Here is a 57671-nt window from a genome sequence, read left to right as displayed (position 1 = left end):
CTGTGCAATGGTTGCCCAAACTTTAGTGAACCTTAATGCAGGATCCAGAGCCAGATTATCAGGAATTATAGCTTCCCTTATGATCTTACTGATTATTTTGTTTGGAGCACCCATTATCGAGAAAATCCCGATGGCAGCTTTGGTAGGCGTAATGATGATGGTTGCCATCAGTACTTTCCAGTGGGTTTCTATCCGTATTGTGAACAAAATGCCGAAATCAGACATATTTGTGGGAATTATAGTAGCCTTAATTACCGTTATTCTGCATAACCTTGCTCTTGCCGTTTTGGTAGGAGTGATTATTGCAGCTCTGGTATTTGCCTGGGACAATGCCAAAAGAATACGTGCCAGAAAATATACTGATGAAAATGGTATTAAACATTATGAAATATACGGTCCATTGTTTTTCGGTTCTGCAATAGCTTTTGCAGATAAATTTGATCCGATGAATGATCCCGATGAAGTGGTAGTGGACTTTAAAGAAAGCCGTATTGTAGATATGAGCGCGATTGATGCTGTAGATAAATTATCAAAACGATACAAACAACAAGGGAAAACATTATACTTTCGACACCTTAGTGAAGACTGCCGGAAAATGCTGAAAAATGCCGAGGCTGTAGTAGAAGTCAATATTCAGGAAGATCCAACGTATAAAATTATGCCTGAAAAGTAGAATTAAAAAAAGATACGAAGAGATTTGAGAGAGAAGGCAAAAGTGGAATAATAAGAATTTCAAACTTAAATTAATCATAAGAACAAAAAATAAGGACTGTAGATTTATCTTACAGTCCTTATTTTTTGTTGTTTCTTCTCCCAAATCATAAAATATCTTAAAACATAGGTACAGGGTAATACATTTCTGATAAAAATTTTATCTTTGGGAAGAATAGAAAATTAAACACTTTTTGATGATTAATAAATTTTAAATCTTTTTCAAGAAGCTAAATAAAACTTTTAACTTAAAACATATTGAAAACAGATATCGACATTCAAAACCACTATCATTTTTCTTTTGACCTGTGGCTCACCCTAATCAAATCTCATCCTGAATTTAAAACAAAAAGAGTTGAGCTGTTCTCCTCATTTTTTAATGTGGACGCACCAATAGCTGTGGTTGCAAAAACCGTAAAATATTATGATGATCTTTGCAATACTATTAACGAGGTTACAGGAGGAAATATAGATACTTTTGAGATCTATCTGATGATTCTGGGCGCCTTGAATGTAGATGTAAAGCTTTTAAACAAAGAAAAGCTGAACGAGTTTTATGTGAAAAGTGAAGAATTGTTTTTAGAGTATAAGCCTGTTGTCATTTTTGAAAATATCCATGATTTTTTTGATGATATTAAAAGCCAGGGGAAAACTATCAATATTCTGAGCAATACAGGATTTATCAAAGGAAAGACAATGAGAAAATTCCTGATCCATGAAAACCTGGATCAGTATATAGATTTCCATATTTATTCGGATGAAATCAACTGTTCAAAACCGAACCCGCTCATTTTCCAGGAAGTGAAAAATAATATTGAAGATCAGAATCTTCCGTTAAACCGGATTCTGCACATCGGTGACAATCCTGTTGCCGATTATAAAGGAGCTACTGACTTCGGGTTCAGCGCACATTTACTTAAATACTAACTATAACATGAACAAAAGGTACAGCTTACACCACATTCATTCAGCGGATGAGTTCACTTTCTCACCCGCAGAATACAGCTATTTCAAGTATGGCGATAAGTCGTATGCTGAAAAATTTGCAAGAGAATTATTCGACGGATTTATTTCCGAAAACGAAACGCTTTTAAATACAGATAAAGAGATCGTAGTGCTTCCAAGCCCTTATATGGCGATTCCTACGGCCTCCAACTTTTTATGTTTTTACTTTAAAAAATACCTGGATTTTTATCTGTTTCAGAAAGAAAAGAAATCAAGTATTATATCAAAAATCAATAGAAACCACACCTATATTACAGATTATGGAAATCTAAGTTTTGAAGACCGTAAAAATCTGATTGCCAATGATACTTATTATATCGATAAAGATTTTTTAAGAGGAAAACTTTGTATTTTTATAGACGATATAAAAATTACAGGAAGTCATGAGTATACAGTAAATAAAATCCTGGACGAATATAATGTGGAAGCAGACTTTATGTTTCTGTATTACGCTGAACTGATGAATTTTGATCTCGATCCTAAAATTGAAAACTTTTTCAATTATTACGCAGTGAAAAATGTGAAACATATTGCAGAAGTAATGAATAGGTTCAGTTTTCAGTTCAATACAAGGATTGTAAAATATATTTTAGGGCTGGATTCAAGTAATTTTGACTATCTTACGTCTAAAGTAAAAAAAGAGCAGATGGATCTCCTGTTGGAACTTGCCATCAGCAACAATTATCATTTAATAAAAGAATATAAAAATAACATCAATACTTTAACACAAACGGAATTATATTATGGCTATTAACTTACAAAAAGGACAAAGAGAAAATATCAACGCACCTAAATTCACGGTAGGTTTAGGATGGGATGTTAATAATACTTCTACGGGAACTGGGTTTGACCTGGATGCTTCTTTATTTTTACTAGGAGATGATAAAAAATTAGTTTCAGATAATCACTTTATTTTTTATAACAATACTGAATCTCCGGATAAATCAGTAATCCACACAGGAGATAATCTTACGGGAGAAGGATCAGGTGATGATGAGCAGATCAAGATTGATCTTACAAAAATTGATGATGCAGTAAAGGAAATTACAGTAGTGGTAACCATCCACGATGCAGATGCAAGAAGACAGAACTTTGGACAGGTAAGAAATTCTTTCATCAGAATTTTCAATACAGATACGAATGAAGAGATCTTAAAATACGAATTGGATGAAGATTTCTCAATCGAAACAGCAGTAGAATTCGGAAGAATCTATAACAGAAACGGAGAATGGAAATTTGAGGCAGTAGGAGCAGGACAGAGAGACGGCCTTGAGAAATTTGTATCAATTTATCAGAAATAATTATCATGGATAATCAGGAAAATCAACCCATAGATCCGCTTGGATCAATTGAACCTCTTAGAACATTTGAGCCGACACCAATGGTTCCGCCAACGCCAGCTCAACCTATTCAGAATGCAGCACCAGCAGTGCTTGTAGATAGAGAGGGGAACGTAAATTTAACTCAGTTACAGACAGAAGAACGTCAGAAATATGAAGTTTTGGCAAATTCTATTGATGAAGCTAACCCGGGATCTATTGTAAATTTCGGAGCTGAACTTCAGAAAACGTTAACCAACCAGAGTGACAGTTTCTTAGGAAATGTGAGACGATCAAACTCAGGAGAAGTTGGCGGATTGATCAATGACCTTTTGGTAGAACTGAACTATGTAGATGTAGAAGAGCTTAACGGAAATAAAGTAAAAAGCTTCCTGAGCAAATTGCCATTCATGAAGAAGGTAATCACTCAGGTAGAAAATTTATTTACAAAGTACGACAAGATTATCAACAATATCGAGCAGATCTCTTACAAAGTAAATGCAGGAATTATTACTTCTACAAAGGATAACGCAGTTCTTCAGACAATTTTTGAAAGCAATGTAAACTCTATCAAACAAATTGAAGAACTTGTGATTGCTGGAAATATCAGAATGGAAAGAGCGGCTGTAGAGTTGGCTCAGATGGAGACTGCCCCTCAGAATTTCCAGGATTATCAGATTGCAGATAAGAGGGACTTCATTGCAAGGTTAGACCGAAGAATGGCCGATCTTAAGGTGGTACGTGTCATTATGATGCAGTCTCTTCCACAGATCAGACTGGTTCAGAATAACAACGTTTCTATTGCAGAAAAAGCGCAGACTATTCTTACCACTACGCTTCCGTTATGGAAAAACCAGCTTTCGCTTGCTGTTGCCATGTACAGACAGCAGCAGAGTATTGAGATCCAGCAGAAAGTATCAGCTACTACAGAAGAAATCTTAAGAAAGAATGCAGAACGTCTTGGCCAGAACTCTGTTAACGTAGCGAGAGCCAATGAGCAGACTATTGTATCTGTAGAAACATTGAGAGAAACAACTTCAATGTTGATCAACACATTAAACGAAGTGAAACAGATCCAGAAACAGGGAGCTGACAACAGAAGAAAACTGGATCAGGATCTTCAGACATTGGAGCACGAACTGAAAGCGAATGTCAGAGGTTAATTTATAGGTACTAAGGTGGGGGAAGATGCAGCAACCATATTGTCACAGAGCAAAAGAAGGTTAACAAGACTTAAACTTCTGGCTAATTTTTTTGAACATATTGACATAATATCCATTTACATCAAAACAGATATTATTCACAATCTGTTCCAGGAAAATACGGCCCTGGATTACAATAAGCTGGAGCTTTTTCACCTGCAGTATACCGACAGTCTTATAGAACTTCTGACGAAAATCAAAAGACAGAAGGAAAATGATATGCTGGCGGTCCTTAACGAAATTGACATCAATAAAAAATATATTTCAGGTTTTGAAGAAAGGCAGGCAGACAGTTTTCAGACCGACAGGAAAATGTACAGCGGTATATTTTCACAACATCTGAAAGCCCTGTATAAGGATCTTACAGAAGATATTTTCACTGCCAATTGGGATAATGTACTGTATTTTCATAAAAAGTATGCGAAAGAATTCTACAGATCAGAAGCAGATGAATCTCTGCTGAAAGCCGAATCCTTTCCAGCCTATCAGTATAAAGATTATTCCATTGAAAGAAAACTGTTGGGAAGATTGAACATACAGGGATTTAAAGTCCGTTTTGTATGTGGCTATGTGATCGGAACCCATGAATATGAGCTTTTCAAGATCTTTCAGTCTGATGATTATTTTATTTTCAGTGTAGATGATAAAAAGCTTTATCTTTTCGACAAAGATTTGGATAAGCTTGATATTTCTGAAAACCAATCTAATCAAAGTACTATTATTGACCAGCTTAAAAATAAAAATGAGCAGTTGGAAGATACTATGAATGAAAGAAAACGCAATTTACCTCCAGAGGTAGAAGGTGTTTTGAAAGATTATATCAGAAACCTTGAGAATATAGATATTATGAGCAAGATATTTGCCTTTGATGAAGAAACAAATATTTTGCGGGCAATGCTTAATTTGAACCTGAATAATCAGTAAATCGAAATATGAAGAAGCGAATTATATTTTTCGCAATAAATGTAGATAATAACTAAACATAAAAAGATGGCTATCAACTTACAAAAAGGTCAGAGAATTAACCTTAAAAAAGAAAACGGAGCTGAACTTTCCCAAGCCTGTGTAGGAATCAACTGGGGAGCAATTGAAAAAAAAGGACTTTTCGGAACTAAAAAAGAGGCAGTAGACTTAGACGGAAGCTGTATTTTATACGATTCAAATAAAAATGTAACCGAAGTAATCTATTTCGGAAACCTGAAATCGAAAAATGGTTCCGTAAGACACAGTGGAGATGATCTTACAGGTGACGTAAACGGTGATGACGGATTGGATAACGAAGTAATTACTGTAGATTTCAGTAACCTTGAGCCTAACGTAGATCACGTAGCAATGGTATTGAACAGCTATAAAGGTCAGGATTTCGGAACGATTCCTTTTGCTTCTATCCGTATCTATGAAGGAACCCCTACCAATGTAAAAGAGGTTTTTGCTAAATATGATGTAGCTAACGATGCTTCTTTCAGAGGACATGTTGCTATGGTATTGGGCGTTTTCTACAGAAGAAACGGTGAATGGAAATTCAATGCTATTGGAGACCCTACTGCTGACAGAAAACTGGAGCAGACGATCCAAACTGTTCAGATGAACTATTTATAATCGTTTATACATCAAAATGTAAATAAAATAGCAATATTTGTACTTTGTACATCTATTGCTTTTATCATATAATAACACATTAGTCAAGTGGAAAAACATCAAAGTATTTTAGAACTGCACCCAGGTCTGGTGTGGGGATTTGCGATAACAGTTGTTATCATGCTGCTTCTGGATTTAGGAATCTTCAACAAAAAAAGTCATGAAGTGTCTTCCAAAGAAGCTACGATCTGGACTATCGTGTGGATCTCACTCTCCATGGTATTTTCCGGAGTGGTATATTGGGCTTTCAATACAGACGGAACGCCCGAAAGTCATGCACTGGCAGTAGAGAAGTTTACCCAGTATCAGGCAGCTTATTGGATTGAAAAGGCCCTCTCTGTGGATAACTTATTCGTATTTATCCTTGTTTTCGGATTCTTTAAAGTTCCGAAATTCCTTCATCATAAGGTTCTTTTCTGGGGAATTATCGGAGCACTGATCTTCAGAGCGATATTCATCTTTGCGGGAGTAGGGTTGATTAACCTTACCTATCTTCCTGAAATGGATATTTTCGGAACTCCTGTTAAAATCAATATTGTAATGACCCTATTCGGTTTATTCCTCGTGTATGCCGGGATTAAATCATGGGGAGACGGAGATGACGATGATGACGAAGATTACAGTAATACAGCAGGAGCAAGACTGATCAAGAGCTTCTGGAAAGTTTCTGATAATTATGATGGTGATAAGTTTTTCACTATTCAGAACGGGATCAAAATGGCAACACCGCTATTAGTTGTAGTAGGGGTTATCGAGTTTACGGACGTTCTTTTCGCAGTAGATTCCATTCCGGCGATCTTTGCGATCTCAGATGATCCGTTTATCCTTTATACATCAAATATTTTTGCTATTCTGGGACTTAGATCATTATATTTCCTGTTAGCAAACTTTATCCACATGTTCAGCAAACTTCCGTATGGTTTGGCAATTATTCTGTCCTTTATCGGAGTTAAAATGCTTATTGCACCGTGGTATCATATTTCATCCCCGGTTTCACTAGGAATTGTAGGTGGAGTATTAGTGATTTCTGTTATTTTATCTATCATGTTCCCTGATAAAGAAGATGAGGAAAAAGAGAAGTTAGACTAAGTATATACTGATATATAATTTATTGCCCCCGAGAATTAATCTTGGGGGCTTTTTTGTGGGGAAGAGAGGAAGAAAGGATGGAAGCTGGAAGAGGGAAGAGGGAAGAGGGAAGAGGGAAGTTCTTATAGACGAAAGAATAACTGATCTGCATTTTAACAGGATTAAAGTAATGAGAGTGGAGATAAGGATGGGTGCTGGAGGTTGGAAGAGGGAGGTTCCTATAGGAGGAAGAATAGCTAATCTGCTTTTTAATAGGAGTTAACGTAATGAGAGTAAAGAGAGAGGGATGTTCTTTAAAATAAAGGAAAAAGTATTGCCTTTTAATCATTCCTATCTAATAAGAAAGTGAATAGTTATCTATAAAACAAACAGTACCTCCAGCCTCCCTCTTCCAGCTTCCATCCAAAAAAATAAAATAGACAGACAGGTTTGTCTATTTTATTTTTTTATTCTATCTTTGCCTTACAAAACAAAAGCAATATGAGTTCTCCGAGAGACAGAATTATAGAAATAACCTTTGATTTATTTGCAAAACAGGGATATAATTCCACAGGAATTAATCAGATTATTTCAGAAGCTGGAGTGGCAAAGGCAAGTTTTTACCTGCATTTTAAATCTAAAGAAGATCTGTGTGTAGAGTTTCTTAAGGTAAGACATCAGTATTGGTTTAATGAGCTTTATACCTTCTCTTCCGGTACGAATGATCTTCCGGAGAGGTTGATCCGTGCTTTTGATTTCCTGATTGAGATGAATAAAAAGGAGAACTTCAGAGGCTGCAGTTTTTTGAATATTTTATCAGAAATCCCAGTGGATAATGTTAAAATCCTGAATGTAATCCAGTCCCATAAAGCAGATCTGAGAAACTATTTTTTAGATATGTTGAAAGATGAGGTGCTTTCCGATCATATTTATATGCTTTTTGAAAGCAGTATCATAGAAAGCCAGCTGTTCAGATCGAATGAGCTGATTGAAAAATCAAAAAAAATAATCACCAATTTAATACCTTAAACAATGGAACAGAAACATCCGCTTCCTCCTTTTACTCTTGAAACGGCAAAGCAAAAAATTCAGCTGGCAGAAGATGCCTGGAACAGTCAGGATCCAGAAAAGGTTTCCAAAGCTTATACGATAGACAGCGAATGGAGAAACAGAGATACTTTCGTAAACGGAAGAGAAGAGATTGTTAGATTTCTTCAGAACAAATGGGAAAAAGAGCTCAATTATAAACTTAAGAAAGAATATTGGGCACATACTGAAAACCGTATCGCCGTTCGTTTTGAATATGAATACCAGACTAAAGAAGGAAACTGGTTCAGGGCCTATGGAAATGAGAACTGGGAATTTGATGAGAACGGATTAATGGCGAAAAGATACACAAGCATCAATGATCTGGCTATAAAAGACGAAGATAGGAAGCTTAAATAGAAGAATAAAGACTGTTGTATTAGCAGTCTTTTATTTTATAAACAGAATAGTGAAAGAGAAAATTTAAACTTTTAAATGTTTATCATTTGACTTCTTTCCCGTGTAGCAGTTTATTGATTTTTCTCCTCGTCTGTACAGAAATTTTATAGGCTTGATCCCGAAGTTTCTGAATCTTTCCGACCGGATGAAAGATAGTCTTGCTTTCAAAAGGATTGAATGAAAGTAATTCGTTACTGCAGTCTCTCGCATCCAATAGAGAACCTTTACCCATCTTTACTTCACCGATTTTAATGAATGGAGAGTTTTTCCATTCCACGTTAAGCTTATTGATAGGCTGGTCTTTCAGGTTATAGCAAAGCTGAATCAAAACATCTGCGGTATAATCATTCTTTTGAAGATAATTCTTTAAAGCCTTTTTCATGTTTTGTTTCTTATCTATGTTCTTATTTACTGACTGGGGGCTCAACTTAATTTTCATCATATAATCTCCCAAACGGTAAGCACCTACGGAATGATAATCAAAAGAAAGAATGAAATCATTTCTCTTACTGAACAGTTTTATTGCATTTCGGATAAAAGAGACTGTAAAAACAGATGGAATTATTTTAATCATTTGTGCTATCAGAGAAAATAAACTGCTCCATTTTTTGATATAAAAAAGATTGATGGCTGTAAACAGTTTTAAAAAAGTAGAAACAGAATTAACCGGGAACAGCGGAAAATTCACCAATGGATAATTGGAGAGCAGATTATTATTCTCATCCCTGATCTGAACGGCAAAACCATAAGCAGGAATATCTTTTTTAGAATTTGTAATTTTTAGCTGGGCATTGGAAAGCCTGATAAATAAATCAAATTTTTCTCTATCAAAAAAAGGTTTGAGAAATTCAGGCATAGCCGGATCTATCCAAAATGTTCCTCTGGCTACAGCATAAGTCTTCGCATGGGCATTTCTGGTAGCATAATTGACATCACTTATAGAAGAGGATTGCTCAACAAAATCTGCAATTGACTTTTTATTGATTTCCAGAAGTTTTTTTTCCTCTTCATTAAGCTCATCAAACTTCTTGTTATATAATATCGGATTTGGCATTTAGTTTTTAAATCCAATTATAACGCCAAGTTTCGGAATTTGTGTTAAGAGATTGTTACAATTATTTGAATTTTAAGTAAGCCGGAAACTGGAAGTTGAAAATCGGAATTTTGTAGTATATTGTTTTAATGAAGTTGTTATTTAACTTATTGATTATTAATGTTTAATTATTTTGAATGAGAATGGATGAAAAAAAAATATTTGTTGTTGATGTCCTCAGTTTTTTAAACTTCCATGCTCCAGCTTCCATCTTCCAAGCCTAAAAAAGCATTATCTTTGTAAAAAATTATAATATGGGAGTAGCAGATTTGTTATTTAAACGTAAAAAAGAATTAGCCGAAAAGAATCTTAATGACGGTAAAGAATATATGGAAGAATATGGTAAGAGAGAAAGTGTTGTTCAATTACCAAGCGGCCTACAATATGAAATTATTACAGAAGGAGACGGAGCAAAACCAGGCCCTAAATCTACTGTAAAATGCCACTATCACGGAACTACCATTTCCGGTAAGGTTTTCGACAGTTCTGTAAAAAGAGGAACTCCTGCATCTTTCCCTTTAAACAGAGTAATTTCAGGATGGACAGAAGCACTTCAGTTAATGACTGTAGGGAGTAAATGGAGACTGATTATTCCACCACACTTAGCATATGGAGATCAGGAAATCAGTAAAGAGATCGGACCAAACAGTACCCTAGTTTTTGAAGTGGAATTACTTGGTATTAAATAATCCAGCTTAAAAATAGATAAAAAAATTACCTGATTTCAGGTAATTTTTTTTATTTGTATTATATTCGTATAGATAAATTGTAAAAAATGACGTAGAGGTAAGTATTGTCTTTACAATGAATCCAACACAACACAAAAACTTACTGAATGAAAAAACTCTTTTACCTTTTCGCTGTTGTTGGCCTGTTAACCTCCTGTGTTTCCAAGAAGAATCAGGTTATTCAGCAAAATATACTTACTTTGAAGGACAGCTATTGTAAAGCCCCCTTCAAATATAACTATAACAATAAAGTTCCTTCCTATAATTCAGATTCTATTTTAGCAGCGAATATAGAACTTAAAGAGATGTTTTCTGACCAGAGTATTTTAATTTTAAATGCTTTGGATAATCTGGATGAAGTACATAAAATAATGGATCTGAAAAAAGACTCATCCCTGGCTTCCCAGATTAAAGTTCTGCAGCTGAAGACAAAGATCAACAGTAAAATTACAATCGCCCTTACTGAGCTTGATGCTGTAGCAGCAGAGTTTGATTGTGAAGGAGAAAGAGTAGCCCAGATTGGAAATTATGTAGATAATCTCAATTCTTCCAGGAATAATAAAATGATCTTATATTCTATCATTACAGGTGCAGCGGCTTCCATTGCGGGTGGAATTGTGAGTGATCAGGGATGGAGTAATGCCATTGATATTGGGGGTGGGGTTCTGGGAGCAGGTTTTGGTCTGGCAACCCTTAATCCGAAAGGAAAAAAGGTAGAATTTATTCATCAGAGAAACCTTTTAAGAGATATCTGGAAAGAAAAATTAGAATCACCAAACTTTCCACCGTTTATCTGGTACATGTACACCGAAAAGAAATTCTCTAATAAAGAAGAGCACTCCATTATCGGAAATATGAAAGAAAGGTGGCTGCATTATCAGTTTGATGATGATAAAACATCTGCGGACCAATCCGTTATTTTCAGCGATGGTGGATATTACAGGGCAGATGACCTTCATAACAGGGCTGCTATGCTCAATCAGATGCAGTCAGCTACACGAACGATCAATCAAAACATTAATTACTTACTGCTGGATCTGGATAAATTAATCCTTTAAGAAAAATTTAACTGTAATATATTTTGTTACAATTAAATTTTGTGTATCTTTGCAGAGTAATTACAATGAATAACACAAGATTTGCTACGGCAATACATATCATGACCTTATTGGCGAAAAGTCCTCAGGAGTGGCTCACTTCTGATTGGGTTGCGGGCAGTATCAATGTGAATCCTGTTATTGTACGTAAAGAGATCAGCGTCTTAAGAGAAGCAGGCTTAATTGTCAGCAGACAGGGAAAAGAAGGAGGTAGCCATCTGGCAAAAGATGCAGTAAATATTACAATTGCTGAGATTTACAGATCGGTAAAGAATACAGAAGTATTGGGAAAGAAAAATCAGAATCCTAATCCAGCCTGTAGCGTTGGAAAAGAAATTAACAGTCATTTAAATACATTATTTGAAGAGACAGATCAGTTGGTAAGTCAGTTTTTAGGAGATAAATCTTTGCAGGAATTCGCAGATCAATTCGAATAAAATTTTTTACCCTTAAATGTAACAAAATTTATTACAATTTAATTTAAAATATAAAATATTATGAAAAAAGTAGCAGTAATTGGTGCAACAGGATTTGTAGGAGCACACATCGTAACAGAATTGGCAGACAGAGGATATGCAGTGGAAGCTTTGGTAAGAGACGCATCGAAGGTGAAAACCCAGGAAAATGTAACAGCAAAAAGCGTTGATGTAAACAATGTAACAGAATTAGCAGAAGCTTTAAAAGGCAGTGATGCAGTAATCAGCGCTTTTAATGCAGGATGGACGAATCCAAATCTTTACAACGACTTTTTAAATGGCTCTGAAAATATTGAAAAAGCAGTAGAAGAATCAGGAGTAAAAAGACTGATTGTAGTAGGAGGGGCAGGAAGCCTTTATACACCGGATAATGTTCAGATTGTAGACACACCCGATTTTCCGGATGCTTATAAACCGGGAGCAACTGCTGCAAGAGATTATTTAAATAAGATTAAAGGAAACAATACATTAGACTGGACTTTCTTTAGTCCGGCAGTAGAAATGAACCAGGCGAATGTAGGAGCAAGAACAGGTCAATACAGAACCTCTTTGGAAACTCCGGTATTCGATGCAGAAGGAAGAAGCCGTCTTTCGGTAGAAGATGTAGCCGTAGCTTTAGTGGATGAACTGGAGCAGAACAATCACATTCGTGAACGTTTCACTGCAGCTTATTAATTTAAAAAGAACAACAATGTTAAAAAGAAAATTATTATCATTAATGGCCATTTTAGGTTTCATCAGCATATTTGCAGGAAATCTGAAGGTTAAAGTCTATAATCCCGGAACCAAGGCTATTTTTCCAATTACCTCTACCATTATTTATGGAGATAAAGATGCCATACTTATTGATGCTCAGTTTCAAAAGCAATATGCAGAACAGTTGGTAAAAGAAATAAAAGCTACCGGAAAAAATCTGAAAACGGTTTTTATTTCCCATAGCGATCCGGATTTCTATTTTGGATTAGATGTGATTAAAAAAGCTTTTCCTAATGTGAAAATTATTTCTACAGCACAGACTGCTTATCTTATTTCCGCCTCAAAGGATGATAAAATGGCGGTTTGGAAACCGCAGTTGAAAGCAGATGCTCCTTCAGAAATTATTGTTCCGGAAGCGGTGACCTCCATTCCTGATCTGGAAGGAAATAAGATTGAGATCAGACAAAATACTGAAGATCCGGCGCACAGCTTTCTTTGGATTCCGTCTATAAAGACTATAGCAGGAGGGATTTCTGTTTCCGTAGATTCACATCTTTGGATGGCAGATACTCAAAATGTAAAGGCTATCGATCAGTGGATCGGCCAAATTGATGCGATGAAATCTCTAAAACCTGAACAGGTAGTTCCTTCACATTTTGCAAAACAGTCTCTGTCTCCGGCATCTCTGGATTTTGTAAAAACCTATCTTGAAAACTATAAGAAAGCTGTTACTGAAAATAAAACCTCGTCTTCTATCGTAGATTTTATGGTTAAAAAATACTCAAATCTTCCGGGAAAAGATGAACTTGAAATGGGAGCAAAGGTTTTTCTTGGTGAAATGGCCTGGGATTTAAAATCACCATATCCAGCCATCGGTAAGAAGGTAGAAGTTGATTTTGGAACTGTAAAATTTCTTCTCGATTTTAAAGACAATAAAACAATGACATTTACCGGAACAGCAGGAAGTTCAAAAGACAGTACAGATACTGTAGAATATACAGCTGTGGAAGTAGCAAAAAATATTTTTATGGTGTATTGGCATGAGCCTCATCTGGGATTTAATGTAACTCATATCCAGGATTACAATAAAAATATAGTCTATTCGAATATTGCAGGACCAGATGGTACATTTACCCATCCTAAAGGAGCTCTTAAGATTTTAAAATAAAAAACAGCTGCCATCGGCAGCTGTTTTTGTTTGTATTGTAATTCTAAAACACTCTGCGAAAATAATCTCCCACAGATCTAGCAAATATTTGTGTACTAAAAATCTGCATAATCGGCGAGAATATTACTACACTATCTTTTAGAATTAAAAAAAGCTGCCTCATTGGAGACAGCTTTCTTTTATAGATTCATAAACAACCTCGGATTCACCGGAGTATTGTTTTTATGTACTTCATAATGAAGATGGGGTCCTGTAGAACGCCCGGAGTTCCCGGATTTAGCAATCACCTGACCTACTTTTACTTTATCATTCACTTTAGATACCAGCTGTGATAAATGTCCGTAAAGGGTAGCCAGTCCGTTTCCGTGAGAAACAATGACGCAATTTCCGTAACCTCCCTTTTGTCCGGAGAAAATAATCGTTCCGGCAGCGGCAGCTCTTACATCAGAACCGAAGGCAACAGCAATGTCAAGTCCTTTATGGAACTGCATCTGATCCGCTTCAGCAGGAGGATTGTTTCTTTCCATGGGAGCCGCTTTAGAAGTCGTATTTCCGGCAACAGCTTTTGCAGCAGAAGTTGATGCAGCAGGTGCAGCTGCTACAGGAGCCGCTTTTGGAGTCACCATTACTTTAACTTCTCTTTTATTTCCATAACTATCCGTTAATTCAACGATTTTTTCAACAGGTTCAGCCTTAACTTCCGGTTTCGGAGCTGCAGCTGCAACAGGTTTAGCTTCCGTGGCAGCACTTGATTTTACCGAAGCAAAAACAGTTTTAAAGGGAATAGGATTTTTTCTGATCCCGAAATTAGATGAAATATATCCATCTGTAGGCATTCCTAATGGAACCTGCATCAGTTTTTTCTGTAGGTCCATCAGATATTGACTGTATCGGTTGGCTTGTTTGGAAAGATAAATAGAATTGGCAATACTGTCCTGATCAAGCATCATTAGCTTTTCATTCGAAATGTCTTTAGACTTCAGGAAAGAGTTCAGTTGAGAAACAGTTTGATCTACAAGGGTAAGATCAGTTTTCATTTTCAGGTAATCTACACTGTCTTTTTCAGTGTTTATTTTTACAAGATTCACTTCATAGTTTTTGTCATCCTTCTCCGAGAAAAGTTTGGCAATGAAGATGCCTTGTGCAAAAACTACTAGTAAAAGTCCTCCCAGAAGAATGTTTACGTTCTTTTTGCTGTTTAGAAATTTTTTCATATTTCCTTTCTTAGATGTTTAAAACGGTTTTTAAGGCTGCAAATTTAATTAAAAATAAGTTTTGTAAGTAATCTTTAATTAAAATTCAGTTTTTTCTGTATCTAACGCTGAATTGTATATTTAATTGTGCTGAAGCATTATTTTTTTCAGAAAGTGGTTTTTTATCATGCCTTAAAGTATTCTGTTAAATCTTTGTTTAATATATTTGCAGTTCACATTCCAATTATGGCTAAAAAGAAAATTATTTCAGAATCTTCGAATCCAAAAAAGACTAAAAAGGATGTTTCTGTAGGAGTAGTAGGAAGCGGAAGTTTTGCAACTGCTATCGTAAAAATGCTTGTTGAAAATTGCAAAGTTGTGCACTGGTGTGTAAGAAGTGAGTTTGTAAAAGGAGCTATTGAACTTCGTGGACATAACCCGACTTATCTTACCGCTGCTCATTTTAACCTGAAAAGTTTAAAACTAACCACAGATATTAATGAACTGGTTTCTGCATGTGATGTTGTTGTTTTGGCAACACCTTCCATTTATCTGTCAGATACTTTGGATAAGATGACCTGTGATTATTCAGATAAAATCTTTGTTTCTGCAATTAAAGGGATTATTCCTAAGGTAAATGATGTGGTGGCCCATTATCTGCGTGATGAGTTTAAAATAGGTTTCAGAAATCAGGCAGTTATTGCAGGACCTTGCCATGCTGAAGAAGTTGCCATGGAAAGACTTTCTTACCTTACCATTGCTACTGTAGAAGATGAAACGGCAGGAAAGCTGGAAGGAGTTTTCAGTTCAGATTTCATTAAGGTTCAAACCAGTAAAGATATTCTTGGAAATGAATACAGTGCTATTCTTAAAAATATTTTTGCCATCGGAGCCGGAATTGCCAGCGGCTTAGGGTATGGAGATAACTTTACAGCAGTTTTTGTGTCCAATGCGATCCGTGAAATGGAAATTTTCCTGGAAGCAATTTATGAAGCACCAAGAGATGTCAATGAAAGTGCTTATTTGGGTGATCTTCTGGTAACCGCTTATTCACTGTTCTCAAGAAACAGAAATCTTGGAAACCTGATCGGAAAAGGATACACTGTAAAATCAGCAATCCAGTCGATGAACATGGTGGCAGAAGGATATTATGCTGCACAGTCCATTTACAAAACATCCAAGCAGAAAAATCTGAAACTGCCAATTATTGATACAGTATATGCCATTCTTTATGAAGGTAAAAATGCTGAAAAGCAGTTTAAGAAATTAACTGCGAAATTAAACTAAAAGCAGTTTTAAAATATGTAAGCTCTGTTATACTTCTGTATAACGGAGTTTTTTTAACGTAGCGCTCGCAAAGGGCCAGATTGAAAGTAGGAATTCTAGCTGAACGAAGTGCCCCTGCGATCGTAAAATAAGAGGTAATAAAGGTTCTCTTAACGATCATAGCGTTAAAATCTTTAAAAATTAAGCAGATATTCTAATGTAGTCTAGCATTTAAATCTGATGGTTTTGATAAATCAAATGAACAAAATAAATTGATACTTTCCATCATATAGCCTTGCATAATTCATAAGTGTTTTTAGAACAAAAATTAACGTGTTAAAATCGTTAAACGCGTTTCTCTTTTTAAAACTTTTCCCGAAATTTGAACTAAAATTTAAAATTATGTCACAATCGCTTACAAGCAGAACACCGAAACCTAAATACGACGTTGTACTGATAGGGGGCGGAATCATGAGCGCCACTTTAGCAACGCTGCTTCATGAATTTGATCCAAAACTTGAAATTGCCATCTTCGAAAGACTGGGAAGGTTTGCCAAAGAAAGTACAGCAGCTTGGAACAACGCCGGAACAGGGCATTCCGCATTTTGTGAGCTAAATTATACACCGGAAAATCCGGATGGTAGTATTGATATCAAAAAAGCAGAAAGTATCGCGGAACAGTTTGAAATTTCAAAACAGTTCTGGGCATATTTATTAACGAAAGGATATATTCAGGAACCAAAGGAGTTTATCAATTCTTGTCCCCATATGAGTTTGGTATTTGGTGAAAAAGATGCTGAATATCTTAAGAAACGTCATGATAAAATGTCAGAATCAGTTCTTTTCTCCGGAATGGAATTTTCTACAGATCATAATAAACTAAGAGAGTGGATTCCATTGGTAATGAGCAAAAGAAATAAGTCTGAAGTAATGGCAGCTACCAAAATGGATATGGGAACAGACGTTAACTTCGGAACATTAACCAGAAAAATGGGGAGACACCTGTTGGAAGATTCTAATGTAGAAGTATTTTTATATCATGAGGTGAAGGATATTGATCCAAGAGAAGACGGAAAGTGGGAGATGAAGGTGAAGGACAGAATCCATAACCACAAACAGGAGGTAACTGCTGATTTTGTATTTATTGGTGCCGGAGGATATGCTCTGCCATTATTAGACAGTTCAGATATTAAAGAAAGTGAAGGGTACGGAGGCTTCCCGGTTTCAGGACAGTGGCTGGTAACACATAACCAGGAATTGGTAGAAAAGCACCAGGCTAAAGTCTATACACAGGCAACCGTAGATGCTCCACCAATGTCAGTTCCACACCTTGACCTTAGAATCATTGATGGCCAGAAAGCTCTTCTTTTCGGACCTTTCGCTGGGTTCTCAACAAAATTCCTGAAAGAAGGAAGTTACCTTGATTTACCGGAAAGTGTGAATACCAAAAACTTAAAATCTTTATTTGGGGCATGGTGGCATAATCTTCCTCTGACTAAATACCTTATTCAGCAGGTAGCGATGACCAAATCTCAGAGAATGCAGCATTTAAGAGAATTTATCAAGGATGCTAAAGAAGAGGATTGGGAACTGAAAGTAGCCGGACAAAGAGTTCAGATCATTAAAAAAGATGATAAATTAGGAGGTAAACTGGAATTCGGAACTGAAGTGGTAGTGAATAAAAAAGGAACAATTGCTTCTTTATTGGGAGCTTCACCAGGTGCATCTACAGCAGTATACGCCATGCTGAATGTTCTTGAAAAATGTTTCCCTGAGAAACTTCAGGGAGAGTGGAAAGACAAGTTACTGGAAATGGTTCCGTCATACGGACAAAAACTGGCTGAGCACCCTGAACTTACTGAAAAGGTAAGGGGATATACCAAGGAGAAGCTGGAATTAGAATACTAAATATTAATAATGAGCAATGAATAATAAGTGATACCAACAGCATTATTCATTGCTCATCACTTATTACTTATAGAAAGGTGGAAGAAATAGTTATAAAGCCGGTTATTGCAAAAGAACTCCTGGAATCTCTTCAGACAAAAATAGAAGAAGAGAAACAGGTAATTGTACACTGTTGCTTTCCCGCATCACCATTTTTAGGGAACTTAATCAGGATCTGGCATTCAACCTATCTTTTTGATAACCAGTCTGAGCATAGAAGCAAGATGATTCATGCGGAGAATATTTCAATTTCTCCTTATTGGACGGCTGTTCCCTTTATGAAGGATTTTTGGTTTACTTTAATATTTTCAGGGCTTCCAAAGGATTGTAAAAGTTTCGATCTTAAAGAAGTTATCCCTGAAGAAGGTGGTTTTTTTGTGGAATCTATCAAAAGGAATTCTTCCGATGTTTATCGTGTAAAAATATCAGAATCTTATTAACATGAAGGTTAGAGAAGAAAAGCTGGAACAAATCATTCACTGGGCAGAAAACAATCCAGATATCCGTGCTGTTCTTTTGACGAGTTCACTGGTCAATCCATATGCTCCTGTAGATGATTTCAGTGATCTTGATGTGGAACTGGTTTTTCAAAACAGAAAAGCATACGAAGATCATAATGAATGGATCAGTCTTTTTGGAGAACCCATTTCCATGATAGAGGAAGATGATACAGTCTTTGATGGAAAACATGCTATGAAGATGGTTTTATACAAAGACCATGTGAAAGTTGATTTTAAGCTGTATCAGGTATCTGAATTTTCTGAAGAAGTAAAGAAAGAAAAACTTTCTGATGACTGGGATGTGGGATATAAAGTTTTGATTGATAAAGATGGTCTTACAAAGGATCTGAAGGCTCCAACCTATCAATCCATCATGATTCATCAACCAACGGAAAAAGAGTTTAGACAATTACAGAATGATTTCTGGTGGGATACCATGTATGTTGCAAAATGTCTTAAGCGCGGTGATATTTTCTACGCTAAATTCATGTCTGAAGATATCTTGAGAACCGATTATCTGGTTCCTTTAATCGAATGGTATATTGCAAGTTTTCATGACTGGAAAAATATAACCACTAACAAACACGGAAGGCTCTTCAAAAAATATCTTTCTGCAGAAGAGTGGAATAAAGTAGAAGCTACTTTTTCAGGAAGTGATCTTGAAGAAAACTGGACAGCTCTTTTTGCTTTTGCTGACCTTGTTCATGAACTGGGAACTGTTTTAGCCAAAAAACTGAATTTTGAATATCCTTTTCAGCATGAAGCTGACATCCGAAATTATCTGAAAGAAGTAAAAGCATTACCTTCTTAAGAAAATTCATTCTGCCTGATCAGATTTTCAATACAATATTCGGCAATAGCTGTAATGGTTACGAATGGATTAACCCCAATTGTTCCGGGAATTAGCGAACCGTCAAGTACATACAGGTTTTCATGATCCTTTAGCTTACCAAACTCATTGGTGGCTTCACCCAATACACATCCGCCCAACGGATGATAACAAATATCTGCTCCAAAACCATTGTTGAACAGAAAGTGGCTTCGGGTACCTCCATTCGCATTATTCATTTTCCGGATAAAATACCTGGCATTTTCTTTCATGTTGGCTGTATGGCTTTCATCCCAGTTTAGTATAAGTTTCTGATTGATTCTATCATATCCTACTTCTCCTTTCTTGTTCACTCTGTTGATGAGCAGATATAAAGCTGTGGCAACATCCATTCCCATTGGTAAAGGCGCTATTTCGGTGAAAAAAGGATGTTCTTTATCATCCCAGTTATCAATTCCGCCCACAGGAATTGTTGATTGTTTTGAACCGGTTCCACCTGATAATGGTTTTACCCAGTTTCTTCCTGTCATAAAATTCCCGTTGTTCCCCCAGTTCTTTCCGATTTTTTCGTGAACAGGAAGATTATTAACTGCATTTGAACGTAATAAAAGTTGTAAAGTTCCCATTGTTCCCGCTGAAAGGATAAGTTTCTTACAATTGAAAATTTTATCAGCAATCACTTTCCCTGAGGTATCAATTTGCTGAACATTTAATGTATAACTTTTATCATCATTGAGTTTAATATGATCTACACAATGCAGATCCAGAATTTCAAGATTTCCAGTTTCTAAAGCCTTTTTCAGATAGGTTTTATCCAAACTGTTTTTACCATGGTTATTTCCATAGATCACTTCTGTATTGAGAGCAGAGCGGGGAACTTCATTCCGGAATTCCTTTTCCATATATTTAAAATCATAAACATTGGGAACTCTCATAGTTTTAAAACCTGCTTTATGAGCCTCTTCTTCACCCACTCTTGTAAATTTGTAATAAGGACAATCATTTAGAAACTTTTCATCAATAATATTTACTTTGAGCTCTTCCTGTACGAGAGGGAAGTAATGGCTGTAAAACTTTTCAGCGTCAAGATTAGGGAAAACTTCTTTGAAGTAGCTTTCCTTGGGAGTTACTGCCATTCCTCCGTTAACCAATGAGCCACCACCAACGCCTCTTCCCAACCAGATATTAATTGTATCAAACTCCATACGGTCCAGTGTTCCGGTAAAAGGCGTTAAGGAAAAGATATTCATAAAAGGAGCAATCGTTTTTTTTCTTAGCCATGCTGAACTTTGTCCGGGTTTTAAGAGATTGGAAAAGGGAATTCCTGATTTTTCCCAGTTAAGACCCATTTCCAGCAGGACAACTTTTTTTCCAGCTTCACACAAACGTAAGGCAGAAACTGCACCACCATAGCCGCTTCCAATGATAATAATTGGTGAATCTATGGTTTGTTTTATGGTATTTGTTCTCCGTTCAGCAGCCTGAAAAAGGTCTGATTGTAGAAAATAAAAACCTGAAATGGCAAGTATACCCGTTTTGATGAATTTCTTTCTGTCCATGGCCTTTGCTGCTCAAAAAGTATGCTAGATCTAAGACAAGGAATTTTATTTAAAACAGATTATGCTTTTTTAGTACAGTTTTAACTTTCATACGCAGGAAAATTCATAGTTTTACTTATAATTTTTAAGTTCATGAAAAAATATATATTGATCTTTTTATTTTTACCATTATTGGCCTTTTCTCAGAAAATGGTTTCTACAGAAGTAATGGAGGTCAAAAAATTTCAGAAAGAGCTCAATGAAGAATATCTGGACCCTGCCAGGACGCCTTTGAGGGGAGAAAATTTTAAAAATTTTAAAGAACATCCTTTTTTTCCTTTTGATCTGAAATACCGTGTAACAGCTAAATTTGTCAAAACCAAAGATGCACAGCCTTTTGAACTTCCAACGTCTTCAGGTAAAACAAAGTCTTATAAAGAATACGGAAAAGCTACCTTTGAGCTGGACGGCAAACCTTATACATTAACGCTGTATCAAAGTCTGGATCTTATTAAACAAGATAAATACAAAGATTACCTTTTTCTGCCGTTCCGGGATGCTACCAATGAAAAAGAAACCTATGGTGGCGGAAAATATATGGATCTGAAAACCCCGAAAGGAAATACCATTATTTTAGACTTTAACCAGTCTTACCATCCGTTTTGTGCCTATAATGCTTATGATTATAACTGTCCCATTGTTCCCGAAGAAAATAAGCTTCCGGTAGAAATAAGGGCAGGAGTAATGTATGAAGATATTTACCATCACTAAAATCTGCCTCTTATGATAAGGTTGGCGTTTTTTAAGCCCGAGGAACATCTTTCAGAGGTGAGTTATGATTTAGATGAACATCAGATGCGCTTTACGGCAACTGCAAATCAGGCACTGCAAAATATTAAGAAGAGGGATGATCATGATGCATTTCCCATTACAATTCTAAAAGATGATGTTCCTGTAGGTTTCTTTGTCCTTGATTTTGGAAAGGATAAATTTGAACTGACTGATAATGCAAACGCTGTTTTGGTAAGGTCTTTATCCGTAAATCCTAAAATGCAAGGCAAAGGCATAGGGAAGATAGCCATGATGCAATTAGATGATTTTGTAAAGGTGAATTTCGAAGATTGTCATGAAATTGTTTTAGCAGTTAACCAGAAAAATGACCTTGCTTATCATATTTATCTTAAAGCAGGATATATTTTTGACGGAAAAACCAGGATCGGAAGAAGCGGGCCTCAATATCTGATGTATAAGAAACTTTAATAAAATTTTAAAATCATAATTTTTTTACTGCTGATTTGTTTCCATAACTTTGAGTAACATCAATTTACAACTATGGAAATATCACTTCGCAATCAGGTAGCAGTGGTTACAGGAGCATCCAGCGGGATTGGTTCCGGCATTGCAAAATCATTGGCTTCAGCAGGAGCAGTTGTGATTGTCAATCATTCTTCACCAAGATCTCAGGATGAAGCAAAATCAGTATTAAAAGAAATTACAGATGCCGGTGGAAAAGGAATTACCTATCAATGTGATGTCTCGCAGGAAGATCAGGTGATCCGGATGTTTCAGGATGTCGTTGCAGAATTTGGAACTGTAGATATTCTGGTAAACAATGCCGGAATTCAGAAAGATGCTAAGTTTACTGAAATGACTTTAGACCAATGGAATGCGGTAATAGGCGTTAATCTCACCGGTCAGTTTCTTTGTGCAAGAGAAGCGATCAAAGAATTTCTCCGACGGGGAATAGATCCGTCCCGTTCTATAGCCTGTGGAAAGATCATTCATATCAGTTCTGTGCATGAAATCATTCCCTGGGCAGGGCATGCTAATTATGCTTCCAGTAAAGGGGCGGTCAGAATGCTGATGCAGACATTAGCTCAGGAATATGGTGCTGATAAGATTCGGGTCAATTCTATTTGTCCGGGAGCTATTCAGACACCGATCAATAAAGAGGCATGGAGTACACCGGAGGCACTCAATTCACTTCTTACCCTTATTCCTTATAACAGAATCGGACAACCTCAGGATATAGGAAACCTGGCTGTATTTCTTGCCAGCGATCTTGCAGACTATATTACAGGCACCAGTATTTTCGTTGATGGCGGAATGACAACATTTGAGAGTTTCTCTACAGGTGGATAGGATTTCTTGGTTTAAAATTTAAAGTCTGGTAACCGTTGTTACCAATTTGTGAATACGTTTTAAAACCCATTACTCATAATTAACGCTTATGTCAGAAAAAGAAAGAGTTTCAGATATTTCATGGAAAAAATGGGGACCCTACGTCAGTAACCGTGAATGGGGACTTGTTCGTGAAGATTACAGTGAAAATGGTGATGCCTGGAATTATACCAGCCATGATACAGCAGAAGCCAAAACTTATCGATGGGGTGAAGAAGGGATCTGTGGAATATGTGATGATCTTCAGAAACTTGTATTCTCTGTTGGATTCTGGAATAAAAAAGATAAAATGGTAAAGGAACGGTTCTTTGGACTTACCAATGGAGAGGGTAACCATGGTGAGGATGTAAAAGAATATTTCTATTATCTGGATTCTACGCCTACGCATTCTTATATGAAGATGCTGTATAAATATCCTCAAAATGCTTTTCCTTATGATGATTTGATAAAAACAAATGCGGAAAGAAATAAGGATGAACCTGAATATGAATTAATCGATACCGGAATTCTGGAGCATAATGAATACTTTGATATTTTTATTGAATATGCTAAGGAAGGCCAGGAAGATATTCTTATTAGATTAACGATTGTCAATAAAGCAGAAAAAGATGCAGCTCTTGTTATTTTGCCAACAGTTTGGTTCAGAAACACTTGGAAATGGGGATGTGATGACTATAAACCTCAATTGTCTGCTGAGGAAGCTAATCATATCAGGATAAATCATCAGGATCTTGAAATAAAGAATTTGTACGCAAAACAATCTTCAAAAACATTGTTCTGTAATAATGAGACCAATAATCAAAGGCTGTATCAGTCTTCCAATGAGTCCAGGTATTGTAAGGATGGAATTAATGATTTTATACTGACCGGAAATTCTCAGGCAATTAATCCTAAAAATACAGGAACAAAAGCATCCTTTTTTATAGACGAATATTTTAGACCTAAAGAAACAAAAACCTACGAGTTCCGGATCTCAGATAAAGATTTAAAAGATCCGTTCAGTGATTTCAATTCTGTTTTTAAAACAAGACATAAGGAAGCAGATGAGTTTTATACTGAAGTCCAGAAAGGAATCCAGTCAGAGGATGAAAAACTGGTGCAGAGACAGGCATTTGCCGGTATGCTCTGGAATAAAATGTTTTACCATTACAATGTTGAAAAGTGGCTGAAAGGTGATCCTGCAGAGATCCCTCCTTCCAAATCGCGTGAAAGAATCAGGAATTATGACTGGAAACATCTCAATAATGAGCATATTATTTCCATGCCCGATAAATGGGAATATCCTTGGTATGCAACCTGGGATCTGGCTTTTCATACCATCAGTTTTTCATTAATTGATCCTGATTTTGCCAAACATCAGCTAAAACTTTTCTTATTTGAATGGTATATGCATCCGAACGGACAACTTCCGGCCTATGAGTGGAACTTTAGTGATGTGAATCCTCCGGTACATGCATGGGCAGTTTTCAGGGTATTTAAAATTGATGAATATGTAAGAGACAAGCCTGATCTTGAATTTTTGGAAAGTGCTTTTCAAAAACTGCTGATGAATTTTACCTGGTGGGTAAATAAAAAGGACATTAATGGTAACAATATTTTTGAAGGCGGCTTTTTAGGGCTTGATAATATTGGGGTCTTTGATAGAAATTCTACTTTGCCCAATGGAGAACAGCTGGAACAGTCGGACGGTACAAGCTGGATGGCCATGTTTGCATTGAATATGATGCGGATCGCTTTGGAGCTTGCTCAATACAATAATGTATATGAAGAAATGGCAATGAAGTTTTTTGAACATTTTCTGGCCATTGCCAATTCACTGGATAATATGGGAGAAGAAAATTTCAGCCTTTGGGATGAAGAAGATGAGTTTTTTTATGATGCTATTGCTTCCAGTGACGGAACTCATATGTATTTACGACTGAGAACCATTGTAGGATTAATTCCGATGTTCGCTGTTGAGGTAATAGACGATGAAATGATTGAAAATTTACCCAATTTTAAGAAAAGAATGAAATGGGTATTGGATAATAAGCCGGAATTGGCAGCATTGGTTTCAAGATGGGAAGTAAAAGGACAGGATTCCAAGCACCTTTTGTCTTTACTTCGAGGACATCGGTTAAAAAGATTACTGGCCAGAATGCTGAATCCTGATGAATTTCTGAGTGATTATGGAGTAAGAGCCCTTTCTAAAGAATATGAAAAAAATCCTTATACGCTGAATCTCAACGAAACGGATTACTGTGTAAAATATACTCCTGCAGAAAGTGACAGTGGATTATTTGGAGGAAATAGTAATTGGCGGGGTCCGGTTTGGTTTCCTATCAATTTTTTAATTATAGACAGCCTCCAGCGGTTTTTCTTCTACTACAGCCCTGATTTTTTAATTGAATATCCTACCGGAAGCGGAAAATATTCTAATCTTGATCAGATTGCAGACTCCTTAAATAAACGGTTGGCAAAAATATTCTTAAAGGATGAACACGGAAAACGCGCTGTACACGGACAGTATGAAAGATTTCAAACCGATCCCGATTTTAAAGATTATATTTTATTCTATGAATATTTCCATGGAGATAACGGACGTGGAGTAGGAGCTTCCCACCAAACAGGCTGGACAGGGCTTATCGCAAAAATCCTGCAGCCAAGATTTACTATAAAAGAAATCGCCGAATCTGAAACAGAAATGCCGGAAGATGCTGAAGGTATAAAAGGTAAAGAAAATTAAGAAATGCCGGGAGTTGGAAGAGGGAGGCTGGGTATTCCTTTAGTGACCTTTCTACTTTTCCAGCTATTCAAATATCTGCTGTATTACTTCCAGTGATGCAGGCGTTTGAAAATCTGTAATATGATAATGATAATATACCAAAAGACTGTCCAGAAAATCTTTTCTTAATGAAGAATGTACTTTTACACTATAAAGGTTTTCAGCACAGAGAATACTTTTCCAGATCATTGAAATTTCTTCACTGAATACCTGATGCGCGGGAACTGTAGAAAATGTTCCGGTTTCCGGATCTAAAAAATTTCCTTCACCTATTAAAGGAGCAACTCCCTGCACTTTTAGGATGGCAAGCAGAAACAGCAAATGACACTGATAGTTTTGTTGTTCCAGCTCAGCAATAAACCTTTCAATACTGAAGAAAATAGTAAGGTTTTTATTTTCGAGCTTCAGAACCTGGTTCAAAAAATCTGAAATAAAGAATATGACAGTACTGGCTTTGATATCAGCATAAGTATCATAGCTTTTTACCAGCTCAAATTTTGAGATCGTAGGTATTCCATTCCCTCTTACAGGGCTAATGGAGAAATTAAGTTTATTCAAGGGTTGCAGGAAGGCTTTCTTTTTATTTTTCCGGGAATAAATTCCTTTTAGAAAATAAGACTGAAAGCCATCCTCTTCTGTAAAACAATGCAGAACAGCATCGTTTTCCCCGTATTTGATGAATGAAAGTAAAAAACCGCTTTGTGTATTCATTAATTGACTACGCCTATTTTGGCTGTCGCTTTATCAGAACCATCTTCGTTGGTCATTAATACAAAATAAATTCCTGAAGCTACTCTGCTTCCTTTCTGGTTGTTAAGATCCCATTCATAGTAACCTCCTCTTGCGACCGCAGAGTGTACAACATTTCCTGCGGCATCTGTGATTCTTATATTGGTTTTTTCTGCTAATCCTTTAATGGTAACCTTCCCTTTGAAATTAGAATACACAACAGGGTTAGGATAAACCAATACATCTCCGAAATTGGATGTTACATCAGTAACATCACTCTGATAAGTTACAATACCGTTATAAGTTGCAAAATATACTTTACCTGTCTTTTTATCTGCTTTTATATCAGTAACACTATTCGTAGGAAGAGGTGAATTTTCCATTGTAAAATGCTTTATGGTCCTTTGACCATCTGAAGAAAGATAGTATACACCACCACCTTCAACAGAAACCCATTTGTAATCTCCACCATCTACTTCCACCTGAAGAATACTGGAATCTCTGAAAAGTTCTTCACCAAGGCCATTTTGTTCTATAATGATCGGATTAACCTTAGGTTCCAGACCCGTTATTTCTTTAGCAGCATTAGATAAAACTCTTAAACCACTATCTGTCCCAATCCATGCATCTCCCGCTTTATCAAAAGCTACAGATACTGTTCCTCCTGAATTAGGAGGAAGTCCATTGGATTCTTTTAAAATATAATCATTGTCATCAGAAAGGTTAACTGCATCTTTATAATCATATACCCAGAAAGAATTGGCTCTTGGTAGAGGAATCCATAACAGGTTCTCATAAGCAATGGGTTTTTGTACTGCAGGGCTTTTAAAACCGAAAACTTTAAGAACGAAGTCATCGGCAGCTTTATCATACATAGCTACTGCAGGACCTCCGTCATTAAAAGCAAAGGTTGCGAAAATATTATTTTTTGTATCTGTGGCAAGCCCTACAGTTCGTCGGCTAAAGTCAGTAGCTTGTACTTTATAACGTTTTACAAAATCAAAGTCTTTATTGGCTGTATTGTATTTAAGTTTATAAATTCCCTGATTTGTCATTGTATAATTTGTAAAGAGCACTTCACTATGATCAAGAGGATTTAAAATAACATCTAATATGTCAATTTCTCCCGGAAAGGTATTAAAATAGGAAGGATAGATCCATTCTGTACCATTAAAATAATAAAAACCTGGCCTTTTAGGATTTTCTACAGGATAATTATACCTTCCGGCTCTTGCCCCGCTGGAAACCAGAATCTGGTTATTTTCATACAGGCTTATTTTATAAGCAAAATTAAAATGTGGGCCGGATGGTTTATATGAATTATTGCTTTCATCCTTTATCCCGGACAGTACAGTTCCGGCAAATATTCTTCCACCTGCTACAACAGAGGTATTACACTGTTCTCCAAAATCTACAGCATTCGAATAAGTTCCGTTAAGTCCAAAAGTATATACTCTACTGTCTGTTACTACAACATTATTGTCTGTTACCACAACATCCTGAATGTTTCCTAGATTGATCGGAAGCTGTATTGGAGCTCCATTATTATAAACAAATGCAGCCGTGGCAGAAGAAAATGCTAATTCGGATTCGGAATCAATATGTTTGAATGCTCCCGGAATTTCGGTGACCCACGTAGAGTACGCAGGGAATGTATTGTTCATTTCGTGACTCTTCAGACCTGAATTTGTTACACAGTATACTTTGTTTCCAAATATAGTAGCTTCGTTACTGGCTTCAAACACTCCAGCACTTAGGAAAAATGCAGATTCTGCAAATTCTTTCTTTTTAAGATTAAATATAGATACTCCATAACCTACTGAAATTGCAGCTCTGTCTCCCGAAATAGAAATATGGTTAATTTTTTTATTTCCATTATAGCCAGCAGCGATAGGAATATCAACAATATATTTTACTTCATTAGGCGTAACCACATCCAACGCTCCATTTTCATAACCTATAACCGCTGTTTTACTTTTAGGATCATAATCAAAAGCTGTTATCCCTATATTATGAAGACCGTTTGCTTTAGATAACTTCGTAATTTCTCCTGTTGATATCGTATAATAGAATATTCCGTTTTCTGTGGCAGCTACAATTTTTCCATTGTCTTCCTTCATGGCTAAGACATTATTATAGGAAAAGAGATCTGCCCATTTTTTTGATGAAATGATCTGAGCTTTTGTAAACTGCAGGGAGGCTAAAATACCAAGAGAAATTAGAGAGAGTTTTTTCATGTTATGCTATTATGCTGCTATCTATTGCCTGGTTATTCCAGGAAATATGCTTTATGTTTTTGTTTGTATCAAAATAAAAATCTATTCTACCTAAAAGAAGTCCTGCCCATCCTACTTGGTTGACAAGAACATTTTTGCCCTGTCTGTTGGTAAATGTTTGAGGTTCCGGTAAGAATGTATGGGTATGGCCACCCAGAATGATGTCAATATTTTCTGTATTGGCAGCCAGAATTTTATCACTTATCTTATTAGGCTCATCCTTGTAATCATATCCGATGTGCGAAAGACAAATAACAAGATCACATTTCTGGTCTTTTTTCAAAAATTCTGAATAATGCTGTGCTACTTCAATTGGGTTAGAATAAACCGTTTCGGCATATTGCTTTTTACCTACCAGACCATCCAGCTGGATTCCTACCCCAAAGATCCCGACTTTGATTCCGTTTTTGTCGAAAATCTTATAGGGAGAAGTTTTTCCGTCAAGAATGGTATTTTTAAAATCATAATTAGAACAGATAAATGGAAATTTTGCATTCGGAAGAACTTTTAAAAATCCGTCCAATCCATTATCAAAATCATGATTTCCCATAGTAGAAGCGTCATACTTCATCATGGACATTAATTTGAATTCCAGCTCCCCGCCAAAAAAATTAAAATAAGGGGTTCCCTGGAAAATATCTCCTGAATCAAGAAGTAATACGTTACTTTCCTGATTTCTGATTTGTTGAATTAAATGAGCTCTTCTTGCAAAACCACCCTGATTGGGGTTTTTTGTGTAGCTTGTATCGAATGGCTCTATTCTGCTGTGCTGGTCGTTAGTGTGAAGAATGGTCAGTTTATTTGCGGACTTTAAGTTAAGAATGTTTAATTCTTCCGCCATCATCATATTGGGAGCTAAAGCTACTGCCAAAGATCCACCACCTATTGCTTTTAAAAAACTTTTTCTATCCATTACTTTTTACCAATAAAATTTAAACGAACATCTGTAGGAGAAACGATTTCAGGATTTTTTCTGAAGTAATCAATATACAAGTCCCTAAGTTTAATGCCTGTAGGAATAGATTCCCCTTTTGCAAAGAAACTCATATTATCACCTCCCAGAGCAAGATAGTCTGAAGTCGCAATATAGTAGTCTTTGTTGGGATCCACTTGTTTTCCGTTAATTAAAGATTGAGTTAACTGTCCGTTTTTGGTTTCAATATATAAGTGAGAGACCGGATTGTTGACCTGCGTTTTTGCATAATATTGAAAAAGTCCCGGCAAATCAGCTCCTTTCATCTTTACAATGATCAGTTCGTTTTCGAAAGGCATTACTTCAAAAAGATTTTTGAGCATGATATCACCTTTTCCAATAGTAGTACGAATACCTCCGATATTGATCAAAGCAGCATCTACATTTTGTTTAAGATGAGTCTTCGTCCATTCATCACCGCCTTCAAGAGTATAGTCTGCTAAAAGATTCCCCAGATTGCTGTTATCCCCCTGTTTGGTAAGATCTGCATTGGTGTGGGAGATCTTTTGGTTCATCTCTTTATCCAGTTTCAGCTTATAGGGTTCAATAAACTTTACAAACTCCTCATCATTTTTTAGCTCATTATTAATAGAAATATTTTTCTGAGTCTTTACATTCACAAGCTGCGGCACAGAAGCCGTTTTGCATGCTGTGAGAGAGACCAGAACAATTCCTAATAACAAGAATTTATTTTTCATATGCTGCAAATTATTTTTATAAGGTCATATGTAATCGCCGGCTCTTTCTGAGTTTTTTGTAAACAATTTCGGGTATGGCAATTTCATACTATCTTTTAGTATATGCAAATATAACTATATGTATAATAAAACATTATTATTTATTGTAAATTCTTACGGTAAATGATTAAATTTGACAAAAATAATTCGAACAGATGAGCATTTTAAAAGGAGTAGGTGTTGCATTGATAACACCCTTTAATGAAGATTTATCCGTTGACTTCGACAGTTTAGCAAAACTTGTTGAATATAACATTGAGAACGGAACCAATTATTTGGTAGTATTGGGAACTACGGCAGAAGCCGCAACGCTTTCTGACGAAGAGAAGAAACAGGTAATTGAGCATATCATTAAGGTGAATAATAAACGTCTTCCTTTGGTTTTAGGAATAGGCGGTAATAATACTCTTGAGGTCAAGAAGCAGATCGAGGAAGCAGATCTTTCTGCATTTGAGGCAGTCCTGTCAGTATCTCCATATTACAATAAACCGAATCAGGAAGGTATTTATCAACATTATAAAGCCCTAGCTTCCACAGGGAAAAATATTATCATTTATAACGTTCCTTCCAGAACAGGGCAGAATGTAGAGGCTGATACTACGGTCCGTCTTGCAAGTGAATTCCCGAACCTATTCATGATTAAGGAAGCTGCACCCAATATCCTGCAGTATTTTGATATCCTGAGAAAGAAACCGGAAGGCTTTTCATTAGTTTCCGGGGATGATGAATTTACTGTTCCGGTAACATTGGCAGGTGGAAACGGAGTGATATCAGTAATCGGGCAGGGGTATCCGAAAGAATTTTCAACCATGGTACAATTCGCTCTTGAAGGTAAAGTGAAAGAAGCATATGAGATCCACAATAAATTAGTTGAAATTACACGTCTCATTTTTGCAGAAGGAAATCCTTGCGGTATTAAAGTGGTATTAGCAGAGAAGGGAATTATCAAAAACTATCTTAGACTTCCTTTAGTTGCTGCATCAGAAGGGCTTTATGCTAAAATTAAGGCTGAAATGACCAAAATCTAATGAATGGAAATGATAAGAGTTGATATTGATTTTTTACCATTTTCAATTACTTTACAAGCATATCCGTTTACGATAAATAAATATAACAAAGTGAAAAGTTCCAACTTTTCACTTTTTTTAATCATAATGTATATAAAATATGAAATTAATAAAAGCTACAGGAGAAGATATCCCACTGATTCAGGATCTTGCTAGAAGATCATGGGTAATTGCGTATGCAGAGATACTCTCAGAAGAACAAATGGAGTATATGCTTTCTGAAATGTATTCGGAACAGGAAATTGCAAGCCATTTAGAAAAACCTGATTATCACTATTATCTTATTGCAGATGAACATAATGATTCTTACGAAGGATTTATCGGGTATGAACACAATTATGAAGATAGGACCACCAAACTGCACCGCATTTATCTGGTTCCGGAAAGTAAAGGAAAAGGATTTGGGAAAGGTGCCCTTCGGTTTTTAAATGAAAAAGTTTCTGAAAATGGAAACAAAAGAATTATCCTCAATGTCAATAAAAATAATGCTGCCAGAAAATTCTATGAGTCTCAGGGCTATACGGTATATGATGAGGGTGTTTTTGATATTGGAAACGGGTTTGTAATGGACGATTATTTAATGGAATTTCTAATTCACGAATAATTGACTTAAAATTTTGTAACTTTACCTTGTAATTCTATAACAGGTGATTTCTTTTTTTAGATCATCTTTGTTTCAGAACCAAATCACTTATAACAATACATTCATATGCTTGGTTTTGAGCTGACATAGCTTTTTATCAGTATATTTTTTTCATCCTTAGTGTTTAAATTCCTGTATTTTCGGATACAGGAGTTTTTTTGTATATATATTATGTTAAAAAAAAGTCTTCTATTTCACATTTACTTGAAATAAATTATTATATTTACTAAAAATATAGGCTTACTTATACCAGGATGAAAATGTACGTTAAATTTGATTTCAATGCTCTTTGTAAAAAGGTATTGGAAGAAAAACTGAAGGAGCACGGGCTTATATACCGGTTGCTGAACTTCGGCGAGGTGGAGTTCTATGAACCTTTTACTCAGGAACAGCATAATCTTTTCAAGAAAAATCTTGGTGATTATGGTATTGAGATCATAGAAAGCCAGAAAACGGCTTTGGTACAGAAAATAAAAGATGCCATTGTGGAACTTGTCTTTTCTGAAGAAATTATTCCCGTGAAAGCATCCATTTATATTTCTGAAAAACTGAATCACAGCTATGGATATCTTTCCAATCTATTTTCAGAAGTTGCTTATACTTCCATAGAGAACTTTATTATTCTCCAGAAAATAGAGCATGCAAAAGCTCTGATTATAAGAAATAAACAAAGCCTTACCGAAATTGCCCATAAGCTGAACTATTCCAGTGTGGCCCATTTAAGTACTCAGTTTAAAAATACGACAGGAATTACGCCCTCACAGTTTCAAAAGATCATTGGCAAAAGAAGAAGAGCCCAAAGCATGGTAATAAACCCTAAAATGCAGTATGAATAAAGAATTTCTGAACGTAATTGTAGCAGATAACGATGAAAACACCTTAATTTTTTTTAAAAATATATTTAAAGAGCTGAAGATCTCTATAAAAGTTCAATGTTTCAGTAGCGGAAAAGCTCTGATGGAATATCTGAATAATGATGATGCTGTAGTTCCCGAAATTGTTTTTATTAAGTACTCTATTCCTGAAAAAAGCAGTGTAGAATGTATTGATGAAGTGAAATCCAATCCAAGGTTCTGTAATATGGTGACGGCCATTTATGATGATGAAATCACTGAAGATGAAATTGAAGAAGCCTTCGTAAAAGGCAACAATATCTGTATGAAGAAACCTTCAGATTTTGGAACTTTAAAAAAGGTCCTTACAGAAGTTATTACCATAAACTGGCAATATCACACTTCGGGATTGAATAAAGAAAATTTTATTCTTAAAGTATGATAAACAGATTGTTTTTGTTTTTCATTTAAGAGAAACAAAAGATATTTAATACACAATATTCACTATGAAGTGAAAATTTTATAACTAATAATTAAAATAATATAAGAAAGAAGAACAGTAATATCCGGACATTTGTAAATGTAAACTTAGTGACACAAATTTAATTATATACATGAAGATACAGATGAATGAATGGGAATTGTTTCTGCATAATAATATATAAATAACGATGTTAACAAAATGGATTATGTTCATTTCCAATTTTAAAGCATAGAAGATCTTTAAACAAAACGGTACAATCATGAAAACTTGAAATAGTTGGAGATATTTTTTATTCGTTTCATTCCCTCATCTCCACCTAGACACAGTTAGTTTTTATAATAAGCAAGTTGGAAAAATAATTCATTTTGTTATTTTATAATTTATTTTAATAGTGAAGGTTTATCTCCAAGTAATATATAGATATTTTCACACCACATCACAAAATATTAAATCTAGCTATTAAAATAAATTTTTTAAACAGATCAAAAGTAATTTCTTCTAAATAACAGTTTTATAAGGGGACCGCAGGAAATTTTTTCTGCGGTTTTTTTTTATGAAATTTTACTCCATTTATTTTTCCCTTTATAGTACTTTATGTAGTAATTTTTAATCATCAGATTATCTTGTCTTGCCAGCATCGGATCGGCTTCAAGAATTCTATCAACGGTATTTTTTGTTGTTTTAATAATGGCAGAATCATTAATAAGATCCAGTCTTTTAAAATCAACCACACCACTTTGCTGGGTTCCCAGAATATCACCGGGACCACGAAGCTGCATATCCACTTCAGAAATTTTGAAACCGTCATTAGTTTCTGTCATTGTTTTGATACGGGTTCTGCTTTCTTTAGATAATTTATCAGAAGTCATCAGGATACAGTAGCTCTGTTCAGCACCTCTTCCTACACGTCCTCTGAGCTGATGAAGCTGTGAAAGTCCAAATCTTTCAGAACTTTCAATGACCATTACAGAAGCATTGGGAACATTTACCCCTACCTCAATAACGGTAGTGGCAACCATGATTTCTGCCTTTCCTGAAGCAAAATAAGCCATAGCAGCATCTTTTTCATCCGGCTTCATTTTTCCGTGCAGCATGGTAACATTGTAGTCGGAGAAAAAATCCATGACATGTTCCAATCCTTCCATCAGATTTTTATAATCTAATGTTTCAGACTCCTCAATCAACGGATACACAAAATAAACCTGTCTTCCTTTCTTGATTTCATCTTTACAGAAATTATATACATACAATCTGTCTTTTTCACGTCTGTGAGCTGTAATGATCGGTTTTCTTCCTACAGGCATTTCATCAATTACAGAAACATCCAGATCAGAATAAAAACTCATTGCTAATGTTCTTGGAATTGGTGTAGCCGTCATCACCAGAATATGAGGCGGAATCTTATTTTTGGCCCAAAGTTTTGCCCGTTGTGCTACCCCGAATCGATGCTGTTCATCAATAATAGCCAACCCAAGGTTTTTAAATTTAACCTTATCCTCCAACACAGCATGCGTTCCCACAAGAATAGAAAGCGTACCGTTTTCAAGCTCTTCGTGAATAATTCGTCTTTCCTTTGCTTTGGTAGAGCCAGTCAGTAACCGGACATTGATTCCTGTTTTTTCAAGTAAATCTTTTATTCCGTTATAATGTTGCTGGGCAAGAATTTCGGTAGGAGCCATCATGCAGCTTTGAAAACCATTGTCCATCGCAATAAGCATCGTTAGTAAAGCTACCATGGTTTTCCCTGAGCCTACATCACCCTGTAAAAGCCTGTTCATCTGAATCGGCTTTTTCATATCCATCCTGACCTCCTTTAAAACTCTTTTTTGAGCACCGGTAAGTTCGAACGGAAGATAATTTTCATAGAAATCATTGAAATAGTCTCCTATAATAGGAAAAGGGTTGCCGTGTGACTGGGTTTTATGATGAAGTTTTTTTAAACCGTATCCCAACTGAAAAAAGAATGATTCTTCAAATTTCAGTCTGAAATCTGCTTGGTCAAAATGTTCTAAATCCTTTGGGAAATGTACATTCAGAAAAGCATGTTGTCTGGACATGAATTTGAATGTTTTCATCAGATATTCAGGAAAGTTTTCTTCAATAAGATTCGGAATTTCCCTGCAGATATTTCTTAGAGCATTCTGAAAGAACCTTTGATTGAGTCCTCTTTTGGTCAGTTTTTCAGAACTTGGATAAATAGGCTTAAGCCTGACTTCTCCTTCCTTTTTTTCTTCAACCTCAATCTCAGGATGTGGCATGGAAAATTGACGGTTGAAAACATTAATTTTTCCGAAAATATAAACTTCGCGGTTAATAGGAAGCTGTTCCTTCAGCCATTTGGAATACTGAAACCATACAAGATCCATACTTCCCGTATCATCATTGAATTTAGCGGTCAGTCTTTTAGTTTTTCCGGTCTGAATCTCCTGAACCTGGGTAATTCTTCCTTTAAACTGGATTTCCTGGCTGGTTTCCTCATGGAGTTGGGAAACCTTGTAGAGTTTACTTTTATCCAGATAGCGGATAGGGTAGAAGTTCAGCATGTCTTCTACAGTGGATAATCCCAACACGCTTTTAATGAGTTTGGCTCTTTCCGGACCTATTCCTTTTACATATTCTATGGATGTTTCTAAAGTCATTTCTTAATCTGAGGCCCGAATTTCGGGAATCGAATATTGTATGAAAAACAAAGGTTCGAATTTCGGGAAAATAAAAAAGACTTCCAAAAAAAATTGAAAGTCTTAAGTTGTATAAGAAGATAATTCAAAGTTTGAGATCTGAATTACGTACTAATCTTTTATTTTAGATTTGAACTTTTTCTGGTAATCTTCCCACTGCTCTCTGGTACGGATCTTTTTAAAGAGGTCCTTTGAGATCAGTTCCAGGTAAGGTTCCAGTTCCTTGGCAGATAATTCTCCCTGAAGAATTGTAATAGGATCACCGTGTTCATCCAGAAATACAGTACTTGGAACAGCACCTACATTCATATATTGAGTAAATTCATGTAGAGAGTTTCGTCCTTTTTTCTGTTCTGTATTAGGATTGGAAAATGTTCTTCCAAAAATTTCAATACTCTTTTTTTCTTCTGCATTAAATTTTACAGGATAAAAATTCTCATTTAAAATCTGAGCAAGTACTGGATGTCCGTAAGTTTTTTTATCCATGATTTTACATGGCCCGCACCAGTCTGCATAAAAATCAATAAGAATCTTTTTAGGATTTTCTTTCTGTGCTTTCAGAGCTTCATCAATAGTCATCCATTTAGTTTGTGCAAAACTAAAATTTAATAATAATAAGAGAACTATGCTTAAAATTTTCTTCATAATTTGACATTTACGTAAAAATAAGCATAATTACTTATTTTCTATTTTACATCCTGCATTAATTTTTTCACGAGTGAAGATAGCAATATTAATACCACTCCGGCAACTAATGCATAAATACCCAGTGTTTTATATCCATCTGTATAAGCCAGTAGTTTACTCATATTAGTATTTCCTGTATTGGATTCAGATAAACTTGCTCCAATTTTTCCGGCAGCAAACTGTCCGAATGCACTTGCTAAGAACCATAACCCCATCATCATTCCAAACATTTTTTTAGGAGATAATTTGGTAATGATAGACATCCCGATCGGACCTAAGCACAATTCTCCGAAAGTAATAACAAGCCATGTAAAAGTAAATAAGTTAAGTGAAGATTTTCCATCTGCACCTGCAAAATATCTCAGACTATAAAATAAGAAGAACCCTGCAGCCAAAAATAAAAATCCAATTCCAAATTTATTAACAGTATTCGGTTCTAATTTCTTTTTATTCAAACCTACCCAAGCTAAGCCTATAAGTGGGCTGAAAATAATGATGAAGAAAGAATTGGCACTGTTATTAATGACATTAGGATCCATTCCAAAGCCCAGTAGACTGTGTACAAGGTTGTCTTTTGCAAATAAAGATAAAGACCCTCCACTTTGTTCATAAATAGAATTGAAAACAAAATACATGAATATAAACACAAATGCAGCAATCAGTTTCTTTTGGTAAGCTGAAGTCTGTTTTAAAGTTTCCATGATGAAGTAACCTACAGCTGCAATACCAATAAGATACATGAAATAATCTGTAAAACTTGTATTTTTAACCATGATGAAGATAAGTGGCATGCTTAATAATGCTCCAATATATACCAATACTTCACGTAATGTTCTCTTTGATTTAGGAATGAACTGCAATGGTGAATCACCAATTGGGCCTAATGTTTTTCTGGTAGCAAAAAATGTAATAAGACCTAAGAGCATTACTACAGCAGCTGCCAGGAAACACCAAGACCAGGAATGATATTTTCCAAGATAAACACATAGAGCTCCACCTAGAAGACCTCCAATATTGATTCCGGCATAGAAAAGGCCGTATCCGGCATCTCGTCTTGGGTCATCCTCTTTATAAAGTTCTCCAACCATAGATGAGATGTTAGGTTTAAAAAATCCGGTACCTATAATAGAACAGGTAATCCCGAAATAAAAGAAGTCATGGGGAGAAAAGGCTATAATAAGATTTCCAATGGACATAATGATTCCTCCAAAAACCAAAGATTTTTTGAAACCTAATATTTTGTCCGCAAAAATACCTCCGATAAAAGTAAATGCATAAATAAAAGCCTGTATGGCTCCATATTGTAAATTAGCTTTGTCTTCCAGTAATCCCAATTGATCTACCATGAAAATGGTAAGAACTCCTCGCATACCATAAAAGCAGAAACGTTCCCACATTTCTACGGTGAATAAGGTCCAAAGCTGCTTTGGATATTTTCCTTTAAAATTTTGTATTTCTTCTAGAGTTAAGCTCATAACGATATATGATTAATTTTTAATTAAGGGTTTTTATTTTCCTGATCCAGTTCAAAACGGATTCTGTCCTGGTCGATGATTTGTTTTAATTCTTCTTCTTTTGGGAGGTACAGCAGATATTTGCTTGCAAATAAATTATTTTTATCATTAAGTACCGAATATTTTACAATGGTTTCATCCTTTTCAGAACAAAGTAAAATACCAATTGTTGGATTGTCTCCTTCACCTCGTTTCAGATCATCATACATTCTTACATACATATCAATCTGCCCGATGTCCTGATGAGAAAGTTCCCCGGTTTTAAGGTCGATAATGACAAAACATTTTAAGATATAATTGTAGAAAACAAGATCAATATAAAAGTCTGAAGTATCCGTGGAAATATGTTGTTGTCTTGCTACAAAAGCGAATCCTTTTCCAAATTCCAGTAAGAATTTCTGAATATGATCTATGATGGCGGTTTCAATTTCTTTTTCTGAAAACTGTTCATTGGCTTTTAAACCCAGAAACTCAAAAATATAGGGATCTTTTAAAACACTGTGGATGCTTTCAGTTGGAGATTTTTTATGCTCTAGAACTCTTTCGTAGGCCAGGGAACTGATTTGTCTTTTTAAGTCCCTTACATTCCAGTTATTTTGTGCTGCTTCATTAAGATAATATTGTCTCTTATTCTTATCATCCTGGCTTGAGAGCAGTCGGTAATGAGACCAGCTCAATTGTTGAGACAGTGTGTCAACAATTGGAAAAGCAATGTAAAACTTACGCATATTAGAAAGGTTTGTGTAATCAAAGCCTTTTCCAAACTCTAAAGTAAGCTTCTGAGAAAGATTTTTTAGAGTATATTTTCCATATTCTGCCCGTTCTTTTCCCTGTTGTTCATCTTCAACTATTAGTTTTCCGATCTGCCAATACGTAAGCAGTAGTGTAGAATTCGCTATTCGAAAAACCTTTTCGCGCGACTGTCTAATGATATCCTTTACGGATAGGAATAAAGAATCTTCGGAAATTTCCATCATACGAAAATAAAAAAAACCTCCGACTTAGCAGAGGTTTTATTCATATTTTGTTAATGCAGTTAGTTTACACCGTGCATCATTTTCTTTAAGATAGGTGAAAGTAAGCCTAAGATTACAGAAGCAATACCACAAAGTACAACGAATACCATGAAGAATTCAAATAAGTTATGAATCTCAAATCCTACAAAAGTAGGGTTGTGTAATGGTAGCTGAGCCTTTTCAAATGCTGCAACCTGATCTGTAGTAAGAGTTACTTTTTTATCTAAAACATCCTGTAAGTTTACCCCAATTTCCTGAGCTTTCTTAAACTTATCACCTGTTGCAGGAATAAGTGCTCCTAATGAACCTGCCAGAGCATATCCGGCAGCATTGGAAATAAAGAAAACACCATATAATAAAGAAGCAAATCTTTTTGGAGCTAATTTACCCACCAAAGAAAGTCCGATTGGAGATAAACAAAGCTCACCACAAGTTTGAATGAAGTATAAAAGCATTAACCATTTGATGGCTAATAGACCTGAATTTCCTAAATCTTTAACGTTATGTGCGATGATAAAATAAGAAAGAGCAATTAAAGCTAATCCCATTGCTTGTTTGAATGGAGATACCGGCTCTTTCCCTTTTGCTCTCAGTTTATCCCAACATAAACTGAAAGGAACTGCTAACAGAACTACGAAAATACCATTAAAAATCTGAACCATTGAAGGAGGCATATTCCAGCCAAAAATATTTCTGTCTGTCTGGTTATCCGCAATAAACGTTAATGAAGACCCTGCCTGTTCAAAAGCAGCCCAGAAAAAGATAATGAAGAATGAAACAATATAAATTACCCAGATTCTCTGTCTTTCAATTTTATTTTCAGCAGAAGACATGATAAGAAATGCTAAGGAAATACCAGCAGCATAGATAAATGGATATATGATTCCTTTAATCATTTGCCCCATTTCCACTGAGTTAAATCCGAATTCTCCTACCAATAAATATCTGAATATAAAGAATAGAACAACAAATATAGCTACAGTTGCTCCTAAGAATCCCCCTGAGAATTTTGCTGTCTGAGATTCTCCTTCTTCAAAATCTGCAGTTGAATTGTTCTTCGGTAATCCTCCGATAGGTCTTCCCTCAGGCGTTACTACATATTTATTTTTAAGAATAAAGAATGTTACAGTTCCGATTACCATTGCAATTGAAGCTGCTAAGAATCCCCATTTGAAAGCAAAAATATCTCTTACTCCAGTGGTAGCATCTTTCACATCTCCTACGTAAGGACAGATAAACTGACCTAAGAAGGCTCCGATATTGATCCCCATATAGAAAATGGTGAAAGCAGAATCCAGTTTGGATTTTTCCTGTTTCGGATAAAGGCTTCCCACCATTGATGAAATGTTCGGTTTGAAAAAACCATTACCAAAAATGATAACAAATAAAGCCAGCCACATAATAAGCTTAGCACTTCCAATATCTGTAGAGAACGTTGATGCACTGATGAATAATAGAAACTGACCAATGGCCATAAGTGATCCCCCTACGATAATTGCAAATCTGTTTCCAATGTATTTATCTGCAATAAATCCTCCCAAAAGCGGAGTTAAATAACATAAAGCTAAAAATCCACCATAGATAATGGCTGCATCTGCTTCTTTTATCAATAAGGAATTTACCATAAAGAGCGTCAAAAGTGCTCTCATTCCATAAAAGTTGAAACGCTCCCACATTTCCGTTCCGAATAGAACCCATAATCCTTTTGGATGTCTGGAATTCTTATTCTCTACCAATTCATCCGGTTTCGGACTTATTGCTTCAATATTATCCATTTTTATTCTATTGTTAATTTTTGTTAAGACTGACAAATATAGTTTATTTTGGGTTTTTGGCAAGGTTTTAATTTTATTTTTAAATAAAAAAGCTGCAGACTCAGTCCGCAGCTTTCTATTCTTTATAATATCAAGGATTAATGTCCTTTTTCCTTCATGATTTTATTTAATCTTTTTAGCATTGAAAGGCCTAAAAGTGTAGCAAATATTAACAAAGCAAAATTCACAAGGAAATAATTCGTTTTGTTTTCATAGTTATACCATGTACTCGCCAGAATGCCGGAAAGTTTATTTCCTACTGAGTTGGCCAGGAAGAACCCACCCATCATTAAAGCTGTAATCCTTGCAGGGGAAAGCTTGGAAACGAATGAAAGTCCCATTGGTGAAAGACATAACTCTCCAATAGTGATGACTCCGTAACTGGCTACCAGCCATAAAGGAGAAACTTTTACAGCTCCGTTGTCACCAGCCATTACTGCCAGAACCATGACAAGGCATGATAACCCTGAAATAAATAATCCCAGAACGATCTTGGTAGGTGTTAAAGGTTCTTTACCTTTTCTTCTTAACAGCGCCCAGAACCCTACCACAACCGGAGTTAGTGCAATCACCCAGAATGGATTGATGGATTGGAACAGTTCTGTATTGTATAAGTAAACTTTACTTTCAGGATTTTTTTCTAAAGCAGCACGTTGTTCCGGGGTGATATTTTTAAAGTAAACATCTTTTCCTGTTTCTTTTTTAGTATTTCCGTTGTCATCTTTCTGAGAACGGAATTGGTTATCATACACAGGAACTTCTTTGTTTTCGTAGCTTTTCCCATCAACCATGTAGATTCCTTCCAAAGGCTTTTCCAAAGAAACAGGAACGCTTCTGTCTGTATAATAATTGGCCCATCTTGTTAAAGCGGTACCATTCTGTTTGAAAACTGCCCAGAAGAACATACTGATCAGGAATACAGAAAGTAATGCACCAATGGATGCTTTTTCATCAGGCTTAGCTTTAAAGTAAAGAGAAGCATAGAAGTAAATAACAGGAACACAAGCAAAAATAAAGGCATCTGTACTGTCACTTCCAAAAATATTGTTAGGAATAAACCAACCGATAGCTCCGGCAGCAATAGCAGGAACAAATACTTTAAGCATGATTTCAGAAAGTTTTGTATCACCTTCCTGTACAGGTTTCATCTGTGCTGCATGGATATAGTGCTTTCTTCCGATCGTGAAAATTACCATCCCGATAAGCATCCCGACTCCGGCAGTAATGAAAGCTTCACCCCAACCGAACTTATTACGCATAAATGCTGCAATAATGTTACAGATAAATGCTCCTATATTGATTCCCATATAGAAAATATTATACCCCGAATCCTTGTTTGCTTTATATGGTTCTTCAGAATAAAGATTTCCTAAAAGGGTAGAAATAGTAGGTTTAAAGAAACCGTTACCAATGATAATTAATGCCAGGGAGGAGTAGAATAAAGGCAAATCTTTGAAAACACCCATTCCTATATATCCGGCAGCCATTAAGAAACCACCAAGGTAAATAGATTTTATATACCCTAAAACTCTATCCGCTAAGAATCCTCCAATAAATGGAGTAAGATAAGTTAATGCAATATAAGTTCCGAAAATATCATCAGCAGTTTTATCTGGCAGTCCCAGACCTCCTTTCATACCGGTAGGTTCGATGACATACAGAACAAAGATTCCAAGAATCAGGTAGTACCCGAAACGCTCCCACATTTCTGTAAAGAAAAGATAAGGCAGCCCTTTAGGATGTTTAGTCTTCATATATTCAAATTTCAATTTCCCCAAAAATAAGTTTTTAATTTCAATTGATAAAATAAATAAATAGAGCCCTAAATGATTAATGAAATAAATATAATAAGGCATCTCAATAGTGAGATGCCTTATTATATTATTGGACTGTGTAAATTCGCGGCTTGATTTATAAATTATTCAGGATGAAATCTGTCATTTTCTGAAACAGTTGCGGTCTTGTCTGTCCGCCATAGATTCCGTGGTTTTTATCCGGGTAAGCCATGAAATCAAATTGTTTTTTATTTTGAATCAAAGCTTCAGATAATTCCATAGAATTTTGGAAATGTACATTATCATCAGCAGTTCCGTGGATTAAAAGGAATTTTCCTTTCAATAGGTTCGCATACTCAGTAGGAGAATTCTTATCATATCCATCAGGATTTTCCTGAGGCGTTCTCATGAATCTTTCTGTATATACTGAATCATAATATCTCCAGTTGGTCACCGGTGCTACAGCAATTCCCATTTTGAATACATCCGCACCTTTTGTCATGGCTAAGCTGGTCATATAACCTCCAAAGCTCCATCCGAACATACCGATTCTGCTTTTGTCAACATAAGATTGGTTTCCGAACCATTTTGCGGCAGTAATCTGGTCCTCAATCTCATATTTTCCAAGGTTCATATAAGTCACTTTTTTATATTTTGCTCCTTTATAACCTGTTCCACGTCCATCTACACAAGCCACAATGTATCCTTTCTGTACAAGGTGATTGAACCACATGGCGTTTCCATTGTCCCATGAGTTGGCAACCTGCTGGGATCCCGGGCCGGAATATTGGAACATAAATAACGGATACTTTTTATTAGGATCGAAATTTTTAGGCTTCATTACCCAGGCATTCATCTGATCGCCTACAGCATTAGGAATGGTGATGAATTCTTTCTCAACAAAATTATCGGATTTCAGTTTCTGAAGCTGATCATTATTATTCTGAAGCTCCTTTACTGTTTTTCCATTACCGTCTTTTAAGATGTAAGTATACGGTTTTGCAGCAGTAGAAGAAGTTTCAATGAAATAATTGTAGTTTTTACTGAAATTCGCAGAGTTGTTTCCTTCCGCATTAGAAATCAGCTGAGACTTTCCGTTTTCAATATTCACTTTAGAAACCACTTTATTGATACTCCCTTTTTCTGTAGTCTGAACGTAGATCTCTTTAGATTTTGGGTTGAAACCATAATAATCTGTTACTTCCCAATTTCCTTTTGTAACCTGTTTTTTTAGTTTACCATCTTTATCATACCAATATAAATGGCGGTTTCCGTCTCTTTCAGAAGCCCAAAGGAAAGAATCATCATCAAGGAATTCAATGGTAGGACTGTCTGTTTCAATCCACTTATCATCTGTTTCTGTGAATAATTTCTGTACTGCTCCTGTTTTAGTATTCACTTTTAAAACATCTGAAGCATTTTGAATTCTTTCAGATGTTATTAAAACCATTTCATCTGCTTTTGCAGTCTGTAAAACATTAGGAATATAATAGTTTTTGAAAGAACCTAAGTTCAGCTGTATTGCTTTTCCTGTATCAAGACGGTACAACTGTGCTGAAACTACAGAATTTTTTTCTCCAGCTTTAGGATATTTGTAACGCATTTCTGTGGGATAAAGATTTTTTCCGTAGATAGGAATGTAAATCTCTGGAACCTGGCTCTCGTCAGATTTTACAAATACAATGGCATCAGAATTTTTTGTCCATTCATATAGTTTTGCATGTCCGAATTCCTCTTCATATACCCAGTCTGCCAACCCATTAAGAATAGAGTTTTTCTTACCGTCAGTAGTAATTTGAGTGATTTTTCCTGATACTAGATCCTGATAGAATAAATTGTTATCAGAAATGAAAGCTACTTTTGTGGCATCAGGTGAAAAGCCAGGTTCCTGAACAGGCTTTCCCTCATTTAAGCTGATTACTTTCCCTGATTTTAAATCTTTTACTTCAAATTTTCCCAGGAATGAATGTCTGTAGATAGGCTGGCTTTCTTTCTGCAAAAGAATTTTAGACTCATCATCAGAGAATACGTAGCTTTCAAAGCTTCCATCCACGATATTTCCTTCTTTTTGAGATGTTTTATAAGAATATTTTGCAATTCCTGACGGCTCAATAACAAGGTAATTTTCACCGTTTTTCATGGAAGTAATCCCGGCAATACCTTTGCCACGGTAGTATCCTGAATAAATTTTATCTAAAGTTATTTCCTGGGCTGACACATTATGAAATGCCGCTGCTATAGTCAAAGTTAAGAGTAGTTTTTTCATTTCTAATTTTAATGATTCCAAATTTAATAAATCTTACTTATATAACCATATAAAACAAATCTAAGACATTGTTGTGATTTTTTTTAAAAAAGGCAATTTGGCAAAAAAATTGAAGTATATAATTACCAATCAATCAAAAAGGATAATTATGGAAACGAATGCATACAACCAGAAACTGAACCGATATGTATTGAACGACCGAATTGTTTATACAGGTTTTTCGAGTTTTAATGATGCACAGGAATGTGCCAGTAAAAAAGGTGGAATATTAGTGGAAGTAGGGTTTAAAGACGGAAACGATAACCCAGAAATTACAGATGAAGCAGGTTTGATAGAGAAGAAAATTCATTACTATGTGTATGCAGGCGATGAGTATAAATTTATCCATTCATCTGATCCCGGATTTAGAAAATATGCAGATGAACTGCAGAAGATTAAGGCAAAAAATGATAAAACCAGTCCGGATGAAAGATATTTTGCCAACTTTGAAATTGAAAATATAGAAGACCCAATTATTGTGATCAAAAATGATCAGTTTCAATCGGTGACATCAAGAGAGCGTTCAAAGTATTTGAAACATGCCAGAGTTTATGAACTGGGGGTATCCCTGCCAAAATCTTAAAAATTCTTATCATGAGCAAAACCAAATATTCAGACAAAGCTCAGGACAAAGTAGGAAAAGTAATGCATGAATTCAAGGAAGGGAAATTGAAATCTTCTTCCGGAAAAAAAGTAACGAGCAGAAAACAGGCTGTAGCTATCGGTATTTCTGAAGCAAAGGAAAAAGGGCTGAAGGTGCCGGCCAAAAAGAGAAGTAAGTAATTTTAAATATAAAAGACCTGGAATTTTTCCAGGTCTTTTATTTATATGATGAAGGAGCAATATCAGATTAATTATTGGTCTGATTATAAAGCACTCTATAATATTCATCCGCCATTCTGTCGCTATTGAAGTGATCTTTTACATCGTTCATAGCATTATACTGAATCTTTCTCCACTGATCCGGGTTATCATAATAAGTGGGAAGGATTTCATTTTCAAGGATTTCGTATAATGTATTTAAATCATAATTATCCTGTTCATAGATGCTCATATTCAGGTAATCGGCTTTTGGAACTACAAAAGAATTTTCTCTGTGTTTTGCAAATTCCGGGATCCAGCCGTCATCTGTTGATAAGTTGACAGAACCGTTCATAGCGGCTGCCATTCCTGAAGTTCCTGAGGCTTCTCTCGGAACTCTTGGATTGTTTAACCATAGGTCAGAACCTTGCTTTAAGGATTTGCTTAAAGAAAGTTCATATCCTGTAAGAACAGCCATATTTTTATGATTCTTACTCTCTTCAACCAAAGTGTTGAACGTAGAAATGGCCGAATAATCCATTGGATAAGGTTTTCCTGCCCAGATGATCTGTACCGGATATTTCGGATTGTTCAGAAGCCTATAGAATCTGTCTTTATCATGTAAAAGTAATTCGGCTCGTTTATAGCCTGCAAATCGCCTGGCCCATACAATAGTGAAAACATTAGGATTGAAAAGGTTTCCGGTCTGATCTGCTACAATACTGAACAGCTCTTTCTTTAAAGACTTTTTACGGAAATCGAAAATGATATCATCATTTTCATCTTTTGCATTGTAAAGTGCCTTGTCTGCCCAGTATTTGAATTCCTGAGCATTGGTAATAGACGTGATTTCACATATTCCAGGATATTTGTTCCACATAGTACGGGAAACCACTCCATGAAGCTGAGACACTCCATTGGCCATCCTTGCCATTTTCAAGGCACAGAGTGAATGATTGAAACGTTCGTCATCTGTTCCTTCAATAGCCTTTATCTCTTCCATGCTATAGCCAGAGAAATAAGACATATCATGACATAATTTGAAATTATGTTTCTCGTTTCCGGCTTCTTCCGGAGTATGGGTTGTGAAAACCAGCTTTTCTTTAACCTTGTTAAGATCTCCGTTGTATTTTCTTAACAGATAAAATGCTGCCGGAAGTCCGTGTGCTTCATTTAAATGATAAACCTCCCTTTCTATGTTCATTTCATCCAATAATTTGGCACCTCCTTTTCCAAGCAAGATATATTGAGCAAGTTTAGTAGATTCATTCGCATCATACAGCTTGTGGCAGATGGTTTTTGAAACGTGATCGTTTTCAGGAACATCTGTAGAGAGAAAAAACATAGGTGCTGTATTGAAGATTTCAGGATCAAGATACCATACTTTTACCCAAACAGGAGCGCTGTGAATTTCGATCTGAAATTTTATTCCGGTATCCTCAAGAAAGCTGTACATTTTTCTTGTCCATACCGGCTGTAAGGTCTGATCGTGGTTTCTGGCCTGGTCATAATATCCAAACTTCCAAAGAATACCGATTCCGATAAGGTCCTGTTTCAGATTATAGGCACTTCGCATGTGGGATCCAGCCAAAAAGCCAAGTCCTCCGGAGTATATTTTTAACACCTGCTCAAGGGCAAATTCCATTGAGAAATAGGCTGTTTTTTTTGAATATTGGGGATTGATACTGTAGGGTGTTTTAAAATTCCTAAAATCCATAGAATGCTGGTTTGTGTTTGAAAAGACAAAGGTATTAATAATGAAAATAAACTTTACATTAATTAATCAATAAATTAATTTTAAAAGTAAGCGTCGAATAGTTTTTTTACCTATCTTTAAGAGTGTAAAATTTTGATTATCAAAAACTTTTAATGGTGAAAGCCAATGGCCACATGTGTTTAATTAAATAAAAAAATCACACATGAAAAAGACGTTTTCTGATGAAGATCTGATTAAGAATCTGAGTTTATATTACCTGAACCGGCATTTGAAAAAAAAGCCCATAGAGAAGTATCACCGTACCATAGATGAGTCCCCACTTCATGACCGTGAAAAATACAGAAAGAAGTCGGAGATCCTTCTTCTCAACTCTTTTATGCATCATTTTCCCGATGTGAAATTTGAAAACCTTACCTGCGAAAGTCCGGACTTTATCGCAAAACTGAACGACAAAAAAATCGGAATAGAATTGACCGAAGTGATCAATCATCTGGAAATGAAGAAGATGGAAAGTACTTTGAATAAAATGTTCCGTCAGGCAGAAATACTATTAGAACAGGAAGACACTACGAAATATCGTGGTGTTTATTTTTTAGAGTTTCACCCGAATCTAAAGCTGGATAATCTGGAAGAGCAGGAGGAAGATATTATCAATATTTATAAAAGTATAAAAAAAAATAAAGGAATAGGCTGTGTGAAAAGTGTAAGAAAGTCTTTTCACAGAAGAAATGTTTTCATTACTCATGAATACAGTATGAATCTTTTTGATGAACTCTGCTCAGAAAAAATTCTTGAACTCATTGAAAAGAAAAATGAAAAATTTCCTTATTACGATAGTTCTGTGGATGAATGCTGGCTGGTGATTGTTTCGGATATGAATTCCATTGCCTCAAGATATACATTCATTCAGGATAAAGAACATCTGAAAGAAGTGAAAAGCCCTTTCCATAAAATTTTTCACCTGGAAAATCTCTGTGGTAATATTACAAGTATAAAATAGTTATTTTGGTGTTGAATTTTTAATTAATAATGGGATTTATTCTGAACTTCGCAAAAAATATTTGATTTTTTATATTTGTAATTAAATAATAGGTATATTTGATATAAATCGGATATTAGTCTGACTCAAAATGACTTAACCATCAAAACAAATATATCTATGAGAAAAATTTTACTATTTACTTTTCTATACATTTCCCATTTTCTATACTCTCAACAAGATTGTGCTACGGCATTGGCTGTTTGTGGAAACTCGAATATTACATACAGTCCTTCAGGGTATGGTACTATCAAAGAAATGGTAAATTCCGGAACTTGTATAGATATATCAGGAGAACATAATTCGATCTGGTATAAAATTACTATTGCTACAGGAGGCACTCTTACATTTGATCTCGTTCCCAATAATCAGGATGCAGATTATGACTGGGCTATCTTCGGTCCGAATGTGAATTGCGGAAGCCTCGGATCTGCCATACGTTGCAATGCTGCAACAGTGGTGGGAGTGGGAGCTGCAACAGGATTAAATATGACGAGCACTATCACGAATGGAATTGGGGGGTCAGCAACGCCTTATTGTAAATATTTGGATGTGCTCCCCGGAGAAACCTATTACTTATTTATTGATAACTGGGTAAGCGGTACGAGTAGTACAACAGCTCCTTTCTCATTAACATGGGGTGGAACGGCAACCTTAGCATCTCCTTTTACAGATCCTAATATTCAGCCTAATCCCTTTGTTCCACCCGGAATCCCCGGTGCTAATCCTGCAGATCCGAGAGAGGTTATTATTTGTGGATCTACTGTCGTATTTAACTTCAGTACTTTATCAACGGGCATTATTAATGGGAATCCAGATTTTAATGTAAGTTATCATACCAGTGCAAATGATGCATTAACAGGAAATAACCCTATTACAACTCCCCAAACTGTCAATACAAATACTGTTTTTTATTATAGTATAAGTTATACAGACCCAACGAATCCGAGCAGCCCGCTCAATAAATGTAAACAGACCGGAAAGTTTAAATTCAAAGACGGTTCAATTAAAGCAAAAGATGCCACATTAACGGAATGTAACAATAATAATGCAGGAACGGCTCTTTTTAACCTGACTAATGCTGATGTTATAGCAATTACAGGTGTTACAAAAAGGTACTATAACAGTATGTTTGATCTTAATTCAGGAATTAATGAGATTACAAATCCTACAGCATTTGTATCTGCAGAAGGAATTGTTTATGTAAAAGTTACGTCAGAATTTGGCTGCAGTTCAGTCGCGAAAATTACTTTGAAATTCCATCCTGTAGTTGTTGTTTTTGAAGCAACTTTGACTTCATGTTTCATAGAATCCAATTCGAGTACCGGATCTTTTAACCTTAACAATGCTCCGGTAACAACTCCTGATAATACAGATAAAAAATATTATCCATCCGAAACCGATGCAATCAATCAGACCAATGAGATTACAGCAGCAATGACGTATATTGCTCCTAATGGAGTAGTGTATGTAAGGGTTACCAATGCCCGGGGATGTTATGCTATTGCTAAAGTGAATTTAAAAGTGACTCCGCCGAAATACTCTGATGTGCTTCAGGATAAAATCATATGTGTAGAAAGTAAAACCACCCTGGATGCCGGACCTGGATTCAAAAGCTACCTGTGGAGTACCGGAGCAACAACTAAAACTGTTACTGTAGGAGTTGGGGTATATTGGGTAAAACTTCAAACGGGGGACTGTTTCACCACACAGACAGTAAAAGTAATTCCATCTGAAGTGCCTGTTATTTCTAATATTGAGATTTCCAATAGTACAGTGGCTGTATCTGTAATAGGAGGTATGCCACCTTATCAATATTCGCTGGATAATATTATATGGCAGGATTCTAATGTTTTTACCAGTCTTCCAAGAGGAGAGTATAAGATACTTGTGAAAGACGCCTATAATTGTGAGCCTGTAAAGGTAGAAATTGTTATTCCAAATCTGATTAATGTAATCACTCCAAATGCTGACGGCGTAAATGATGTGATTGATTATTCAGCGCTGGCAGGCAAACAAAATCTGATAATTAATGTTTTTGACCGATATGGAACCAAGATTCATCAGGCTGATAAGCTGAATGGATATAAGTGGGACGGGGCTGTAGGAGGAAGAAAAGTTCCTACAGGTACTTACTGGTATTCCGTATTGTGGAATGAGAATGATAAAAAGAATACTCCTGTTAAATTTACAGGATGGGTATTGGTTAAAAACCGGGAATAACTATTATGTTATAAATAAAATCCATAGATAAAACCATTTCGGAAGAGGTGGTTTTTCTTTTTGAATTTTTTACATTAGTTATCAAAATAGAAAGAATGAAAGATCTGTTTGTAAAACGCTTTGAATATTATAAATCCCTGGGTGATAAGTCATTTGTACAATTATCAGATGAACAGATTTTCTGGCAGTATAATGAAGAAAGTAATTCTATAGCAGTTATTGTACATCATATTGCAGGAAATATGCTGTCGAGATGGACTAATTTTCTTACTGAAGACGGAGAGAAATCATGGCGTAATCGTGATGAAGAATTTGTGAATACCTTTAAAACTAAAGATGAAGTTCTTGAATTCTGGGAAAAAGGATGGAAATGTTTTTTTGAAGCCTTAGATCAGATCAACGAAGAAAACCTTTATGCTACAATCTCTATAAGAGGAGAGGCTCATTCTTTTATTGATGCGGTTTTCAGACAGCTTGCCCATTATCCGTATCACATCGGCCAGATTGTTTATATTGCTAAAATGATTAAAAATGATGACTGGAGTACACTTTCTATTGCCAGAAATAAATCTCAGGAATTTAATACTGAAATGAAAAGCAAATTTCCTGGAGAAGAACAAAAGAGCAATTCATCACCAGTCTGCTTTCAAAACAGCCCCGAAGTAAGGGATGAATATAAACAATAGACTGAATCAATATTGGATTATTATTAAAATTACTATCTTTGCACCCATAAAATTCAGAAGTAACACATGTCTACTTTTCAAAGAACTGCCGCGTATCACACACTTGGCTGCAAATTAAATTTTGCAGAAACATCTACTATTGCCCGTCAATTAACAGATGCAGGTTACGATAAGGTGAGCTTTGATGAAAAGGCTAACATTTATGTCATCAATACATGTTCAGTTACTGAAAATGCAGACCGTGAGTGTAAGCTTCACGTAAAAAGAGCAATGAAAGCGAATCCTGATGGATTGGTGGTTATTGTTGGGTGTTATGCACAGCTGAAGCCCGAAGAAATTTCCCAGATTGAAGGAGTAGATCTTGTATTGGGAGCTAAGGAGAAATTTAATATCTTAAGCTACCTGGATGATCTGGAAAAATCAGATAATGAGGGAATTGTTCATTCATGTGAGATTGAAGAAACTGACTTCTTTATCGGAAGTTATTCTATAGGAGACAGAACAAGAGCTTTTCTGAAAGTTCAGGATGGATGTGATTACAAATGTACGTACTGTACCATTCCGTTGGCAAGAGGAATTTCCCGTTCAGACACCATCGAAAATGTTCTTAGAAACGCGACAGAAATTGCAGCAAGAGACATCAAAGAAATCGTTCTTACCGGAGTCAATATCGGTGATTATGGTAAAGGTGAGTTCGGAAATAAAAGACATGAGCACACTTTTCTGGATCTTATTTCAGAATTGGATAGAGTAGAAGGAATCGAAAGAATTCGTATTTCTTCCATTGAACCTAATCTTTTAAAGGATGAAAGTATTGAACTGGTTTCTAAAAGCAGAAGCTTTGTTCCGCATTTTCATATTCCGTTACAATCAGGATGCGATGATTTATTGAAAAAAATGAAACGTCGTTATCTGACTAAACTTTACAATGACAGGGTAAACAAAATCCGTGAGGTAATGCCTGACGCTGCTATTGGTGTGGACGTTATTGTTGGATTCCCTGGAGAAACAGAAGAGAAGTTTATGGAGACTTATAATTTCCTTAATGAACTTCCTATTACCTACCTTCATGTATTTACTTATTCTGAAAGAGAAAATACAGAGGCAGCCGAAATGGAAGGAGTAATTCTGGTAGCGGAAAGAAAAAAACGTAATAAAATGCTGAGAATTCTTTCTGAAAAGAAGAAAATGGCATTTTATCAGACTCAACTTGGAAAAACGCTTCCTGTACTTTGGGAGCACGAAAATAAAGACGGGAAAATGTTCGGCTTCACAGAAAACTATGTGAGAGTCCAGAAAGACTTTGATCCTGCATTCGTAAATCAAATTGAATTTCTAAATTTAGAAAAAATCCTGTCAGATGGCACAGTTTCTGTGCAATCTTCCTACCAAAATTTTTTAGCAAAAGCATAGGCTCTTTGCAAAATTTCCACTAAATTTATTTTTAAACTTTAAATACTACATTCATGAGAGATAAGTTTTTATCTTGGGGAATTGTATTAGTAGTTGCTACCTGGATTGTAGCGCTGCTGATAAAAGCGCATTATTGGATACCGACGCTGCTATCCGCTATTTATGCATTGGGTGTTTACAATGCTTACCAATCGAAACATGCAATCTTGAGGAACTTCCCGGTACTGGGGTACTTCAGGTATTTTTTCGAAAGTATATCACCCGAAATGCAGCAGTATTTCATTGAACGGGAGACAGACGGGAAGCCGTTCCCAAGAAATCAACGCTCTGCAGTATACAGACGTGCTAAAAATCTTAGTGATACTGTGGCTTTTGGAACACAGTTGGAAGTGAATCACAGAAAATATGAAGGAATCAAGCATTCTATTTATGCTAAATCTCCATCAGAAGAGCTTCCAAGAGTTTGGGTAGGAGGGGAGCAGTGTACACAACCTTATCATGCTTCTTTATTCAATATCTCAGCAATGAGTTTTGGAGCATTAAGTGACAGAGCACAGATTTCATTGAACAGAGGTGCTAAAAAAGGAAATTTCTTCCATAATACAGGAGAAGGAGGGATCTCTCCCCACCATTTGGAAGGAGGAGACCTATGCTGGCAGATTGGTACAGGATATTTTGGATGCCGTGATGAAGAAGGAAAATTTAACCCTGAATTATTTAAAAAATATTCAACGCTTCCTAATGTGAAAATGATTGAGATTAAATTATCACAGGGAGCTAAACCAGGACACGGAGGAGTACTTCCGGGGGTGAAAAATACACCTGAGATTGCAGCCATTCGTCATGTAAAGCCAGGAATAACCATTATTTCTCCGCCATCGCATACTGCATTTTCAAATGCTGCCGGATTGCTGAAATTTGTACAGGAATTAAGAGAACTCTCAGGAGGAAAGCCTGTCGGATTTAAGCTTTGTATTGGTGATACCAAAGAATTTGAAGATGTCTGTGTACAAATGAACGTACTGAAGATTTACCCTGACTTTATAACCATTGATGGAGCAGAAGGAGGAACCGGAGCGGCACCACCGGAATTTTCAGATGGAGTAGGGATGCCTTTGGAGCCAGCTTTGATCTTTGTCAACAGAACGCTTAATAACTATAACCTAAGAAACAAATTAAGAGTTATTGCCAGCGGTAAAGTACTTACAAGTTTGGATATATTAAGAGCTGTAGCAATGGGTGCGGATATGTGTAATAATGCAAGAGGATTTATGTTCTCATTGGGATGTATTCAGGCTTTAAGATGTAATTCCAATAACTGTCCTACTGGAGTGGCTACGCAAGATAAAATGCTTATTAAAGGGCTTGATGTGACAGATAAGGGAGAAAGAGTATATCATTTCCATAAAAATACCCTTCATACCTGCAATGAATTGATTGCAGCAGCAGGAAGAAGTTCTTATGAAGAAGTAGATGCTACTATGTTTATGAGGGGAGATGAATTCGACCACCTTGCAGACCTTTATTTCCCTGATATTTTAGGAAATGTAAAACAGAAAGCAAGATCTTAAAAAATATTGAGTAGCTCTAAAAGTTGCTTTATGAAAAACAGATTAGCAATATACTAATCTGTTTTTTTTATGCCTGAGATCAGATAAGTTTGAAGTCTGGTCTATTGATTATTGAACTCAAAAGAATGAAATAAATATATGTTTAATCTCGAGTTATAATGAAACGACGAGTGAAAAGATATAATACTCATTGTTTTTGATCTTTACAACGAGAGATTGATATCTTAAATTTCCGATTTGGCATAAAAAAAACCGTCCTAAGACGGTTTTTTTATGTTTGTTTTTTATTGCTGTTCAGGTGTTTGTATTTGATCAGCTGGTCTGTTTTCTCTTCCGTAGATCTGAAAGTTGAAAACAAAAGATCTGTTTGAGTAATCTATACCCAGATATGGATAAAAACTGTTTCTTGCAAAAGCTGCTCTTGATGGAACAATAATTACTCCCTGTAGATTATAAGGTGCCTCATCAGGTAGATTAAAAGCACTGAACTTTTGTAATGCTTCCCTGAATCCTGGTATTTGATAGTAACTTGCTTTTTTTGCAGTTGCCACTGTCGCGTCGTCCATGACCTTTTTCTTAGTATAGTAATACATTGGATCAATTACCGGAACAGTACTTCCTCCCTCTATGGTATTAAAAAAACCAGCCTGTTCAATAAATGAAACAACTCCATTATTGTTTCTGGATAGGAATGTGTATGCTCTTCCCATGATTCTGATGATATCCTTATCCTGAATAGGATTACTTACAGCAGGTTGTGCTCCATCTCTCATGATGTAAATAGTTCCCGATGGAAGAGTCACAGGATTAAGTTGTGATAATTTCTTTTCATGATCATCAGCAGTGTCTGTAGCACTAAAAGGTTTTATATTTCCCGCTGCATCAAGATAATTCTCATCCATGAATTTTTTAATGGCTTGATCATCATCACCGTTTTGGTTGGTAAGGTCTCGCGTTTCTGTATAAAATGCTATCTCATCATCTTTTTTACAAGCAGAGAAACACAAAGATCCTACAAGGATATATAAAAATATTTTTTTCATTTCAAAAAACTTTAATTACTTTACAAATAATATAACGGCAAAAGTATAAAAAAATATGAGAATAGATAAATTTTTATGGAGCATTCGTTTTTATAAGACGAGAAGTATTGCAACAGAGGAGATTAAAAAGAACAGAGTTTCCATTGGAACATCCGCCGTAAAGTCATCTAAGGAGGTAAAAGAAGGAGATGTTATTAAAATCCGTAAGAATCAGATTGATTATAAAATAAAAGTACTTCAGATTCCTAAAAGCAGGATGGGAGCAAAACTGGTTCCGCTTCATATACAGGATGTGACAGATAAAGAGCAGTACGAACTATTAAAGCTTCGTAAAATGACCCAGGATTATTACAGAAACAAAGGGGAAGGAAGGCCTACGAAAAAAGACAGAAGAGATATGGATGATTATGTAGGCAACGATGTTGATGCTGATTTTACCGATTGGGATGATTTCTTCGGAGAAACAAATGATGAATCTGGAGAGGACAATTAAAATAAAAAAGCTCTAGAGATAGAGCTTTTCTACTATTTCTTTAACGATGTCTTCAGGTTCTCTGGCATCGGTTCCAACAGTGAACTGGGCTTTACTGTAAAACTGATTTCTTTCAAATAAATGCTTGGCAATGAATTCTGGAAGGTCTTCATCGGAAATATTGGCGATTAAAGGTCTTTTTTCTTTCTGTTTAGAGATTCTCTCCGCCAATGTTCCTACAGAAGTTCTTAAAAAAACACTTTTAGAATTATGATTGATGATCTCCATATTGTTATAATAAACAGGAGTTCCGCCTCCGAGGCTTAATACAATATTTTCTTCAGAAGCCAATATTTCTTCAAGTGCTTCTCTTTCCAGTTTTCTAAAATAAATTTCTCCCTTTTTTTCAAATATTTCGGGAATGCTTAATTTGTTCCTTCTGGAAATCTCTTTATCAAGATCAATGAGTTTGAAATCGATTTTATCGCTTAAAATTTTGGAAATGTGGGATTTGCCACTGCCCATGTATCCAATTAGTGAAATTATCATGAATTTTTTTTAAACAAATTTGCGAAAAAGTTTTGAGATAAAGAAAAAAGTTATATCTTTGCACCACTTAAAACAAGGGACATTACTTAAATGAAAACTTGTTTAATAAGTGGCCGACTCGGTAGCTCAGCTGGTAGAGCAATACACTTTTAATGTATGGGTCCTGGGTTCGAATCCCAGCCGGGTCACTAGCAATAAAAATTACTTTTATGGTAATTTTATTGCCTGCGTGGTGAAATTGGTAGACACGCCATCTTGAGGGGGTGGTTTCCTAAGGATGTGCTGGTTCGAGTCCAGTCGCAGGCACTGCAAAGAAAATTTTATAATCCGGAATATTTCTCTATATTTATTCCTGATTGTGGCCGACTCGGTAGCTCAGCTGGTAGAGCAATACACTTTTAATGTATGGGTCCTGGGTTCGAATCCCAGCCGGGTCACAAGTTTACTGAAAAGTAAATTTTTTTCATATTAATATTTTGTGATTTGGTGTTTCAAAGGCTTCCTTCCGGAGGCCTTTGATTTTTTGTGTTAAAGCCAAGGATAAAATGAATGATGTAAGATTACTGAGTGATATCAGTATTATTAATGAAGGCTTAATAGCAAGTAAGAGATTTGGGATCAGTACCAAAAGTTGTGGATTACGCAAAAAGTTTGGTTAATCTAAAAAGAAAAAAAGATTTATCTTTTACTCCTCTGAGCTGTAATCTAAAGTTTTTGATTTT

The 57671-nt window shown here is 35.8% G+C and carries 53 protein-coding genes and 3 tRNA genes (1 of these 56 running past the window's edge); 39 read left to right on the top strand and 17 right to left on the bottom strand.

The annotated features are described in order from the left end of the window. From DRF65_RS16955 to DRF65_RS16905, 11 genes are all read left to right on the top strand, one after another. Positions 1-673 carry the final stretch of a SulP family inorganic anion transporter gene (locus DRF65_RS16955; protein ID WP_115972007.1) on the top strand. The gene continues 866 nt to the left of window position 1, outside the view, so 673 of the gene's 1539 nt are visible here — the last part of the coding sequence; the start codon falls outside the window, past its left edge; the stop codon is at positions 671-673. Between the two features lie 296 nt (positions 674-969). Next, the gene (locus tag DRF65_RS16950) at positions 970-1638 is read left to right on the top strand and encodes an HAD family hydrolase (RefSeq protein ID WP_115971945.1); all 669 of its coding nucleotides are present in this window, start codon (positions 970-972) and stop codon (positions 1636-1638) included. Between the two features lie 7 nt (positions 1639-1645). After that, the gene (locus tag DRF65_RS16945) at positions 1646-2470 is read left to right on the top strand and encodes a phosphoribosyltransferase family protein (RefSeq protein WP_115971944.1); all 825 of its coding nucleotides are present in this window, start codon (positions 1646-1648) and stop codon (positions 2468-2470) included. Further along, positions 2460-3017 carry a TerD family protein gene (locus DRF65_RS16940; RefSeq protein ID WP_068939844.1) on the top strand — a complete coding sequence of 186 codons (558 nt, stop codon included), beginning with the start codon at positions 2460-2462 and terminating at the stop codon, positions 3015-3017. The genes DRF65_RS16945 and DRF65_RS16940 overlap by 11 nt, the downstream gene beginning before the upstream one ends. A 5-nt stretch (positions 3018-3022) precedes the next feature. Then, positions 3023-4198: a toxic anion resistance protein gene (locus DRF65_RS16935; RefSeq protein ID WP_185019002.1), complete on the top strand. Its 1176-nt coding sequence runs from the start codon at positions 3023-3025 to the stop codon at positions 4196-4198. Between the two features lie 15 nt (positions 4199-4213). Continuing rightward, positions 4214-5161, top strand: coding sequence for a hypothetical protein (locus DRF65_RS16930; RefSeq protein ID WP_115971943.1), 948 nt, complete (start codon positions 4214-4216; stop codon positions 5159-5161). Positions 5162-5227: 66 nt separating this feature from the next. Continuing rightward, complete coding sequence (locus DRF65_RS16925; protein WP_115971942.1) at positions 5228-5836, top strand: TerD family protein; 609 nt, start codon at positions 5228-5230, stop codon at positions 5834-5836. Between the two features lie 87 nt (positions 5837-5923). Next, positions 5924-6964 carry a TerC/Alx family metal homeostasis membrane protein gene (locus tag DRF65_RS16920; RefSeq protein ID WP_115971941.1) on the top strand — a complete coding sequence of 347 codons (1041 nt, stop codon included), beginning with the start codon at positions 5924-5926 and terminating at the stop codon, positions 6962-6964. Positions 6965-6986: 22 nt separating this feature from the next. Further along, positions 6987-7226, top strand: a complete 240-nt coding sequence (locus tag DRF65_RS16915; protein ID WP_123947372.1) for a hypothetical protein — start codon at positions 6987-6989, stop codon at positions 7224-7226. A gap of 218 nt (positions 7227-7444) precedes the next feature. Beyond that, complete coding sequence (locus tag DRF65_RS16910) at positions 7445-7972, top strand: TetR/AcrR family transcriptional regulator (RefSeq protein WP_115971939.1); 528 nt, start codon at positions 7445-7447, stop codon at positions 7970-7972. Between the two features lie 3 nt (positions 7973-7975). Then, positions 7976-8389 carry a nuclear transport factor 2 family protein gene (locus tag DRF65_RS16905; RefSeq protein ID WP_115971938.1) on the top strand — a complete coding sequence of 138 codons (414 nt, stop codon included), beginning with the start codon at positions 7976-7978 and terminating at the stop codon, positions 8387-8389. A gap of 82 nt (positions 8390-8471) precedes the next feature. Here the strand turns inward: DRF65_RS16905 and DRF65_RS16900 are convergent, their stop codons facing one another. Continuing rightward, positions 8472-9482 (bottom strand): catalase family protein, encoded by a 1011-nt coding sequence (locus DRF65_RS16900; RefSeq protein ID WP_115971937.1) that lies wholly within the window; start codon positions 9480-9482, stop codon positions 8472-8474. Between the two features lie 293 nt (positions 9483-9775). Here DRF65_RS16900 and DRF65_RS16895 point away from each other — a divergent pair, with 293 nt between their 5' ends. The 5 genes from DRF65_RS16895 (at position 9776) to DRF65_RS16875 (ending at position 13686) form a co-directional block, all read left to right on the top strand. Beyond that, complete coding sequence (locus tag DRF65_RS16895) at positions 9776-10210, top strand: FKBP-type peptidyl-prolyl cis-trans isomerase (protein ID WP_052480489.1); 435 nt, start codon at positions 9776-9778, stop codon at positions 10208-10210. 146 nt (positions 10211-10356) lie between these two features. Further along, positions 10357-11307 (top strand): hypothetical protein, encoded by a 951-nt coding sequence (locus DRF65_RS16890; RefSeq protein ID WP_115971936.1) that lies wholly within the window; start codon positions 10357-10359, stop codon positions 11305-11307. A gap of 65 nt (positions 11308-11372) precedes the next feature. Then, complete coding sequence (locus tag DRF65_RS16885; RefSeq protein WP_115971935.1) at positions 11373-11783, top strand: Rrf2 family transcriptional regulator; 411 nt, start codon at positions 11373-11375, stop codon at positions 11781-11783. Between the two features lie 60 nt (positions 11784-11843). Beyond that, positions 11844-12497 carry an NAD(P)-dependent oxidoreductase gene (locus DRF65_RS16880; protein ID WP_115971934.1) on the top strand — a complete coding sequence of 218 codons (654 nt, stop codon included), beginning with the start codon at positions 11844-11846 and terminating at the stop codon, positions 12495-12497. A gap of 16 nt (positions 12498-12513) precedes the next feature. After that, the gene (locus DRF65_RS16875) at positions 12514-13686 is read left to right on the top strand and encodes an MBL fold metallo-hydrolase (RefSeq protein ID WP_115971933.1); all 1173 of its coding nucleotides are present in this window, start codon (positions 12514-12516) and stop codon (positions 13684-13686) included. Between the two features lie 179 nt (positions 13687-13865). Here DRF65_RS16875 and DRF65_RS16870 read toward each other — a convergent pair whose 3' ends face one another. Further along, positions 13866-14900, bottom strand: coding sequence for a M23 family metallopeptidase (locus tag DRF65_RS16870; protein WP_115971932.1), 1035 nt, complete (start codon positions 14898-14900; stop codon positions 13866-13868). A gap of 225 nt (positions 14901-15125) precedes the next feature. Between DRF65_RS16870 and DRF65_RS16865 the strand changes: the two genes are divergently transcribed. The 4 genes from DRF65_RS16865 (at position 15126) to DRF65_RS16850 (ending at position 19403) form a co-directional block, all read left to right on the top strand. Further along, positions 15126-16166 (top strand): NAD(P)H-dependent glycerol-3-phosphate dehydrogenase, encoded by a 1041-nt coding sequence (locus DRF65_RS16865; protein ID WP_115972005.1) that lies wholly within the window; start codon positions 15126-15128, stop codon positions 16164-16166. Positions 16167-16547: 381 nt separating this feature from the next. Continuing rightward, a complete protein-coding gene (gene mqo / locus DRF65_RS16860) occupies positions 16548-18053 on the top strand; it encodes a malate dehydrogenase (quinone) (protein ID WP_115971931.1) in 1506 nt (501 codons plus the stop codon). Between the two features lie 77 nt (positions 18054-18130). Then, positions 18131-18532, top strand: a complete 402-nt coding sequence (locus DRF65_RS16855) for a hypothetical protein (protein ID WP_115971930.1) — start codon at positions 18131-18133, stop codon at positions 18530-18532. A gap of 1 nt (position 18533) precedes the next feature. Continuing rightward, positions 18534-19403, top strand: coding sequence for an AadS family aminoglycoside 6-adenylyltransferase (locus DRF65_RS16850; protein ID WP_115971929.1), 870 nt, complete (start codon positions 18534-18536; stop codon positions 19401-19403). Here DRF65_RS16850 and DRF65_RS16845 read toward each other — a convergent pair. Then, entirely contained in the window at positions 19400-20980 is a 1581-nt protein-coding gene (locus DRF65_RS16845) for a GMC family oxidoreductase N-terminal domain-containing protein (protein ID WP_115971928.1), read from the bottom strand. The two genes, DRF65_RS16850 and DRF65_RS16845, sit on opposite strands and share 4 nt — an antisense overlap. Before the next feature lie 132 nt (positions 20981-21112). Here DRF65_RS16845 and DRF65_RS16840 point away from each other — a divergent pair, with 132 nt between their 5' ends. The 4 genes from DRF65_RS16840 (at position 21113) to DRF65_RS16825 (ending at position 25865) form a co-directional block, all read left to right on the top strand. Beyond that, positions 21113-21730 (top strand): DUF1684 domain-containing protein, encoded by a 618-nt coding sequence (locus DRF65_RS16840; protein ID WP_115971927.1) that lies wholly within the window; start codon positions 21113-21115, stop codon positions 21728-21730. A gap of 12 nt (positions 21731-21742) precedes the next feature. After that, on the top strand, positions 21743-22219 hold the full coding sequence (locus DRF65_RS16835; RefSeq protein ID WP_115971926.1) for a GNAT family N-acetyltransferase: 477 nt from the start codon (positions 21743-21745) through the stop codon (positions 22217-22219). A 72-nt stretch (positions 22220-22291) separates the two neighbouring features. After that, entirely contained in the window at positions 22292-23101 is an 810-nt protein-coding gene (locus tag DRF65_RS16830) for a glucose 1-dehydrogenase (RefSeq protein WP_115971925.1), read from the top strand. A gap of 88 nt (positions 23102-23189) precedes the next feature. Continuing rightward, a complete protein-coding gene (locus DRF65_RS16825; RefSeq protein ID WP_115971924.1) occupies positions 23190-25865 on the top strand; it encodes an MGH1-like glycoside hydrolase domain-containing protein in 2676 nt (891 codons plus the stop codon). Between the two features lie 63 nt (positions 25866-25928). Here the strand turns inward: DRF65_RS16825 and recO are convergent, their stop codons facing one another. Genes recO through DRF65_RS16805 form a run of 4 tightly spaced genes read right to left on the bottom strand, consistent with a single transcriptional unit; the run spans position 25929 to position 30580 of the window. Next, positions 25929-26615 carry a DNA repair protein RecO gene (recO, locus tag DRF65_RS16820; RefSeq protein ID WP_115971923.1) on the bottom strand — a complete coding sequence of 229 codons (687 nt, stop codon included), beginning with the start codon at positions 26613-26615 and terminating at the stop codon, positions 25929-25931. After that, positions 26615-28870, bottom strand: a complete 2256-nt coding sequence (gene porZ / locus DRF65_RS16815) for a type IX secretion system anionic LPS delivery protein PorZ (RefSeq protein ID WP_185148471.1) — start codon at positions 28868-28870, stop codon at positions 26615-26617. Before porZ ends, recO begins: the two co-directional genes overlap by 1 nt. A 1-nt stretch (position 28871) precedes the next feature. After that, positions 28872-29822: a bifunctional metallophosphatase/5'-nucleotidase gene (locus DRF65_RS16810; protein ID WP_115971922.1), complete on the bottom strand. Its 951-nt coding sequence runs from the start codon at positions 29820-29822 to the stop codon at positions 28872-28874. Further along, positions 29822-30580: a 5'-nucleotidase C-terminal domain-containing protein gene (locus tag DRF65_RS16805; protein ID WP_115971921.1), complete on the bottom strand. Its 759-nt coding sequence runs from the start codon at positions 30578-30580 to the stop codon at positions 29822-29824. Before DRF65_RS16805 ends, DRF65_RS16810 begins: the two co-directional genes overlap by 1 nt. Positions 30581-30774: 194 nt before the next feature. Between DRF65_RS16805 and dapA the strand changes: the two genes are divergently transcribed. From dapA to DRF65_RS16785, 4 genes are all read left to right on the top strand, one after another. After that, the gene (gene dapA, locus DRF65_RS16800) at positions 30775-31647 is read left to right on the top strand and encodes a 4-hydroxy-tetrahydrodipicolinate synthase (RefSeq protein ID WP_115971920.1); all 873 of its coding nucleotides are present in this window, start codon (positions 30775-30777) and stop codon (positions 31645-31647) included. Positions 31648-31786: 139 nt separating this feature from the next. Next, complete coding sequence (locus DRF65_RS16795; RefSeq protein WP_115971919.1) at positions 31787-32290, top strand: GNAT family N-acetyltransferase; 504 nt, start codon at positions 31787-31789, stop codon at positions 32288-32290. A 293-nt stretch (positions 32291-32583) separates the two neighbouring features. Beyond that, the gene (locus DRF65_RS16790) at positions 32584-33165 is read left to right on the top strand and encodes a helix-turn-helix domain-containing protein (RefSeq protein WP_115971918.1); all 582 of its coding nucleotides are present in this window, start codon (positions 32584-32586) and stop codon (positions 33163-33165) included. Continuing rightward, positions 33158-33604: a response regulator gene (locus DRF65_RS16785; protein ID WP_115971917.1), complete on the top strand. Its 447-nt coding sequence runs from the start codon at positions 33158-33160 to the stop codon at positions 33602-33604. Before DRF65_RS16790 ends, DRF65_RS16785 begins: the two co-directional genes overlap by 8 nt. A gap of 593 nt (positions 33605-34197) precedes the next feature. On the opposite strand, the gene recG is transcribed toward DRF65_RS16785, so the two are convergent. The 7 genes from recG to DRF65_RS16750 form a co-directional block, all read right to left on the bottom strand. After that, on the bottom strand, positions 34198-36285 hold the full coding sequence (recG, locus tag DRF65_RS16780) for an ATP-dependent DNA helicase RecG (protein WP_115971916.1): 2088 nt from the start codon (positions 36283-36285) through the stop codon (positions 34198-34200). Between the two features lie 150 nt (positions 36286-36435). After that, positions 36436-36969 carry a thioredoxin family protein gene (locus tag DRF65_RS16775; protein ID WP_115971915.1) on the bottom strand — a complete coding sequence of 178 codons (534 nt, stop codon included), beginning with the start codon at positions 36967-36969 and terminating at the stop codon, positions 36436-36438. 41 nt (positions 36970-37010) lie between these two features. Beyond that, on the bottom strand, positions 37011-38486 hold the full coding sequence (locus DRF65_RS16770) for a peptide MFS transporter (RefSeq protein WP_115971914.1): 1476 nt from the start codon (positions 38484-38486) through the stop codon (positions 37011-37013). A 23-nt stretch (positions 38487-38509) separates the two neighbouring features. Beyond that, positions 38510-39502, bottom strand: a complete 993-nt coding sequence (locus DRF65_RS16765; protein WP_115971913.1) for a PDDEXK nuclease domain-containing protein — start codon at positions 39500-39502, stop codon at positions 38510-38512. 59 nt (positions 39503-39561) lie between these two features. Continuing rightward, on the bottom strand, positions 39562-41316 hold the full coding sequence (locus DRF65_RS16760) for a peptide MFS transporter (protein ID WP_115971912.1): 1755 nt from the start codon (positions 41314-41316) through the stop codon (positions 39562-39564). Between the two features lie 137 nt (positions 41317-41453). Next, on the bottom strand, positions 41454-43109 hold the full coding sequence (locus tag DRF65_RS16755; protein ID WP_115972003.1) for a peptide MFS transporter: 1656 nt from the start codon (positions 43107-43109) through the stop codon (positions 41454-41456). 157 nt (positions 43110-43266) lie between these two features. Then, complete coding sequence (locus tag DRF65_RS16750; RefSeq protein ID WP_115971911.1) at positions 43267-45396, bottom strand: S9 family peptidase; 2130 nt, start codon at positions 45394-45396, stop codon at positions 43267-43269. A 148-nt stretch (positions 45397-45544) separates the two neighbouring features. Here DRF65_RS16750 and DRF65_RS16745 point away from each other — a divergent pair, with 148 nt between their 5' ends. Continuing rightward, positions 45545-46018 carry a hypothetical protein gene (locus tag DRF65_RS16745; protein ID WP_115971910.1) on the top strand — a complete coding sequence of 158 codons (474 nt, stop codon included), beginning with the start codon at positions 45545-45547 and terminating at the stop codon, positions 46016-46018. 11 nt (positions 46019-46029) lie between these two features. Continuing rightward, the gene (locus DRF65_RS16740; RefSeq protein ID WP_115971909.1) at positions 46030-46218 is read left to right on the top strand and encodes a DUF6496 domain-containing protein; all 189 of its coding nucleotides are present in this window, start codon (positions 46030-46032) and stop codon (positions 46216-46218) included. 67 nt (positions 46219-46285) lie between these two features. On the opposite strand, the gene glgP is transcribed toward DRF65_RS16740, so the two are convergent. Beyond that, the gene (gene glgP, locus DRF65_RS16735; RefSeq protein ID WP_115971908.1) at positions 46286-47953 is read right to left on the bottom strand and encodes an alpha-glucan family phosphorylase; all 1668 of its coding nucleotides are present in this window, start codon (positions 47951-47953) and stop codon (positions 46286-46288) included. 202 nt (positions 47954-48155) lie between these two features. Here glgP and DRF65_RS16730 point away from each other — a divergent pair, with 202 nt between their 5' ends. From DRF65_RS16730 to DRF65_RS16710, 5 genes are all read left to right on the top strand, one after another. Beyond that, positions 48156-48953, top strand: coding sequence for a hypothetical protein (locus tag DRF65_RS16730; RefSeq protein WP_115971907.1), 798 nt, complete (start codon positions 48156-48158; stop codon positions 48951-48953). A 159-nt stretch (positions 48954-49112) separates the two neighbouring features. Beyond that, the gene (locus DRF65_RS16725; protein WP_115971906.1) at positions 49113-51215 is read left to right on the top strand and encodes a T9SS type B sorting domain-containing protein; all 2103 of its coding nucleotides are present in this window, start codon (positions 49113-49115) and stop codon (positions 51213-51215) included. Between the two features lie 95 nt (positions 51216-51310). After that, a complete protein-coding gene (locus tag DRF65_RS16720) occupies positions 51311-51901 on the top strand; it encodes a DUF1572 family protein (RefSeq protein ID WP_115971905.1) in 591 nt (196 codons plus the stop codon). Between the two features lie 66 nt (positions 51902-51967). Further along, positions 51968-53314 carry a tRNA (N(6)-L-threonylcarbamoyladenosine(37)-C(2))-methylthiotransferase MtaB gene (gene mtaB, locus DRF65_RS16715; RefSeq protein ID WP_115971904.1) on the top strand — a complete coding sequence of 449 codons (1347 nt, stop codon included), beginning with the start codon at positions 51968-51970 and terminating at the stop codon, positions 53312-53314. Positions 53315-53367: 53 nt separating this feature from the next. Then, on the top strand, positions 53368-54885 hold the full coding sequence (locus DRF65_RS16710) for an FMN-binding glutamate synthase family protein (protein ID WP_115971903.1): 1518 nt from the start codon (positions 53368-53370) through the stop codon (positions 54883-54885). Between the two features lie 284 nt (positions 54886-55169). On the opposite strand, the gene DRF65_RS16705 is transcribed toward DRF65_RS16710, so the two are convergent. Then, positions 55170-55928 carry a hypothetical protein gene (locus tag DRF65_RS16705; RefSeq protein ID WP_115971902.1) on the bottom strand — a complete coding sequence of 253 codons (759 nt, stop codon included), beginning with the start codon at positions 55926-55928 and terminating at the stop codon, positions 55170-55172. Positions 55929-55983: 55 nt separating this feature from the next. Here DRF65_RS16705 and DRF65_RS16700 point away from each other — a divergent pair, with 55 nt between their 5' ends. After that, complete coding sequence (locus tag DRF65_RS16700; RefSeq protein ID WP_115971901.1) at positions 55984-56421, top strand: RNA-binding S4 domain-containing protein; 438 nt, start codon at positions 55984-55986, stop codon at positions 56419-56421. A gap of 12 nt (positions 56422-56433) precedes the next feature. On the opposite strand, the gene DRF65_RS16695 is transcribed toward DRF65_RS16700, so the two are convergent. Next, positions 56434-56949 (bottom strand): shikimate kinase, encoded by a 516-nt coding sequence (locus tag DRF65_RS16695; protein ID WP_115971900.1) that lies wholly within the window; start codon positions 56947-56949, stop codon positions 56434-56436. A 115-nt stretch (positions 56950-57064) separates the two neighbouring features. Here DRF65_RS16695 and DRF65_RS16690 point away from each other — a divergent pair. The 3 genes from DRF65_RS16690 (at position 57065) to DRF65_RS16680 (ending at position 57386) form a co-directional block, all read left to right on the top strand. Then, a tRNA-Lys gene (locus DRF65_RS16690) sits at positions 57065-57137 on the top strand. 35 nt (positions 57138-57172) lie between these two features. Further along, a tRNA-Leu gene (locus tag DRF65_RS16685) sits at positions 57173-57255 on the top strand. A 58-nt stretch (positions 57256-57313) separates the two neighbouring features. Continuing rightward, positions 57314-57386 (top strand) — tRNA-Lys (locus tag DRF65_RS16680). Positions 57387-57671 lie beyond the last annotated feature (285 nt).

It is taken from the genome of Chryseobacterium pennae (assembly GCF_003385515.1).
GTDB lineage: Bacteria > Bacteroidota > Bacteroidia > Flavobacteriales > Weeksellaceae > Chryseobacterium > Chryseobacterium pennae.
Note: the sequence above shows the minus strand (reverse complement) of the source record. Positions and strands in the feature narration are given on the sequence as shown.

Excerpts from the sequence above, each read along its gene's own strand:
- DRF65_RS16785 (WP_115971917.1), top strand. The coding sequence starts at position 33,158 with ATGAATAAAGAATTTCTGAACGTAATTGTAGCAGATAACGATGAAAAC.
- DRF65_RS16905 (WP_115971938.1), top strand. The coding sequence starts at position 7,976 with ATGGAACAGAAACATCCGCTTCCTCCTTTTACTCTTGAAACGGCAAAG.
- recG (WP_115971916.1), bottom strand. The coding sequence starts at position 36,285 with ATGACTTTAGAAACATCCATAGAATATGTAAAAGGAATAGGTCCGGAA.
- DRF65_RS16795 (WP_115971919.1), top strand. The coding sequence starts at position 31,787 with ATGAAATTAATAAAAGCTACAGGAGAAGATATCCCACTGATTCAGGAT.
- glgP (WP_115971908.1), bottom strand. The coding sequence starts at position 47,953 with ATGGATTTTAGGAATTTTAAAACACCCTACAGTATCAATCCCCAATAT.
- DRF65_RS16925 (WP_115971942.1), top strand. The coding sequence starts at position 5,228 with ATGGCTATCAACTTACAAAAAGGTCAGAGAATTAACCTTAAAAAAGAA.
- DRF65_RS16700 (WP_115971901.1), top strand. The coding sequence starts at position 55,984 with ATGAGAATAGATAAATTTTTATGGAGCATTCGTTTTTATAAGACGAGA.
- DRF65_RS16770 (WP_115971914.1), bottom strand. The coding sequence starts at position 38,486 with ATGAGCTTAACTCTAGAAGAAATACAAAATTTTAAAGGAAAATATCCA.
- DRF65_RS16945 (WP_115971944.1), top strand. The coding sequence starts at position 1,646 with ATGAACAAAAGGTACAGCTTACACCACATTCATTCAGCGGATGAGTTC.
- mtaB (WP_115971904.1), top strand. The coding sequence starts at position 51,968 with ATGTCTACTTTTCAAAGAACTGCCGCGTATCACACACTTGGCTGCAAA.
- mqo (WP_115971931.1), top strand. The coding sequence starts at position 16,548 with ATGTCACAATCGCTTACAAGCAGAACACCGAAACCTAAATACGACGTT.
- DRF65_RS16910 (WP_115971939.1), top strand. The coding sequence starts at position 7,445 with ATGAGTTCTCCGAGAGACAGAATTATAGAAATAACCTTTGATTTATTT.
- DRF65_RS16840 (WP_115971927.1), top strand. The coding sequence starts at position 21,113 with ATGAAAAAATATATATTGATCTTTTTATTTTTACCATTATTGGCCTTT.
- DRF65_RS16835 (WP_115971926.1), top strand. The coding sequence starts at position 21,743 with ATGATAAGGTTGGCGTTTTTTAAGCCCGAGGAACATCTTTCAGAGGTG.
- DRF65_RS16845 (WP_115971928.1), bottom strand. The coding sequence starts at position 20,980 with ATGGACAGAAAGAAATTCATCAAAACGGGTATACTTGCCATTTCAGGT.
- DRF65_RS16760 (WP_115971912.1), bottom strand. The coding sequence starts at position 41,316 with ATGGATAATATTGAAGCAATAAGTCCGAAACCGGATGAATTGGTAGAG.
- DRF65_RS16885 (WP_115971935.1), top strand. The coding sequence starts at position 11,373 with ATGAATAACACAAGATTTGCTACGGCAATACATATCATGACCTTATTG.
- DRF65_RS16880 (WP_115971934.1), top strand. The coding sequence starts at position 11,844 with ATGAAAAAAGTAGCAGTAATTGGTGCAACAGGATTTGTAGGAGCACAC.
- DRF65_RS16895 (WP_052480489.1), top strand. The coding sequence starts at position 9,776 with ATGGGAGTAGCAGATTTGTTATTTAAACGTAAAAAAGAATTAGCCGAA.
- DRF65_RS16850 (WP_115971929.1), top strand. The coding sequence starts at position 18,534 with ATGAAGGTTAGAGAAGAAAAGCTGGAACAAATCATTCACTGGGCAGAA.
- DRF65_RS16775 (WP_115971915.1), bottom strand. The coding sequence starts at position 36,969 with ATGAAGAAAATTTTAAGCATAGTTCTCTTATTATTATTAAATTTTAGT.
- recO (WP_115971923.1), bottom strand. The coding sequence starts at position 26,615 with ATGAATACACAAAGCGGTTTTTTACTTTCATTCATCAAATACGGGGAA.
- DRF65_RS16830 (WP_115971925.1), top strand. The coding sequence starts at position 22,292 with ATGGAAATATCACTTCGCAATCAGGTAGCAGTGGTTACAGGAGCATCC.
- porZ (WP_185148471.1), bottom strand. The coding sequence starts at position 28,870 with ATGAAAAAACTCTCTCTAATTTCTCTTGGTATTTTAGCCTCCCTGCAG.
- DRF65_RS16870 (WP_115971932.1), bottom strand. The coding sequence starts at position 14,900 with ATGAAAAAATTTCTAAACAGCAAAAAGAACGTAAACATTCTTCTGGGA.
- dapA (WP_115971920.1), top strand. The coding sequence starts at position 30,775 with ATGAGCATTTTAAAAGGAGTAGGTGTTGCATTGATAACACCCTTTAAT.
- DRF65_RS16745 (WP_115971910.1), top strand. The coding sequence starts at position 45,545 with ATGGAAACGAATGCATACAACCAGAAACTGAACCGATATGTATTGAAC.
- DRF65_RS16890 (WP_115971936.1), top strand. The coding sequence starts at position 10,357 with ATGAAAAAACTCTTTTACCTTTTCGCTGTTGTTGGCCTGTTAACCTCC.
- DRF65_RS16710 (WP_115971903.1), top strand. The coding sequence starts at position 53,368 with ATGAGAGATAAGTTTTTATCTTGGGGAATTGTATTAGTAGTTGCTACC.
- DRF65_RS16705 (WP_115971902.1), bottom strand. The coding sequence starts at position 55,928 with ATGAAAAAAATATTTTTATATATCCTTGTAGGATCTTTGTGTTTCTCT.
- DRF65_RS16810 (WP_115971922.1), bottom strand. The coding sequence starts at position 29,822 with ATGGATAGAAAAAGTTTTTTAAAAGCAATAGGTGGTGGATCTTTGGCA.
- DRF65_RS16750 (WP_115971911.1), bottom strand. The coding sequence starts at position 45,396 with ATGAAAAAACTACTCTTAACTTTGACTATAGCAGCGGCATTTCATAAT.
- DRF65_RS16740 (WP_115971909.1), top strand. The coding sequence starts at position 46,030 with ATGAGCAAAACCAAATATTCAGACAAAGCTCAGGACAAAGTAGGAAAA.
- DRF65_RS16765 (WP_115971913.1), bottom strand. The coding sequence starts at position 39,502 with ATGATGGAAATTTCCGAAGATTCTTTATTCCTATCCGTAAAGGATATC.
- DRF65_RS16865 (WP_115972005.1), top strand. The coding sequence starts at position 15,126 with ATGGCTAAAAAGAAAATTATTTCAGAATCTTCGAATCCAAAAAAGACT.
- DRF65_RS16730 (WP_115971907.1), top strand. The coding sequence starts at position 48,156 with ATGAAAAAGACGTTTTCTGATGAAGATCTGATTAAGAATCTGAGTTTA.
- DRF65_RS16875 (WP_115971933.1), top strand. The coding sequence starts at position 12,514 with ATGTTAAAAAGAAAATTATTATCATTAATGGCCATTTTAGGTTTCATC.
- DRF65_RS16790 (WP_115971918.1), top strand. The coding sequence starts at position 32,584 with ATGAAAATGTACGTTAAATTTGATTTCAATGCTCTTTGTAAAAAGGTA.
- DRF65_RS16755 (WP_115972003.1), bottom strand. The coding sequence starts at position 43,109 with ATGAAGACTAAACATCCTAAAGGGCTGCCTTATCTTTTCTTTACAGAA.
- DRF65_RS16825 (WP_115971924.1), top strand. The coding sequence starts at position 23,190 with ATGTCAGAAAAAGAAAGAGTTTCAGATATTTCATGGAAAAAATGGGGA.
- DRF65_RS16940 (WP_068939844.1), top strand. The coding sequence starts at position 2,460 with ATGGCTATTAACTTACAAAAAGGACAAAGAGAAAATATCAACGCACCT.
- DRF65_RS16720 (WP_115971905.1), top strand. The coding sequence starts at position 51,311 with ATGAAAGATCTGTTTGTAAAACGCTTTGAATATTATAAATCCCTGGGT.
- DRF65_RS16725 (WP_115971906.1), top strand. The coding sequence starts at position 49,113 with ATGAGAAAAATTTTACTATTTACTTTTCTATACATTTCCCATTTTCTA.
- DRF65_RS16935 (WP_185019002.1), top strand. The coding sequence starts at position 3,023 with ATGGATAATCAGGAAAATCAACCCATAGATCCGCTTGGATCAATTGAA.
- DRF65_RS16695 (WP_115971900.1), bottom strand. The coding sequence starts at position 56,949 with ATGATAATTTCACTAATTGGATACATGGGCAGTGGCAAATCCCACATT.
- DRF65_RS16900 (WP_115971937.1), bottom strand. The coding sequence starts at position 9,482 with ATGCCAAATCCGATATTATATAACAAGAAGTTTGATGAGCTTAATGAA.
- DRF65_RS16805 (WP_115971921.1), bottom strand. The coding sequence starts at position 30,580 with ATGAAAAATAAATTCTTGTTATTAGGAATTGTTCTGGTCTCTCTCACA.